Below are 57,671 nucleotides of genomic sequence, written 5' to 3'. Positions count from 1 at the left end.
AACTGCTGCGGTTCAGCATTTGGGTTTGAGCGTGAGCGACTTGACGGAGGCTCTGAAAAAGGAGTTTCGCGTACGTGGCGGTGTGCGCGTGGATGCTGCGGTAGATGCTGCGGCTCGCGCGGGTATCCGAGAGGGCGATTTGGTCTTGGCCATTGCGAACACGGAGATCACATCCGTGAAGGAATTTGATGCCCTGATGTCCCGAATTGACAAAAACCGGCCCGTCAGTGTTTTGATCCGCCGTGGTGATGGTGCACAGTACGTTCTGATTCGTCCCGGAAAGTGAGTGGCAGGCCATTCAAATGCCCTTCGTACCTTGCAGGGCATAGGTACGATTGGGTATGCATTTTGCGAATTTCGATGCAAAAAAATCTGCCGATGTGAAAAAGTTCAAAAGTTTGTGTTTGCTGACTTTTTGCATCGCTCATGACTAAACTGGATAAAATCATGTGTCTTGACCAAGGATTGATGGCATAAATCGCAGGGCTGGATTCACCATGTGGGATTCCTCACAAGAGTCCACAGATGACCCACAAGTTATTCAAGCGAAGACTTCGAGGGTTGTGAATAAGTTGTGGATAGAGTTCATGTTGCAAAGCAGCAACGACCTGTAAAACGTGATGTTGGGGCTGTGCGAATGGGGCAATTTGCCTACAATGAAATCCCAACTATCGCAGTTGCCATAGATTGTTGGTTCAGGGCGCGTCACCACCAGACGCGCCCTTTTTTCTTTTCCGGATCATTGATCCACAAACACTTGCAGAACTTCCTTGATGAATCACATCAGAAATTTTTCGATCATTGCCCACATCGACCATGGCAAGTCCACGCTGGCCGATCGCTTGATTCAACGCTGTGGTGGTTTGGAAGCGCGTGACATGGAAGCGCAGGTGCTGGACTCGATGGACATCGAGAAAGAGCGCGGCATCACCATCAAGGCGCAAACCGCTGCGCTGCAATACAAGGCCAAAGACGGGCAGGTCTACAACCTCAACCTGATCGACACGCCCGGCCATGTGGACTTCTCTTACGAAGTCTCGCGTTCGCTGTCGGCCTGCGAAGGCGCTTTGCTGGTGGTCGATGCCAGCCAAGGTGTGGAAGCGCAGACCGTGGCCAATTGCTACACCGCGCTCGATCTGGGCGTGGAAGTGGTGCCGGTGCTCAACAAAATGGATTTGCCCAACGCCGATCCGGACAATGCCCGCGCCGAAGTGGAAGACGTGATCGGCATCGACGCGACCGATGCGATTCCCTGCTCGGCCAAGACCGGCATGGGCATCGAAGAAATACTCGAAGCGGTGGTGGCGCGCATTCCACCGCCCAAAGGCAATCCCGACGCGCCGCTGCGCGCCATGATCATCGACAGCTGGTTTGACACCTATGTGGGCGTGGTCATGCTGGTGCGCGTGGTCGATGGCCAACTGCTCAAAAACGAGCGCATCCGCATGATGGCCAGCAACGCGGTGTACGAAGCGGGCAGCTTGGGCGTGTTCACCCCTGCCAACCAGCCGCGCGAATCGCTCAAAGCGGGCGAGGTGGGTTACATCATCGCGGGCATCAAGGAGTTGCAGGCGGCCAAAGTGGGCGACACCGTCACTTTGGAAAAGAAGCTGCCCAACAACCTGGGCCCGGCCACCGAGGCCTTGCCTGGCTTCAAGGAAATCCAGCCGCAGGTCTTTGCCGGTTTGTACCCAACCGAAGCCAACCAGTACGACGGCCTGCGCGACGCGCTGGAAAAGCTCAAGCTCAACGACGCTTCGCTGCATTACGAGCCCGAAGTCTCGCAGGCGCTGGGCTTTGGCTTTCGCTGCGGCTTTCTGGGTTTGTTGCACATGGAAATCGTGCAAGAACGCCTGGAGCGCGAGTTTGACCAGGACCTGATCACCACCGCGCCCAGCGTGGTCTACCAAGTGGTCCAGCCCGGTGGTGAAGTCGTCATGGTCGAGAACCCCTCCAAGATGCCCGACCAAGGCAAACTGCAAGAGATTCGCGAGCCCATCGTCACGGTGCACCTGTACATGCCGCAAGACTATGTCGGCCCCGTGATGACACTGGCCAACCAAAAGCGCGGCGTGCAGCTGAACATGGCCTACCACGGCCGTCAGGTCATGCTGACTTATGAAATGCCGCTGGGCGAGATCGTGCTGGACTTTTTTGACAAGCTCAAATCGGTCAGCCGTGGCTACGCCTCGATGGATTACGAGTTCAAGGAATACCGGGCCTCCGACGTGGTCAAGGTCGACATCATGCTCAACGGCGAGAAGGTCGATGCGCTGTCCATCATCGTGCACCGAACGCAAGCCCAGTATCGAGGTCGCGCCGTGGCAGCCAAGATGCGCGAGATCATCAGCCGTCAGATGTTCGATGTGGCCATCCAGGCCGCCATTGGGGCCAACATCATTGCCCGTGAAACCATCAAGGCCTTGCGCAAAAACGTGCTGGCCAAGTGCTACGGTGGTGACATCACCCGCAAGCGCAAACTGCTCGAAAAGCAAAAGGCGGGTAAAAAGCGCATGAAACAAATTGGCTCGGTCGAGGTGCCCCAAGAGGCGTTCTTGGCCATTTTGCAGGTGGAAGATTGATGCAGTTTTTAACGTCTTTGGTGCTGGCCGCATTTGTCGGCTATGCCGGTGCCTGGTATCTGGGCTTCATTGAGGGCAACTTTGCGCTGCTCTTGCTTTTGGCTACCGTGGTCACGGGCATTTATTGGCTGGCCGAGCGCTTCGTGTTCTTGCCGCGCCGTCGGCAAGCGGTGGCCCAGCTCGAAGCTGAAACAGCCCGACGCCGTGCCGAGTTGGCCCAAATGGGCATCGAGAAGGTCGACACCGATATTCGCGAATCCCGTGAAAAATTGATCATGCAACCCTGGTGGCTTGATTGGACCGCAGGCCTGTTTCCGGTCATCGTCGTGGTCTTTCTGTTGCGCTCCTTCTTGTTCGAGCCTTTCAAAATTCCTTCGGGCTCCATGATCCCGACGTTGCACATCGGCGACCTGATTTTGGTCAACAAATTTCACTACGGGATTCGGCTGCCCGTGGCGAACATCAAAATCACGCAAGGCACGCCTGTGCAGCGTGGCGATGTGATGGTGTTCCGTTATCCCCCGAAGCCCACAGTCGACTACATCAAGCGCGTGGTGGGGCTGCCGGGCGACGAAGTGGCCTATCTGAACAAGAAGCTCACCATCAATGGCAAAGAACTGCCCACCCAGGCGCTGCCTGACTTTTTTGACGAGTCCACCATGCGGTATTTCAAGCACCGCAGTGAGTCCCTGGGGGCCAAGCCGCACCAGACCATTCAGGATGATGAGCGTCCGGCGTTCATCCCCGGTGCTGATCAGTTTGCGGGCCGCGAAAACTGCAACTACACCGTCGAAGGCGTGACCTGCAAAGTGCCAGCGGGCCATTACTTCATGATGGGTGACAACCGGGACAACTCGCTGGATTCGCGTTATTTCGGTTTTGTACCGGACGGCAACATCGTGGGCAAAGCCTTCTTTGTCTGGATGAACTTCGGCAACCTCCAGCGCATTGGCGCTTTTGATTGAGGTGAGCGTGGCTACCACCACCGTTGTTTCATCGGGTTTGCCTGAACTGCAAATCCGTCTGGGGTATGCCTTTCGCCAAGTGGGTTTGCTGCAACAGGCGCTGACGCACCGCAGTTTCAGCGCCGACCACTACGAACGCCTGGAGTTTTTGGGCGACTCGGTGCTCAATTTGGCGGTCTCGCACATGCTGTATGTCCAATTGGTTAACATGCCCGAGGGTGATTTGTCCCGGGTGCGGGCCAATTTGGTCAAGCAAGACACGCTGCACCAATTGGCCAAAACGCTGGATGTTTCTGCGGTCATGCGTCTGGGTGAAGGTGAGATGCGTTCCGGTGGGCAGGGCAGGCCATCCATCCTGGCGGACATGGTCGAAGCCATCATTGGCGCGGTGTACCTGGATGGCGGCTACCCAGCTGCCCAAGCGCTGGTCGAGCGCCTGTTTGCCAAAGTGGACATCAAGCCCGACATGCAGGCCGTGGGCAAAGACCCCAAGACCGAATTGCAAGAGTGGCTGCAGGGGCGCAAGCTCGCGCTGCCCAAATACACCGTTGTCGGCACCTCCGGCGCGGCGCACCGCCAGCAGTTCGAGGTCTCTTGCGAAGTGACCGAATTGCGCCAAACCCAACAAGGCTCGGGCGCATCGCGTCGCGCTGCCGAACAAGCAGCGGCCGCCGCCATGCTGCTCACTTTGAAATCCGAAAGCGCCGCATGAGCACCGATAAAAAAACGCCTGAAACTGAACGCACGCCACAAGAGCAAACCATGCGCCGCCCCGTGCAAATCGCGGGCGTGACCATCCAGCCACGCGATGCGTCGGAAGACGCCGCCTTGCCGCCCGTCGCTGCTGCCCCCGCGCCCGTGCCGGTGGAAGGTCAGCGCTGCGGCCTGGTGGCGATTGTGGGCAAGCCCAACGTGGGCAAGTCGACTTTGCTCAACGCCTTGGTGGGTCAAAAAATCAGCATCACCTCGCGCAAAGCGCAAACCACGCGCCACCGCATCACCGGCATCCGCACCCAGGGCGCTGCCCAGTATGTGTTTGTCGACACGCCGGGTTTCCAGACCATCCACGGCACCGCGCTCAACAAGTCGCTGAACAAAACCGTGGTCGGTGCGGTGAGCGATGTGGACTTGGTCTTGTTCGTGGTCGAGGCGGGCAGCTTCACCACCGCCGACGCCAAAGTGCTGGCGCTGCTCAAGCCCGGTATCCCGGTCTTGCTGGTGGCCAACAAACTCGACAACGTTCACCGCCGTGGCGACATTGCGCCCTGGCTGCAAAGCATGCAAGAACGCCACGCTTTCACCGAGTTCGTGCCCATGTCGGCCAAGCAGCCCAAGGACATTGAGCGCCTGCTGGGTATTTGCGAAAAATACCTGCCCGAGCAACCCTGGTGGCATGCCGAGGATGAACTCACCGACCGCAGCGAGAAGTTCCTTGCCAGCGAAATGGTGCGCGAAAAACTCTTTCGCCTGACTGGTGATGAGCTGCCTTACACCTCGACGGTGGTGATCGACAAGTTCGAAGAAGAAGCGGGCCGCACGTCCAAACGCATGCTGCGGATTGCCGCCACCATCGTGGTCGAGCGCGAAGGGCACAAGGCCATGGTGATCGGTGACAAGGGCGAAAAGCTCAAACGCATCGGCACCGAAACCCGCGTGGAGCTGGAAAAGCTGCTGGACGCCAAGGTGTTCATCGAGCTGTGGGTCAAGGTGCGTTCGGGCTGGGCCGACGACGAAGCCCGCGTGCGCAGCTTCGGTTACGAGTAATTCCACTGCCAATGGCCTCCAAGCGGATCGCAGACGAGCCAGCCTATGTGCTGCACCGCTACGACTGGAGCGAAACCAGCCTGATTCTGGAGGTCTTCACCCGCCACCACGGCCGGGTGGCTTTGGTGGCCAAAGGGGCCAAACGGCCCACCTCCAGTTTCCGCCCCGTACTTTTGCCCTTGCAGCCTTTGTCGCTGGCCTTTGGGGGCGACGGTGACATCCGCACCCTCAAATCGGCCGAATGGGTGGGCGGCCATGTCATGCCCACGGGCGAGGCGCTGCTGTCGGGCTACTACCTCAATGAATTGCTGATGCGCCTGACCGCGCGCGACGATCCGCATCCGCAGCTGTTCGAGGTCTATGCCGCCGCCGTGCGCCTGTTGGCCAGTGGCGACCCGGACGCCTTGCAATGGGCCTTGCGCGGCTTTGAGCTGCTGCTGCTGCGCGAAATGGGCCTGTTGCCCGCTCTGAACCAACAAACCCTGACCCTCAAGCCTTTGTCGCCCACGGACAGTTATGCGCTTGTGCCCGAGGCGGGCCTGCAATGGGTGAACGATGACCCGCGCCACGCCTTGCGTGGTGAGCAGTGGCTGGCACTGCACGCGGCGCTGGCTTCACCCAGCCCCTTGGCGTCTTTGCTGCGCGAGTGTGCCGACTTGCTGGTGCAACTGCAGCGCCCCTTGCGCCTCTTGCTCAACTACCATTGTGGTGTGGGCGCTTTGCGCACCCGTCAAATGATGCTGGACTTGCAAACCTTATGAACACCTCCATGACGACTTCTTCCCAACGTGTGGCCCTGTCGGTCAATGTCAACAAGGTCGCATTGCTGCGCAACTCGCGCCACCTGGGCATTCCCAGCGTCAGGCGTGCAGCCGAGCTGTGCCTGCAAGCGGGCGCGAACGGCATCACCATCCACCCCCGCCCGGACGAGCGCCACATCCGCGCGAGCGACGTGCCCGAGCTGCACGCCCTGATGCAGGCCTGGCCCGAGCGCGAGTTCAACATCGAAGGCAACCCCTTCCACAACCTGATGGACCATGTTCGGGCCGTGCGCCCGCACCAGGTGACCTTTGTGCCCGACAGCGAAGGCCAGTTCACCAGCGACCACGGCTGGACCTTCCCGCAGGACGCCGAGCGCTTGAAGCCCTTGATCGACGAGTGCAAGGCGCTGGGCGTGCGCGTGAGCCTGTTCATGGACCCGATCCCAGAGCAAATGGCCGCAGCCCGCGCCGTGGGCGCCGACCGGGTGGAGCTCTACACCGAGCCCTATGCCGCCGCCTTTGGCACGCCAGCGCAAGCCATGCAGCTGCAGCGCTACGCCGATGCCGCTGTGGCCGCCACACAAGCGGGCCTGGGCCTGAACGCGGGCCATGATCTGAACCGCGACAACCTGCCCGCCTTTGTGGCGGCGGTGAAGGGCCTGCAAGAAGTCTCGATTGGCCACGCCTTCATGGCCGATGCGTTGGAGATGGGCTATACCGCGACCGTGCAAGCCTATATGGCGCTATTGGGTTGAGCGTTCAGCGTTCAGCGTTCAGCGTGAACAGAGCAACGCCTAAAGTCCAACGCCCAACGCCCAACGCCCAACGCCCAACGCCCAACGCCCAACGCTCAACGCCCAACGCTCAACGCCCAATGCTCAACGCCCAACGCTCAACGCTCAACGCTCAACGCTCAAACACATGATCTACGGCATCGGTACCGACATCTGCGATATACGCCGCATCCGGGCCAGCCTGGATCGGCACGGCGAGCGCTTTGCCGCCAAGGTGTTGTCGGATGCCGAGATGGCCACCTGGAAAGCCCGCAGCGCCCGCTGGCCTGAGCGCGGTGTGCGTTACTTGGCCACCCGTTTTTCGGCCAAAGAGGCCTTCAGCAAAGCCATTGGCCTGGGCATGCGCATGCCCATGACCTGGCGGCTGTGCGAGATCGGCAAGTTGCCCAGCGGCCAGCCTGTGGTCGTGCTGCACGGCGGCCTGAAAGACTGGTTCGAAGCCAAGGGCCTGAGCGCCCACATCACCGTGACCGACGAGTCCGAGTACGCGGCCAGCTTTTGTGTGGTCGAGACCCACGCACCTGCAGCGGCTGCAGACATGGCCGGCCCTTGATTTGGACACGATCACCCTGAACTGTTGAGATACCCATGAGCATCCACGCCCCCCTGATCCTGGACATTGAAGGCCACAGCCTCACGGCGGCGGACCGCCGCCGACTGGCGAACCCGCTGACCGGCGGCATGATTTTGTTTGGCCGCAATTGGCAAAGCCGGGCGCAACTGAGCGATTTGTGCGCCGAGATCAAAAGCATCCGGTCGGACCTTTTGATCGCGGTGGACCACGAAGGCGGGCGGGTGCAGCGCTTTCGTACCGATGGCTTCACCCACTTGCCCAGCATGCGGGCCATTGGCGAGCTTTGGGGCCAGGACAACAAGGGTCAACCCGGCTCGGGCGTGCTCAAGGCCTGCGAGGCGGCGACTTCGGCGGGCTTTGTGCTGGCCAGTGAATTGCGGGCTTGCGGCGTGGACTTCAGTTTCACGCCCGTGCTCGATCTGGACCATGGCGAGAGCGGCGTCATTGGCGACCGTGCATTTGCCCGCGACCCGCGTGTGGTGAGCCTCTTGGCCCGCAGCCTGATGCAAGGCCTGCTGCAGGCGGGTATGGGCAATTGCGGCAAGCACTTCCCTGGCCACGGCGCGGTCAAGGCCGATTCGCACACCGACATCCCAGTCGACAAGCGCAGCCTCAAGGCCATCTTGGCCGACGATGCCGCGCCTTACCCGTGGTTGGGCAGCGTGCTCACCGCCGTGATGCCTGCGCACGTCATTTACAGCCGGGTCGACGCCCGGCCCGCTGGCTTTTCCAAGCGCTGGCTGCAAGACATTTTGCGCGGCCAGATGGGTTTTCAGGGCGCGATTTTCAGCGACGATTTGTCCATGGCGGGTGCCCGTCAGGTGCAGGGCCAAAGCCTGAGCTACACCGAAGCGGTGCGGGCCGCACTGGATGCGGGCTGCGACCTGGCCTTGCTGTGCAACCGCTCGGTGGGTGGCGGGGCCGAGCTGGACCAGGTGCTTGATGAATTGGCCGAGGCCGCCGTCAAAGGCCAATGGCAACCCAACGAGGTGAGCGAGCAGCGCCGCCTGGCGCTGTTGCCCAGCGCCACTGCCCGAGATTGGGAGTCCTTGGTGCGTTCGGCCGATTACATGCGGGCGCTGGATTTGTTACCGTGACCTCTTTGAACTCCTACATACGCAAGTGAACACCATGGGCAGGCTGCTTTTTCAATTGTTTTTGGTTTTCTTCGGGCTGGTTTTTATGTTGGGCCTAGTGGCTGCACTGGGCATTTACATCGTTTGGGCAATGCTGCGCTGGCTGCTTACGGGACATAAGCCACAAGTGGCTGTGGTTTGGCAGCAGTTCAGCGCCATGCGCAAAAATTTCAGACAAAGTGAGTTTCGTGGGCCATCGAAATCGGGCCCGCAGGGAGCTTGGACGCATAGATCAACCCATTCAGCCAACGAACAGGTGGTAGATGTCGAGGTGCGCGAGGTGGTGGATGGTGCGCCACGTTTGCCGCCGACCTGAATCCGTGACCCAACTTTGAATCCCGATCCTGCATCGGTAGTGTCCGGTTAAAAGTGAACAAATTTAAATGCTTAGCGCAATCAGGCGCATCCAATGTGTAGGCGTCGGTCTGTAGGACGCATGAAATAAGGGTTTTCTGGAAAACGAGGCTGACAAAATCTGTAGAAAAGTGTGATTCGATGCCTTCAATTGCAACTTCTTTTTGAAGACATTGAGCACGTAGGTGGCACAGCGCACCAGATTTGCGTCCTGACTGCGTTCTCGCTGGCACCCACGAATTTTTTGATGCGCAGGTGTTGCTGGAGCCACTGGACAAACAGCTCCACCTGCCAGTTGTTCATGTGTAGATACCGCTTGCGGGCTTTTCGAATCCACAGGCTTGCCAAGTTGTCCGCCCAAATCCGCAAATCTTGCGATTCGTTGGCATCGGCCAAGGTGGAGCGGTCAGGCACATGCCGAAAGCCCATGGCGAAGATCCTGCTGGTACTGACTCCCAGAGTCGGCTTCATGTCGCGCAAAGACGCTTGTCAAGTCAATTGACCGAAAGTCATGAGGGTTGCCACGACACGCAGGCCGTGCAATAGCACCATACAGCTTCTGGCCTGAGCCATGGCAAGCAAGTGAGCGTTCAGCGCAGTCAGGGCGTAGGAGTCGAGTTTGTTGCTTGCTTGGACAAAAGCGCGATCACTGACCACACGCTCAAGACCTGAATGGCGGGGTAAGTTGGAAAAAAGTCAAGCATCAATTGCTGAAATTGAGATCGCTGGCTGAGCATAAAACTCACCAGACAAGACCGGGAGAGATTGCGATGACGAACACAGGTGCTGGATTAGGAGCCCCAAAAACAGGCGCGCTTCCAACTTTTAAATGATTGATTTAGGCTTCATTTATCCGTAAAAATTATTCTTAATCTTTAAAATTTGACTATTTGAGATATATTAAAGCTTTTATACACCTTGTAGGAGTCTGTGTGAGAAAGCTCAAATATGATGTCGAATGGACCAAATATGCAAATAAATTATCAATTTCATTTGTATTGATGATTTTTTCGGGGTCACAAGCTGTGGCACAAGGCACTGGCAGCCCCGAGCCCGATTCTCCAGTACTCAATTCGACAATAATTGATGCATTTGGTGCTAAGTATGCTTCGCTTGCATCGGCACCAATTGAGCAGGCCCGAGTGCTGGTTTACAGACCAGGGCCTAAGGCAAAGGCAGAGCCCGTCAATATTTACTTGAACGGGCGCTACCACACCTCCTTATTACGAGGTGGCTACACCGAGTTTTGTGCTGCAGCGGGCACCGTTGCTTTTCATGCTGTTCTGGCCGATGCCAAAAAATTGCACACGGGCAGGCTGGGTGTGGCGCAAACTTGGTCGTTTCAGCCTGGGAAAACATTGCTTCTCAAAGTGCAAGAGCCGGGACGTTTGACAGAGATTTCTTCCGAGCAGGCGCAAGGCGAGCTATCGGGTACTGCCAAACAAATTCACACCATTTCCCGCTCACCGCTTGTTCAGGATTGCCAAGAGCCTGCACCCGTTGTGGCGAAAGTTCCAACACCGGCAGCCACTCCCATTGCAGCCAATCCGCCAGCCCCCAAGCCTGCCGTTCCACGTCTGTATGCGCTTGAGTCAGATGCGCTGTTCGAATTTGGTAAGGCTGAGCTTCGGGCATCCAGTTACAACGCCATTGAAATCATGGCACAAAGATTGAAGCAGGATTTCAACAGCGTTGAAAGAATTCGCGTGGTGGGTCATACCGATGCGATTGGCAAGCCCAAAACCAACGCCAAGCTGTCCATGGATCGTGCCAAAGCGGTGGCAGCTCAGCTACAGGACCGAGGGCTCAAACCCAGCAAAGGATTCAAGATTGAGGGAGAGGGGGCCGCGCACTTGGTGAAGTTGCGATGTGGCAACCAACCAACGCCTGAAAACAAAATTTGCCACGCCCCCAACCGTCGCGTGGAAATTGTGGTGACAGGCGCAAGACGCTGATTTCTAGGTCAAACCTCTACTGCGGACGTATCAATTATGAAAAACTCCTACAAAGTCATTGTCAAAACCAATCAGGGCGCCGAAAAGTCCACCACTCATGATGTGCCTGAGCCAGGATCTCGTTGGGTGGGGGGGCTCAAGATCAAGGCTGTACCCGGTGGAAGCTACCAGCTCATTGACAACGCGACAGGGCAAGGTCCTGACAACATTCGTGCCAAGCGTGTCGGCAAAGACCTACACCTCAGTTTTGAAGGCCGTGAAAACGATGACTTGGTTATTTCGAATTATTTCGATAAAACCGAGACTGGTTTTGGTGCAGTCATTGGTGAAGCCAGCCCAGGTATTTATCACGAATACATTCCGGAGTCCGGCGAAACCTCCTCCTTCATGGCTAACTTGCCAGATGGCGCTACCAATGTTGGCATGGCGCTTGGCGGGTATCAGGTTGGTGCTTCGGGGGCTGCGGTCGGGGCGCTGGTTGCAGCGGCTGGTTTCAATCCTTTGTGGGCACTGCCACTGGCATTATTGGGCGCTGGTGGAGGGGGGGGCAGTGCCGCTGCGGCTGTCATTGCTGGCCCCAAGATTACTCAAGCCAAGCTGCATCAAGAGGACGATACCGGCATCAGCAATACCGACAGCATCACGGGTGACAACACGCCACGGATCTTGGTGGATGCCGATCCCGGTGCCACCGTCACCGTCAAAATCAATGGCAAAGAATATGCCGGCAAAGAAGTTTCTGCAGGGCGTTATGAAGTGCCCGTGACAGATGCCCTGCCAGATGGACTGAGGACTTTTGACGTTGTTGTTAAAAATACTGCGGGCGGCACCAGCACATTTGCGGGCACACCATTTGTCATTGATACATCCAGTGCCAATAATTATGTGCCCCCCGATCAAACAAAACCAACGACAGATCCCAATAACGGGATTGTTGTGACGATTAAATCGATCACGACAGATACAGGTTCAAGCGAAAGCGATTTTTATACCAGTGACAACACCCTGGATTTCACGGGCACAGTGGGCAGTTTCACCAACAATGGGGACATGGTCGAACTGTTTTTGCGTGATGCGTCTGCCAAAGTTATCGCGTCTGAATATGTTTTGCCAGCTGATGGCCAATGGAATTGGAAACTTACCACATCCATGCCAGCACTGGTGCTTGCTGATGGTAAATACACCATCACGGCGAAAGTGGTGGATAAAGCGGGTAATGCTGTCAGCCAGTCAGACTCGGAAGTTGTCATCATCGACACCGACGGCGGTAAAAACCAGCCCGACGGTTCAGTCAACCCCAATACCAGCGCCAAGGTCGACATCACAGCTATCACCACAGACAGTGGTATCAGTGCCAGTGACTTCATCACAAACGATCAAACACTGACATATAGTGGCACGGTCACGGATTTCACTGCCAATGGTGACAAGGTGATGCTCGAATTGCTGGACAGCGGCAGCAAAGTGATTGCTTCTAATTATGTGGATGCCACAGTCAGCGGTAAAACTGGCAGCTGGAATTGGGCTTATGAGACGGAGCAAGCCGATGGTCAATACACCGTTCGCGCGACCGTTGTGGATAAAGCCGGTAATCGTGTCAATGCAAATAGCGCTCAAGACACGCAAGTACTGACTATCAAGTCAGTGGCAGATGGAAATAATCCGAATAAAAATGCGACTGTGGATGTCACGGGCATCACCACAGACAGCGGTTTCAGTGCTAATGATTTCATCACCAAGGATAAAACGCTGACTTACAGTGGCAAGGTGACAGGTTTCCTTGCCAATAATGGTGACAACGTGATGGTGGAGTTGTTGAAAGTCAATGGGCCGAAAGAAGAGAGTGTTGCGACAAGTTATGTGATGCCTGGAGCAAACGGTGAATGGACTTGGGCATACCAGCAGACACAGAGTGACGGCATTTATAACGTTCGTGCAACCATTGTGGATAAATCTGGAAATCGGGTGAATTTGAAAGATTCAGTTGCTGGAACGGGTGGCGGTCAGGATGTACAAGAGGTAAAAATAGATAATACACCGGCAAATAACTCGAATATGAAGTTTGGTATTGCCATCACCTCGATCGATCAAGACTCGGGTTCTTCAAATAGCGATTTTTTGACCAATGTTCAAAAATTGTCATTTAAAGGAAAAATAGATAATTATGAAACTGACTTTAATTCTAATGTTCTTGTTCAAATCCTTGACGTTAGCGGAAAAGTTTTGTCTATTGGGACCACGACTGTGAATTCAAGCGGTGTTTGGGCATTTGATAATACATCGAAAAGTTTAGGGGGGGATGGCCTTGTCACTCAGTATATTTTGAAGGCATCCATGATGGATGCTGCAGGTAATATTTTGAAATCAACGGATCATTCATTTGTTATTGATCTCGAAAAGCCGAGATTTACCTTATCAGGTAATTTAAGTCAAAATATTTTTCTTGGTTTGAAATTCACAGCATCTGAAGGTGGTAATTTTGTTTTGAATAATATTCCTCAAGATGTTGGGGCAAAATCTTTAACACTTTCGCAGTCAAAGAATTATGCTATTGGTGAATTTAATCTGAAATTTATGGATTTGGCGGGAAATGGATCTGTGCCAAATGATCAATTACCTGACGGTAAAAATGCCAGCCCATGGGACTTAAGGAATGGTGTGGAACTTGATTACGTGCCCGTGTCAGGCCCTTCAACTTTTTCTGGAAATGAAGTTGTCGGTTCAATAGGCAAATATGTGCTTGCGGCCGATGTTCCTGTTTACGATTTGGCTGGATTGCATGCCAATATACCAAAAGTCGATGATTTGTCTGTTCATAATCATATTGGCTTGTCTGGTTCGGAAGTTATTCCAGATGCAGCTCATACTTTGAATTTAACGACGAGTGACGTGTTGGCATTGGGTGTAAAAAATAGTTTTTCAACGAATGGCAGCAGCACCTCCGATGGGCGAATTCAGATGCGTATTGATGGAGGTGACAGGGATACCGTGAATTTGGATGACGTCATTGGAGATAAAAATTATGTTTGGACACCTCAGTCTGATGTCAAAATTGGCACAAACACCTATGATGCTTATGTTAATTTTGATTTGAATTTGGAAGTTTTTATTCAAAAAGAAATCAATCTTTATTTGGTTTGAGGTTGATCAGCTGAACATAAAAAATGCCCGCAACTGCGGGCATTTTTTATTTGAATTTGCAGATTATTCTTGTACGTGCCTCAGAGCCGGGAACAGGATCACATCACGGATGCTGGCGCTGTCGGTCAGTAGCATCATCAGGCGGTCAATGCCAATGCCGCAGCCGCCCGCAGGCGGCATGCCGTATTCGAGGGCGCGCACAAAGTCGTGGTCGTAGTACATGGCTTCGTCGTCACCGTCGTCTTTGGCGGCCACTTGGGCGTGGAAGCGTGCGGCCTGGTCTTCGGCGTCGTTCAGCTCGCTGAAACCATTGCCGAACTCGCGGCCGGTGATGTAAAGCTCAAAGCGCTCGGTCACTTCGGGGCGGGTGTCGTTGGCGCGGGCCAGCGGGCTGATCTCGGTCGGGTGCTCCATGATGAAGGTGGGCTCCCAGAGCTTGTCTTCCACGGTTTCCTCAAAATAGAACACCTGCAGGCTGGCCAAGCTGCGCGTGGACAGTTTGTCCTTGGCTTCACTCATGCCCAGCTTTTTCAGGGCGTTGATCAGCCACTCGGCGTTGTCCACGTTGTCACCGGCTTCGGTGTGCTTGACGATGGCTTCGCGGATGGTCATGCGGGCGAAAGGCTTGTTCAGGTCAACGGGCTTGCCGTTGTAGGTCAAGTCCAAGGTACCTGCAGCGGTCATCGCCGCGTCGCGGATCAGGCTTTCGGTGAAGCCCATCAGGTCCTGGTAGTTCCAGTATGCCGCGTAGAACTCCATCATGGTGAACTCGGGGTTGTGACGCACCGAGATGCCTTCGTTGCGGAAGTTGCGGTTGATCTCGAACACGCGCTCAAAACCACCCACCAGCAATCGCTTGAGGTAGAGCTCGGGCGCGATGCGCAAGAACATCTCTTGGTCCAGCGCGTTGTGGTGCGTCACAAAGGGTTTGGCATTGGCGCCACCGGGAATGGGGTGCAGCATGGGCGTTTCGACTTCGAGAAAGCCGTGTTGGACCATGAACTCGCGGATGCCGCTCACGGCCTTGCTGCGGGCCGCAAAGCGCTTGCGGGCGGCCTCGTCGGTCATCAGATCGACATAGCGCTGGCGGTATTTGACTTCCTGGTCGGCCACGCCATGGAACTTGTCGGGCATGGGGCGCAGGCTCTTGGTGAGCATGCGGATGCTTGTCGCGTGGATCGACAATTCGCCCGTGCGGGTTTTGAAAAGGTGGCCTTCCACGCCCACGATGTCACCCAGGTCCCAGTGTTTGAACAGGGCGTACAGGTCTTCACCCACATCGTCGCGGGTCACATAGACCTGGATGCGGCCCGTGGCGTCTTGCAGCGTGGCAAAGCTGGCTTTGCCCATCACGCGCTTGAGCATCATGCGGCCTGCAACCTTGGCCATGGTTTTGGCCATGCCTTCGCCGTTCAGGGCTTCGGCGTCTTTGTCGCCGTGCGCCTGGTGCAGGTTGGCGGCGTGGTGCTCGGGCTTGAAGTCGTTGGGAAAGGCCACGCCCTTGCCCTCGGCTTGCGCCTGGCGCATGGCTTTGAGTTTTTCGCGGCGCTCGGCGATCAGCTGGTTTTCATCTTGTGGGGCTGGCGTGGGCGCGGCTGCGGTGGCTTGGGTATCGGACATGTGTGGCAGGTGGTTGGGGTCGGGGCGCGGAGAGTGCCTGAACCTGGATGACGGCAAAGGAAGGAAAGCAAGGCTGCGCCAAGGCGCAAAGCCCGTTATTTTAAGAGTTTGCGGGGGGCTTTTGGCCGGGGCTGCCTGGCGGCGTGGTCGAAGGCTGAGGAGAGCGCTCAGAGTGCGTCACCATGTCGCCGATCAACTCCAGCCGCATCAGGGGCTCTTGCAGGGCAAACAGCCGGTATTTCATCTGCAGGGGCAGGGGCAGCAACTCGCCCCAGCGGTTGGACAGCCAGCTGCAGTCCTGCAGCTGCCAGGCCTCGGCCCAGTGGGGCACCACGTTGGCTTGTTCGCTCAGTTGGGCCAGGATGTCGTGCATGTGCGCTGACAGGTGTTGCAGGTCTTCGGGTACCTGCACGGCGGGCTCGGGTGGCAGGGCTTGTACTTGGCCAGTCCACAAGCCGTCGCTGCGCTGCTGCGTGGCCTGGATGCTGAATTTTTCCACACCCCGACACCAGACCATGACCAATCCGGGCTGGGGCCGTTCGATGCGCTCGATCTGTACCCGGGTGCCCATGGGCTCAAACTGCTCGGCAGGCGTCCCAGGGCGGTGCACTTCGCGCCCTTGGGTGAGCGTCACCACGCCAAAGCCGCTGCCTTGGCGTTCGCATTCGCCAATCATGTGCAAATATCGCAGCTCAAAGAGTTGCAGGGGCAACAAAGCGCCGGGAAACAGCACGGTACCCAGGGGAAACAGAGGCAATTCCGTCGATGAGGCGGGGGATGGGATAGGCGCGGAATTCATCTGGGTATCATCGCACGAGCAGGAGAAAAGCAATGTGGTTTCAGATGGTCAGTATGGTGTTGGAAGTGGTCGCGGGCTTGGTGGCGGGCACCTGTTTGCTGCGTTTTTTGATGCAGTGGCAGCGCGTTTCTTTCAATCAACCCTTGGGGCGTTTTGTGTTTGCGATGACGGATTGGCTGATTCTGCCGCTGCGCAAAGTCATTCCCTCCGTTTCGGCTTGGGATTTGTCGAGTCTGGTAGCCGCTTGGCTGGTCAAGTTGGTGCAGTTTTTGCTGCTTTGGCTGGTGGCGGGTGGACAAGGCGCTTTGGGCCTGTTGCCTTTGGTCGGCCTGATCGGGCTGGCGCAGTTGCTGGTCTCTGCCCTGAGCGCCCTGGTCCTGGTGCTGGCCATCACGTCCTGGGTCAACCCGGGTTCGCCTGTGCATGTGCTGGCCATGCGTTTGTGTGAGCCGTTCCTGCGCCCTTTTCAGCGTGTCGTGCCCCTGATGGGCGGCATCGATTTGTCGCCCATAGCGCTGTTGCTGGTGTTGCAGTTGCTGGGGATGCTGCTGTCAGGCCTGCAGATGAGCCTGATGCGCTGATGCGCGGCCGCGATATTTCTCCTATTGATCCGGCCCTGTGAAGTTTGCAGGGTGACTTCAACCTTGGACCTTGTGGGTGCTAGCCCTGCTGGCGATCAGACGCTTGTGGACCACAGGCTTTTCGCTTGGCTGGAAGCTCCCAAAAACTCCTCCCAACGGGCAATACGCGGCTCAGACTTCATCGGGCCGAATCTATAGGTCGGCACTCGAAGAGTCCGACGTGCTTGGTGCGCCGCTACGGTCAGCTGGGTTGTTGCGATTCATTGACCCATCCTCCAATGACAAAGGCCCTCAAATGAGGGCCTTTGTCATGTGTGCGCAACTGTTCAACTCACGGCATCTGCCGGTTGGCGTTGCAGCATGGCCAGGGTGCTGGCAATGGTTTTGCGCAGTTCACGGCGGTCGCAGATGAAGTCCACCGCGCCTTTGGTTTGCAGGAACTCCGCACGCTGGAAGCCTTCGGGCAAGGTCACGCGCACGGTGCTTTCGATCACGCGGGGACCGGCAAAGCCGATCAGGGCTTTGGGCTCGGCAATGACCACATCACCCAAGAAGGCAAAACCGGCCGACACGCCGCCCATGGTGGGGTCGGTCAGCACGCTGATGTAGGGCAGGCCTTTTTTGGCCAGCCGGGTCAGGGCGGCGTTGGTTTTGGCCATTTGCATGAGCGAGAGCAGACCTTCTTGCATGCGGGCGCCGCCCGTGGCGGTGAAGCACACAAAAGGCACTTTTTGCGCGATGGCGGTTTCCACGCCGCGCACAAAGCGCTCGCCCACCACCGAGCCCATGGAGCCGCCCATGAAGTCGAACTCGAAACAAGCCACCACCAACTCAATGCTGTGCACGGCACCACCCATGACCACCAAGGCATCGGTTTCACCGGTGTTGTCCATGGCTTCTTTCAGGCGCTCAGGGTATTTGCGGCTGTCTTTGAACTTGATCGGGTCAACCGGCACCACTTCCTGGCCGATTTCGTAGCGGCCTTCGCCGTCCAGGAAACCGTTCAGGCGCGCACGGGCGCCAATGCGCAGGTGGTGCGAGCAGCTGGGGCAGACGTTCTGGTTTTCTTCGAGGTCGGTCTTGTAGAGCACGGTCTCGCAGCTGGGGCATTTGACCCACAAGCCTTCGGGCACTTGACGGCGATCGGCCGGGTCGGTGTGCTGGATTTTGGGGGGGAGCAGTTTTTCTAGCCAACTCATGAGGATTCTCCTTCAGGGGCGGATTATCGTTGAAACGCTTTTGGTACTTTTGATGACTTGAGGTCGCAGGACAGTTCAGGCATCAAGTGCCTGGCGGATACCGCTCAGGAACTCGGCGGCCACGGCGTTGACCTGATCGGCCGGTGCCGCGTCGATCAGCTGGATCAGACGCGACCCGATGACCACCGCATCGGCCACTCGGCTGATCGCTTTGGCCGTCTGAGCGTCGCGGATGCCAAAGCCCACGCCGACCGGAATGCTGACCTGCTGGCGAATGCGCGGCAGCATGGCTTCCACCGCGTCGGTGTCCAGCGTGCCAGAGCCTGTGACGCCCTTGAGCGACACGTAGTACACATAGCCACTGGCCACTTGCGCCACTTGCTGCATGCGTTCATCGGTGCTGGTCGGCGCCAGCAAAAAGATCAGGTCCATGTTGTGGGCGCGCAGTTTGGCGGCAAATTCCACACATTCTTCGGGCGGGTAATCCACGATCAGCACGCCATCCACACCGGCAGCCGAGGCGTCGCGGATAAAGCTGTCAGCGCCGTGTTTTTGATCGTAGCGCTCCACCGGGTTGGCGTAGCCCATCAGCACCACCGGGGTGGTGGTGTTGGTTTGGCGGAATTCCCGCACCATGGCCAGCACCTGCACGGTGCCAATGCCCAGTGCCAGGGCTTTGTCGCCCGCTTTTTGGATCACCGGGCCGTCGGCAGACGGGTCAGAAAACGGCACCCCCAGCTCGATGATGTCGGCTCCGGCCTCTGCCATGGCATGCATCAGGGGGACGGTCGTGGTTTTCTGGGGAAAGCCTGCCGTGACATACGGAATCAGGGCTTTGCGGCCCTGGGCTTTCAGGGCGGAGAGGGTGGCGTCGATGCGGCTCATGATTGGTTAGGCGTTAAGCGTTAAGCGTTAAGCGTTGGGCGTTGGGCGTTGGGCGTTGGGCGTTGATGTGGGGGGGCTTGGCAAGGCGCAAAACGCTTCACGCCGAACGCTGAACGAAGATGCCTTTGACCGATTGGCCTTGGCAGCTGGGGCGGCAATAGAAATCGGCGTTTGACAGGTCAGCCACGGTGCCGATGTCCTTGTCGCCACGGCCTGACAGGTTGACCAGAATGCTTTGGTCAGTGCGCATGGTTTTGGCCAGTTTCATGGCGTAGGCTACCGCGTGGCTCGATTCGAGCGCGGGGATGATGCCCTCGGTGCGGCACAGGTAGTGGAAGGCTTCGAGCGCCTCTTTGTCGGTGATGCCCACGTACTCGGCGCGGCCAATGTCCTTCAGGAACGCATGCTCGGGGCCCACGCCGGGGTAGTCCAAACCGGCACTCACACTGTGCGTCTCGGTGATCTGGCCGTTTTCGTCTTGCAAGATGTAGGTGCGGTTGCCGTGCAGCACGCCGGGCGTGCCCAGTTGCAGCGAGGCGGAGTGCTTGCCCGTGTCCAGACCTTCGCCTGCGGCTTCCACGCCGATCAATCGGGTTTTGTCGTGCGGGATGTAGGGGTAGAAGATGCCCATGGCGTTGCTGCCACCGCCCACGCAGGCGATCACGGCGTCAGGTTGCTGCTCTGCCATTTGGAGCGTTTTGAACATCTCGGGCATTTGCGTCAGGCACTCTTCGCCGATCACGCTTTGGAAGTCGCGCACCATCATGGGGTAGGGGTGGGGCCCTGCCACGGTGCCGATGATGTAGAAGGTGTTGTCCACATTGGCCACCCAGTCGCGCATGGCTTCGTTCAGGGCGTCTTTGAGGGTTTTGCTGCCGGACTCGACGGGCACCACGGTGGCGCCCAGCAGTTTCATGCGGTAGACATTGGGGCTTTGGCGTTTGACGTCTTCAGCGCCCATGTAGACCACGCATTCCAGGCCGTAACGGGCGCAGATGGTGGCCGTGGCCACGCCGTGCTGACCCGCGCCCGTCTCGGCGATGATGCGCGGTTTGCCCATGCGCTTGGCCAGCATGGCCTGACCGATGGTGTTGTTGATCTTGTGGGCGCCTGTGTGGTTCAGGTCCTCGCGCTTCAAGAAGATCTGCGCGCCGCCCATTTCACGGCTCATGCGGGCAGCGTGGTAGACGGGCGAGGGGCGGCCCACAAAGTGCGCCAATTCCGACTTGAATTCGGCCATGAAGGCCGGGTCGTTCTGGTACTGGGCGTAGGCGGCTTTGAGCTCGTTGATGGCGTGGGTCAGGGTTTCGCTGACGAAGCTGCCGCCATAAATGCCGAAATGGCCTTTGAGGTCGGGTTGTTGGTAATCGAACATGGTGATGGCCTTGGTGGGGGTCGGGGGTGCTCGGCGCTTGCAGTGCTGAACGCTGCAAAGGGAGCCGAGGCCAGCCCGGGGAATGCTTTAAAGGGAGAGTGCGTTGTCTGCGGAGCGCACCGCCTGGACAAACTGCCGCATTTTGTCGGCATCTTTGAGGCCCTTGCCTGCTTCGATGCCAGAGCTCACGTCAACGGCCAGAGACAGGCCGTGCGTGCGCAGTGCCCGAATGCCATCGCCCACGTTTGCAGGTGTGAGTCCACCAGACAAAACGAGGTGAGCATTGACGTTTGGTGGCAGGAGTGACCAATGGAATGTTTTTCCGCCGCCGCCGTATCCGTCGACATGGGCGTCGAGCAAGAGGGCTTGGGCTGCGTGATGAATGTAGGCAAATTCTAGCAAGTCGAAGTCATGGACCTCGGACAGGGGGATTCGGGCGGCTTTGAGGTGGGGGCGGCCTGTGCGCTGCGATATGTCTTGGCAGAAGTCGGCCGATTCCTCGCCATGAAACTGCAGTAAAGCGCCGGGCACGGCTGCGCAAGCCGCCTCGATCCGCTCGGGCGTCTCATTGACGAACAGCAGCACGGGCGTCACAAAAGCGGGCAGCAGGCGGGCCAGCTCGGCCGCGCGCTCGATGCTCACGCTGCGCGGGCTGGGCGGGTACAGCACAAACCCGATGGCGTCGGCACCCACGGCGCAGGCGGCCAAGACATCGGCCTCTCGGGTGAAGCCACACATCTTGATGCGCGTGCGTTGCTGCGGGGCAGGGCTGGTGGATGCGTGGGTGGCTGTGTTGCTGGGGCTCATGGCAACCAATCAAAAGCAGGGGTGGTGTAGGGCAAGCCCCATTCGGGGCTGTAGATGGGCCCGGCAAAGTACAAACCATCCGGAGAAAACGTGGGCGCTGCCGCGTCTCGGCTTCGTGCCTGCAGCACCTCGCGCATCCAGTCGGGGGACTGGTTGCCCTGGCCGATGGTCACCAGGCAGCCCATGATGTTGCGGATCATGTGGTGCAAAAAGGCGTTGCCTTCAAACTCAAAGCGCCAATAAGCGCCGTGCCGGGAAATGCGGATGTGGCGCAGCGTTTTGACCGGCGAGAGCGCCTGGCAGCTGCTGGCCCGAAACGATGAAAAATCGTGCTCGCCCAGTAAATGCTGGCTGGCTTCGCGCATGGGTGCTTCGGCCAGAGGGCGGTACACCCAGCCCACGCGGCCCGCCTCCAGGCTGGGGCGCACGATCGAGTCGAGCACCACATAGATGTAGCGCCTGCCTGTGGCGCTTGCGCGGCAATGGAAGCTGTCTGGGACATATTGCGCCCACTGCACTGCAATGTCAGCGGGCAGATACCGGTTGGTGCCACGCACCCAGGAGTAGGGGGAACGTTCAAGTTCCGTGTCAAGGTGAACCACCTGCATGAGGCCGTGCACCCCGGCATCGGTGCGCCCTGCGCACAGGGTGCTCACACGGGGCACATCGCAAAACTGGGCGAGGGCTTTTTCGAGCTTGTCCTGAATGGTTTGGCCAGAGGACTGGCTTTGCCACCCTTGGTAGGCCGTGCCTGAGTAGCAGACGCCCAGCGCCAGTCTCACCGGATTTGACCGAGCAATTGCAAGGCGCGTGCCTTGAGATCACCCGTGGCAGAAGACGCCACCGACAGGATCAGGGCGCGGGCCAGGTCTTGATCACCCTTGGCCAGCAATTGGCTGGCCAGGTTCAGTTTGGAAATTTCAGTGTCTTCGGGACTTGGGGCTGGACGCTGTGCTGGCGTAGGAGTAGCAGAAGGAGTAAGAGCAGGCGCGGACGCTTGTACCACTGGCACGGGCTGAGGAGGCGGCGTCATGATGGCTTGAGGCATCGCCTGGAAAGGCGGCTGCATGGGCTGAGCTTGTGCAGTCGTTCCAGGCGACGATGGCATGGGCATGATGTTGACGGCCCCATATTGGGGCGATGCTGCAGGGCCTTGTGCCATGTTGGTTGCTGGCCCCAGATTCAGGTCCAGCGAAGACATTTGTGGCGGAATGTCCTGGTGGCGCATGGTGGAGTTGCTGGATGTCTGAAAGGCATGTGGCGGCACATCATCATAAGAGGGTGCAAACACTTCTTCGTTAGCCGATGATTTGCGACGGATCCAGAAAATAAAGACCAATAGCACAAATATCAGTCCAGCAGTCCATGCCCACATGGACTTGTTTTGAGCAAACTCATCAAGCACCGAGGCCCCCAGTTTGGCCAGGCTTGACTCGCTGTCGGCGCCGTCCGCTGTAGCTTGTGCGCCAGGCAGACTGGACCCGTTACCTTTTGACAGGGCTTCGAGCTCCTGCATGTTTTTGTTGAGTGCGGCCAATTGGTCGGCGGTATCTTTGGCTTCGCGCTCGGCTGCCAATGTGGCTTCAGGACTGGTGGTGCTGATTTGCGATTTTGACAAGGTCAGCTTGTCTTGCTGCGGTGTTTTGTCTTCTTTGTTTTTGAGATCGGTGCTCACCTTGCCGGACATTTCACGGCCTTGAGCACTGCCCACAAACAATGGCGATTGTGCCAAGCGCCGGGCGTAAGTGGCAAAGTCACGGGTTTGGGCGATCACGGTTTGCCGGGCTTCGGCCCGGGGAATCAGTGCCGCTTCTTCGGGCTCAGGCATGCGCAAAACGGCGCCTGCTCGGACCAGGTTCACGTTCCCCTCAATGAAGGCATCTGGATTGGCCTTGACCATGGCCAATAACATTTGGTCAAGGGATACATGCGAAGGCAGGCTTCTCAAGGCTAACTTAGAGGCTGTGTCACCTGGGTGAACGGTCAATGTTTCAGCTGTGCTTTCACCAGCTCTGGGGTTAGTCGGTTTGGTGCCCAAGACGGCAGGGGCATCAGCCGCAATCCCAGTGGAATTGGCAATAGTTTGGTTGTCAACAGGAGCAAAGCGATAGACCGGAATATTCTGAGCGTTGAGTTCAACGCTCATCGGTGGCACAGCAGAGACAACGGCAGATCCTGATGGTGCAGCAGCAGGCGCAGCTTGAACGGCTGAAGTAGCGGGTGTAACAGGCAAATAACTTGTGGAAGCCCTTGGTTCTGGTGTGACTCGAGGTACTTGTCTGTCGCCACTGGCTGCCGTCAACAAGACCGCATAGTTTTTGACCAATCGACCGGTGGCCCATTGTGTTTCCAGGATCAGATCAACAAAAGTGTCCTGCAAGGGCACATTCCCCTTCAAGGAAATGTAGGGCTTGCCATTGCTACGCGTCTCCACCGTAGTGGCCACGCTGTAAAGCGCACTGTTGAACTCCATACCCGCTTGCTGAAAGCTGGCCGGAGAAGCGAGCTGAGCGCGTAGACCACGCAACTCTTCCGGGGTGTATTGGGCAATGTCAACCTCGGCATGCAATGGCTCGCCGATGGCTGATAGCACCTGAAACCGTCCCAAATCGAGGGCATGGGCAGAGAAACACCAAGAACAGATGACCAAACCACTGATGGCTTTTAACTTCCAGTCTTTTGCTGTCAAGCTTTGCGTTTTACCCATGTTTTCCCCGAATCCTTATATCGAAAGCAGCGGCGGTCAGACGTCCAACAATATCCGAAGCATTCGCCGCAGTGGCTCTGCAGCCCCCCACAGCAACTGATCACCAATGGTGAATGCACCCACATACTCCGGGCCCATGGTCAATTTGCGGATACGTCCCACCGGAATGGTCATCGTGCCGGTCACTGCCACGGGCGTCAAATCCTTGATGGTCGCTTCCCGCGTATTAGGCACCACTTTAACCCATTGATTATCTGCGGCGATCATGGCTTCCAGATCGGCCACGGGTACATCTTTTTTGAGTTTGAAGGTCAGGGCTTGGCTGTGGCAGCGCATGGCGCCCACACGCACGCAAAAACCGTCGACCGGAATGGCTTCAGAGCCAAAAGCCTCGCCCATGCCCAAAATCTTGTTGGTTTCGGCCATGCCTTTCCACTCTTCCTTGGACATGCCGTTGCCCAAATCCTTGTCGATCCAGGGGATCAGCGAGCCGCCCAGCGGCACGCCAAAGTTGGCGGTCTCGTTGGCGGTCAGGGCACGTTGTTTGGCCACCACCAAGCGGTCGATTTCCAAAATGGCGCTCTTGGGGTCGTCCAGCAGGGCTTTGACCTCGGCGTTCAGCGTGCCGTATTGGGTCAGCAGTTCGCGCATGTGTTGTGCACCGCCGCCCGAAGCCGCTTGGTAAGTCTGGGTGCTCATCCACTCCACCAAACCGGCTTTGTACAAGGCACCCACGCCCATCAGCATGCAGGACACAGTGCAGTTGCCGCCCACCCAGTTTTTGCCGCCGTGCACCAGCGCGTTTTGGATCACGGGCATGTTGACCGGGTCCAAGATGATGACCGCGTCTTTATCCATGCGCAGGGTCGAGGCTGCGTCGATCCAGTGGCCATTCCAGCCCGCTGCGCGCAGCTTGGGGAAGACTTCGGAGGTGTAGTCGCCGCCTTGGGCGGTGATGATGATCTCGCAGCGCTTGAGCTGTTCGATGTCGAAAGCGTCTTGCAGCGTGGTTTCGTTCTTGGCCATCGAGGGGGCTTGGCCACCCGAGTTGGACGTGGAGAAGAACAGCGGCTCGATCAGGTCAAAGTCTTTTTCCTGAACCATGCGGTCCATCAATACCGAGCCGACCATGCCGCGCCAGCCCACCAAACCTACTAACTTGCTCATTTCAACGCCCTTTCAGTTTTTAAAACAGTGTCAGACCAGACTGTTTGCCCGGCTCGTCTGGCCGGGAGGGGCGCACGACGAACCAGGCCGGATCAGCCCTTAATGGTCGTGGTTTTTGTGGAAGTTGCACGCGCGCCAGCCCCTGCCGTGGCGGCAAAAGCAAAGTTCAGGTTGAACAGGCAGGCGTGAAACATGGCCGAAATTGTAATGGATGCGGCCCGGGCAATCCGGGCAGCATCCGTGATGGCTTTAAGCCAGCGCTTTGACCACCGCATCGCCCATTTGCGCGGTGCCCACCTTGGTGGTGCCTTCGCTGTAAATGTCGCCGGTACGCAGGCCCTGGGCCAGCACTTTTTGCACAGCCGATTCGAGGCGTTGGGCGGCTTCAGGCTGGTTCAAGCTGAAGCGCAGCATCATGGCGGCTGACAAGATGGTGGCCAGCGGATTGGCCACGCCTTTGCCTGCGATGTCTGGGGCGCTGCCGTGGCTGGGCTCGTACAGGCCTTGGTTTTTGGTGTTCAGGCTGGCCGAGGGCAGCATGCCGATGGAGCCTGTCAGCATGGAGGCTTCGTCGCTCAGGATGTCGCCGAACATGTTGCCCGTGACCACCACGTCAAAACGCTTGGGCTCTTTGACCAGCTGCATCGCGGCGTTGTCCACGTACATGTGGTCCAGAGCGATGTCGGGGTACTCTTTGCCCACTTCGGTGACCACGTCTTTCCAGAACTGGAAGGTCTCGAGCACGTTGGCTTTGTCCACGCTGGTCACGCGGCCCTCGGTGCCTGCGGCCTTGCGCTTGCGGGCGGCCTGGAAGGCCACATGCGCGATGCGCTCGATCTCGGGCTTGGAGTAACGCATGGTGTCGAAGGCTTCTTCCGAGCCGGGGAAGTGACCATCGGTGGCGATGCGGCGCCCGCGTGGCTGGCCAAAGTAGATGTCGCCCGTCAACTCGCGGATGATGAGGATGTCCAGACCCGAAATCAGCTCGGGCTTGAGGCTCGATGCACCGACCAACTGCTCGTAGCAGATGGCAGGGCGGAAGTTGGCGAACAGGCCCATGTTTTTGCGCAGGCCCAAAATCGCCTGCTCGGGGCGCAGAGGGCGGTCGAGCTTGTCGTATTTCCAGTCGCCCACCGCGCCAAACAGCACGGCATCACTGTCCATGGCCAGTTTGAGTGTGGCTTCGGGCAGAGGGTGGCCAAACGCGTCGTAAGCTGCGCCGCCGACCAAGGCGGTTTCCATCTCGAACTTCAGGTCGAGCGTGTTCAGGACTTTGACGGCTTCAGCGACGATTTCGGTGCCGATGCCATCACCGGGGAGGACTGCGATTTTCATGGGGGTTCTCGTGTTCTTTTAGGCGTTGACGGCGGTGTGGGCCAACCAAGGCTTGGTGGCCAGACGCTCGGCTTCATAGGCTTTGATCTTGTCGGCGTGGCGCAGGGTCAGGCCAATGTCGTCCAAGCCGTTGAGCAGGCAGTACTTGCGGAAGGCTTGCACCTCAAATGGGATTTCCTGGCCTTGGAGGCGCACCACCACTTGGCGCTCGAGATCGACGGTGAGTTCGTAGCCGGGGAAGGCTGCGACGTCGTCGAACAGTTGGGCCACCACCGCTTCGGGCAGCACGATGGGCAGCAGGCCGTTTTTGAAGCAGTTGTTGAAAAAGATGTCGGCAAAGCTGGGCGCGATCACGCAGCGAAAGCCGTATTGGTCAATGGCCCAAGGCGCGTGTTCACGCGATGACCCGCAGCCAAAGTTCTTGCGGGCCAACAAGATGCTGGCGCCCTGATAGCGCGGCTGGTTCAGCACGAAGTCAGGGTTGGGCTTGCGGCTGGCTGGGTCCTGGCCGGGGTAGCCTACATCCAGGTAGCGCCATTCGTCGAACAGGTTGGGGCCAAAACCGGTTTTGCGGATCGACTTGAGGAATTGCTTGGGGATGATGGCGTCGGTGTCCACGTTGGCGCGGTCCATCGGGGCCACCAGGCCTTTGAGGAGGGTGAATTTCTGCATGCTGGGTTTCCTCGAACGCTTCAGGCGAATTTGCGGATGTCAACAAAGTGGCCGTGCACGGCCGCAGCAGCGGCCATGGCGGGGCTGACCAAATGGGTGCGGCCACCCGCGCCTTGACGGCCTTCGAAGTTGCGGTTGCTGGTCGAGGCGCAGCGCTCGCCGGGCTCCAGGCGGTCGGCGTTCATGGCCAGGCACATCGAGCAGCCGGGCTCACGCCACTCAAAGCCAGCGGCCTTGAAGATCTCGTGCAGGCCTTCGCGCTCGGCTTGTTCTTTGACCAGACCTGAGCCGGGCACGACCATGGCCAGCTTGACGTTCTTGGCTACTTTTTGGCCGAGCTTCTTGACGATGGCGGCGGCTTCACGCATGTCTTCGATGCGGCTGTTGGTGCAAGAGCCAATGAAGACTTTGTCGATCGTGATGTCGGCCAAGGCCTTGCCGGGCTGCAGGCCCATATAAGTCAGTGCGCGCTCAATGGCGTCACGCTTGACGTCGTCTTTTTCCTTGTCGGGGTCGGGCGTGTGGCCGTCAATGCCCAACACCATTTCGGGCGAGGTACCCCAGGTGACTTGCGGCACGATGGCGCTGGCGTCCAGCTCGACCACGGCGTCAAAGTGCGCACCGGGGTCAGACTGCAGGGTCTTCCAATAGGCCACGGCGTGGTCCCACTCGACGCCCGTGGGCGAGAGCAAACGGCCTTTGACGTACTCGATGGTTTTCTCGTCTACCGCCACCAGGCCAGCGCGTGCGCCGCCTTCGATGGCCATGTTGCAGACCGTCATGCGGCCTTCCATGCTGAGTGCCCGGATGGCTGAGCCTGCGAATTCGATGGTGTAGCCGGTGCCGCCTGCGGTGCCGATCTTGCCGATGATGGCCAGCACGATGTCTTTGCCCGTGAGGCCTTTGGCCAGCGTGCCCTCGACCTTGATCAGCATGTTCTTGGCCTTTTTGGCCAGCAGGGTTTGCGTGGCCATGACGTGCTCGACCTCGGAGGTGCCGATGCCGTGGGCCAGTGCGCCAAAAGCGCCGTGGGTGGACGTGTGCGAGTCGCCGCAGACCACCGTCATGCCGGGCAGGGTGGCACCGTTTTCAGGGCCAATGACGTGCACGATGCCCTGGCGCTTGGACAGGAAGGGGAAGAAGGCGGCAGAGCCCGATTCCTTCATGTTCGCATCCAGCGTGGTGATTTGTTCTTTGCTGATCGGGTCGGTGATGCCGTCGTAGCCCAATTCCCAGCCGGTGGTGGGGGTGTTGTGGTCGGCGGTGGCCACGATGGAGCTGACGCGCCAGACCTTGCGACCGGCTTGGCGCAGGCCTTCAAAGGCCTGGGGGCTGGTGACTTCGTGCACCAGATGGCGGTCGATGTAGAGGACGGAGGTGCCGTCTTCTTCGGTGTGGACGACGTGTTCGTCCCAGATCTTGTCGTAAAGCGTGCGTGCCATGGAGCTTCCTTGCTGTGCAACCGCACATTTTATGCGTGGAAAGGTGCCACCCCCTGCCCTCAGGCTTTCGCGCCCCAAGGTGTCCATTTGACCGCTGCAGCAGTGACCAGGCCATAAAGCACCATCGCGATGGCGATCAATTCATAAAAACGATCTGCAGTGCCTTGGTGCTGTGACAGCCAATAGCCCGCCCCCGCCACCAGCACCAATCGCACCGTGCCCGCCAGCACGGGGCCGATGACCTGCCCAGCGCCTTGAGAAGCGAAATACAAGGTCAGGCCCAGGCCAAAGAAGGGAAAGGCCGGGCCTGCGGTCACCAGATATTGCCGGGCATAGCCGAGCACGGCTTCGTTGCTGGTGAACAGGCGTGCCCAGAGGTCGGGCGCGAGGGTGACCACGGCCCCGATCAGGGCCAGGTTGAAGGCCGACACGCCCCCTGCGACCCAGGCCACACGCCTGGCCCGGGCCACATCGCCAGCCCCCATGGCCATGCCGACCATGGGCACCGAGGCCACGCCAATGCCAAAGGCAATCGGGATCAGTAAAAATTCAAGCCGCTGGCCAATGCCGTAGCCCGCCAGCGCTTCGGTGCCCAGTTGCGCCAGCATGCCTGTGAAGATCAAAATTGCCAGCACCGACTGCACGGGCGACAGGCAGGCGGTGGCACCCACTTTGAGGATGTCGGCAAACAAACTGGCCTGCATCTCAAAGCCTTGCCAGCGCAGCGTCAGACGTCCCTGGCCGCTGACCAGATACCAGAAAAAATACCCCACGCCTGCCGCTGTGGCGATGATGTGCCCCAGTGCCACGCCCACCATGCCCATGGCGGGCGCCGGTCCCGCCCCCAAAGACAACACGCCGCCCAGAACGATTTGCAGCAGTGCCGTCGCCACCAGGCCCACCGAGGGCACACGCATATTGCCCGTGCCGCGAATGATGGATGCCAGCGTGTTGAGCAGCCAGACCAGCAGGGCGCCCGAAAACAACACGCTGGCGTAGCGCACTGCTTCACTCAAAACAGCATCCTTGCCGCCCAGCAAGCGGTAAAAGCCCGGTCCCCAGATCAGGAAGATGGCGCTGTAGAGGATGCCAGCGCCCAGGCCAATCACCAAGGCGTGTTGCAGCAGGGTTTGGGCACGCGGCACATCTGAAGCCCCCAGCGCCCGGCTGATGGCGGCCGACACCCCGCCGCCCATGGCACCTGCCGACATCATCTGCGTGAGCATGGCAAAGGGAAACACCAGCGCCATGGCCGCCAGCGGGGCCGTGCCCAGACGGCCCACGTAATAGGTCTCGGCAATGCCCACCAGCACCGTCATGACCATGGCCAGCACATTGGGGGCTGCCAGGCGCAAGAGGGTGGACAGGATCGGGCCGTGCAGCATGCTCTGCAAATCGTGCTGGGGTGTGCTCATGCGCAGATATTGGCAGTTGGCGCCGCCCAGGCGGTTGACTTGGGCGACAGGTCTGCTGCCAGCCTTGTCCGTCGGAGCTTCAGCGCCGACAAACGCAAGCTCAAGCTCAAGCAGCAGGGTCTTCGGGCGGCGTGCTTTGCAGCAGTGAGGCCATCGGCCAATTCAGCAGCTCGGCCAGGCGGCACACCACCCAGCGGGCCTCCACGGGCGAGACCACCGAGGGCTCGGCCAGCAGGCCCTGTTCGCACTGCTCAAGCACCACTTCTTCGGTGATGCCCAGCGTGAACTGCATATTGGCCGCTTGCTCGGTCAGCAAGTTGGCCAGGTCTTCGCACAGCTCATAACGTTCGGCCATTTCGTGGTGACCGATGCTGGGCTTGATCTTGCCGGGCGGCACATACAGCGCCGTGAAGCTCTCTGGCAAGTAGATCTGGTTGTCGTCGCTCATGCCTGCATCAGGCTTTTTTGACGAATTCGGTTTTCAGCTGCATGGGGCCAAAACCGTCGATCTTGCAGTCGATGTCGTGGTCGCCGTCAATCAGGCGGATGTTCTTGACCTTGGTGCCCACCTTGACCACCGACGAGGAGCCCTTGATCTTCAAGTCTTTGACCAAGCTGACGGTGTCACCGTCTTGCAGCACATTGCCATGGGCGTCTTTCCAGATTTTGGCCACGTCAGCAGCCGCAGCTTCGGCCGGATTCCATTCGTGGCCGCAGCTGGGGCAAATCAACAAATTGCCATCTTCGTAGGTGTATTCATCGTGGCATTGAGGGCATGGGGGCAGGGTGCTCATGGGGTTCCTTATCGGGCTGGAGGATACTCCATGCAGCACAAACTTCAGTCGTGCGGCGTGGCCTTGACGAACGCACCGCCTTGGTAAATGGCGGCCGGGTCTTGTCGGTCGATGTGTTGCTGGCGGGCCTCGACCGCCGGGCGGAACACGTCCGATGAATCCTGCGGCCGGTAGCCAATATGCTGGGCGTGGGTGTTGTCCCACCAGGTGGTTTGGTTGTCCGACATGCCGTAGATGATGCTGTGGCCCACGATGGGGGCGGTGAGCGCGGCCACCACCAGACGCTCCAGATCGTCGTAGCTCAAGTAAGTGGCCAGCATGCGGCGGTCCTTGGGCTCGGCGAAAGAAGAGCCAATGCGCAGGCTCACCGTCTCGATGCCCCAGCGGTCCCAATACATCTGGGCCAGGTCTTCGCCAAAGGCTTTGGACAGGCCATAAAAGCCGTCGGGCTTGGGCGGCATGCGGGTGTTGACCACTTCATCCTGGCGGTAAAAACCCGTCACATGGTTGGAGCTGGCAAACACGATGCGCTGAACGCCCTTCAGGCGTGCGGCTTCGTACAGGTTGACCATGCCCACGATGTTGCCCGCCAAAATCGGCGCCCAGGGCTGTTCGGTTGAGACGCCGCCCATGTGCACCACGGCGTTCACGCCATCCAGCAAAGCCAGCATTTGATCGGCGTCTTCGAGCGAGGCGGTGTGCACCTCTTCGCCTTTTGCTGCGGGGCCCAAATCGCGGCGGTGGCTCACGCGCAGCACATCGCAATAGGCTTTCAGGCGGGGGCGCAACACTTGCCCCAGGTTGCCACCCGCGCCCGTGAGCAGCAAGCGGGGAAATCGGATGGTCGAGGCGGGGGTGTTCAGCATGTCTTGTCCCCTGTTCAGGATTTGAATCGGCCGGCCAAAGCGGTGGCGCTGTCGCGCAGCACGTTCTGGTCGGCACCTACGGCCACAAACAGGCAGCCTTGGTCCACATAGTGTTTGGCCAGGGCTTCGTCTCCCGTCAGGATGCCGGCCGCTTTGCCGCAGGCGCGGATGCGGGCAATTGCCTCGTCAATGGCCTTGAGCACCTCGGGGTGCTTGGGATTGCCCAAGTGGCCCAGTGCCGCCGACAAATCGCCAGGGCCGATGAACACACCGTCCACGCCGTCCACGTTGGCGATGGCTTCGATGTTTTGCAGGCCTAGCACGGTTTCAACCTGCAGCAAGACGCAAATTTCTTCGCTGCTGTGCTGGGCGTAGCCTTTCACGCGGCCATAGTAGCTGGCGCGTGGAGCCCCCGCATAACCGCGTACGCCGTGGGGCGGATAACGAGTGTAGGACACCGCTTGTTGGGCTTCCGCTTCGGTCTGAATGTAAGGCACCAACAGGGTTTGCACGCCGACATCGAGCAAGCGCTTGAAGGTCACCATGTCGTTCCACGGTGGGCGCACTATTGGCGTGGTGGGGCTGCCCTTCATGGCTTGCAATTGCGCCACGATTTCGGGTAAGTCGTTGGGTGAGTGCTCCATGTCCAGCAGCAGCCAGTCAAAGCCGCAGTGCGCCAGGATTTCGGTGCTGATGTTGCTGCACAGGTGTGACCACAGGCCGATCTGCTTTTGACCGGATTGGATCGCGTGTTTGAAATGGTTGATGGGCATGTCCATGGTGTGATTCCTCAAGGGGGTGGTGTGTGTGGTGGCGATGTTTTCAGCGCACCATGCAAGGCATTTTGTTGTTGAACTTCCAGCCGGGGATCAGGTACTGCATGGCGATGGCATCGTCGCGAGCGCCCAGGCCGTGTTGCTGGTAAAGCTGGTGGGCTTTCATCACCGCGCCCATGTCCAGCTCGATGCCCAAGCCGGGTTTGGCGGGCACCTCCACATAGCCGTCCTTGATTTGCAGCGGCTCTTGGGTGAGGAACTGGCCGTCTTGCCAAATCCAGTGCGTGTCGATGGCGGTGACTTTGCCGGGTGCGGCTGCCGCGCATTGGGTGAACATGGCCAGTGAAATGTCAAAGTGGTTGTTGGAGTGAGAGCCCCAGGTCAGGTCGTACATCTGGCACAGCTGCGCCACGCGCACCGAGCCTTGCAGCGTCCAGAAGTGCGGGTCGGCCAGCGGAATATCGACCGACTGCAGCTGAATGCTGTGCGCCATTTCGCGCCAATCTGTGGCCACCATGTTGGTGGCGGTGAGCAAGCCCGTGGCGCGGCGGAACTCGGCCATCACCTCGCGGCCCGAGAACACGCCTTCTGCGCCGCAGGGGTCTTCGGCATAGGCCATGGTGCTGCGGTGGTCGCGCAAGAGGCGAATGGCGTCTTTGAGCAGCCAGCCGCCATTGGGGTCGAGCGTGATGCGCGCCTTGGGAAAACGCTCGTGCAGCGCCACCACGGCTTCAACCTCTTCCTCGCCGCGCAGCACACCGCCTTTGAGCTTGAAGTCTTGAAAGCCATAGCGCGCTTGGGCCGCTTCGGCCAGCCGCACCACCGCCTCGGCCGTCATGGCTTTTTCGTGGCGCAGGCGAAGCCAGTCGTCTGTCTGATCGGGCTCGCTGCGGTAGGCCAGATCGGTTTGCTGGCGGTCGCCCACATAAAAGAGATAGCCCAACATCTGCACCCGCTGGCGCTGCTGTCCATCGCCCAAAAGGGCGCAGACTGGCACGTTCAGGTGCTGGCCCAGCAAATCCAGCAAAGCAGACTCGACCGCCGTGACAGCGTGGATGGTGGTGCGCAGGTCAAAAGTCTGCTGGCCCCGACCGCCGCTGTCGCGGTCGGCAAACTGCTGGCGCATGGCGTTGAGCACGGCGTTGTAGTGACCAATCGGCTGGCCTTCAACGAGTGGCCGGGCGTCTTCCAGGGTTTGGCGGATTTTTTCGCCGCCGGGCACTTCGCCCAGACCGGTGTGCCCGGACGAGTCGTTCAGGATGACGATGTTGCGCGTGAAAAAAGGGCCGTGCGCGCCGCTGAGGTTGAGCAACATGCCGTCGTGACCGGCCACAGGAATCACCTGCATGCGGGTGATCACGGGGGTGGGGGAAGGCTTGGACATGGGAAGATGGCTGTTTATTGAACAGACATCGTACAACCAAGACCGAATTGGGCGATGCGTGTTAACCCTCAACGCTGCGTTCAGTGGTGGCTGGATGCGCCTTTTTTATGCCGATCGCGGCTGTTGGACAAATGGGTCCGCATGGCCGCACGCGCCGATTCTGCATCTTGCTGCGCGATGGCGTTCAGGATGTTTTCGTGCTCCTGGTGCACACGCCTGAGGTAAGCCAGTCGGGTGGCGTCAAGCGTGGGTGTGGTCTCCAGGCGGGCTCGTGGAATGGACTGCGCACCCAGCGAATTCATCATGTCTGCAAAGTGCTTGTTTTGGGTGGCGCGGGCAATTTCATGGTGAAACTGGAAGTCGGCGGCAATCGCATCGCGGCCTGCTTCGATGGCCGTTGAAAACGCCAGCATGGCTTCTTGCATGATACGCAGATTGCCCTCGGTGCGCCGAACAGCGGCCAGGGCGGCGGCCTCGGTTTCGATGCTGATGCGCAACTCCAGCAAGGCGATCACATCGTGCAAGGTGCTCAGTTGGTTCGGGTTAACCCGGAAGGAGGGGGGGTCTGTTTGGGTCAGAACGAAGGTACCGATGCCGTGCCGTGTCTCCACCAGGCCGCCTGCTTGCAGCTTTGAAATCGCTTCCCTGACCACGGTGCGACTGACGCCAAAACGCGCCATGATGGCTGCTTCGGTCGGCAGTTTTTCGCCGCTGCTCAGGTCGCCTTTTTGAATCTCGGCGCTGAGCTGATCGACCAGTTCAGCGGTCAGGCTGCGCGTCTTGCGCTTTTCGGCGGGGGCTGCTGGGCTGTTCATCGGGTAAGTACGCATTCCGGTTCGGGCTTGAGTTTGCATAATGAACTTGTACGACAACAGATCACATCGTGCTCACAGTGGCAATGTATCAGAACACTGCAGCCGATGGCCTTTTCTTCATGAACCCCTATCAAACCATTGCTGATGTGCCGGACCTTGTGGGCGAATCCCCCGTGTGGGATGTCCGTGCCAAGTGTTTGTGGTGGGGGGACATCGAAGGGGCATTCATTCACCGCTGCCAGCCTGGGGGGGCCGCACCCCTTGAGTCTTGGCACATGCCTGAGCGTGTGGGCTGCATCGCCTTGACTGAGAAATCAGGCCAATTGATCGCTGCGATGGAAACCGGCATCGCCAGCGTCACTCTGCGCGATGGTGGTCAGCTGGATTGGCAGTGGCTTGCCCGCATCACACACCCGGCACCCGGCATGCGCTTCAACGATGGCCGTTGCGATGCCAGCGGTCGCTTTTGGGTGGGCACCATGGTGATGGACATGTCGCTGGCCTCGGCGCAAGGCGGTTTGTATTGCCTGGACGAGAGGGGTCTCACCGGCCCGCACGTCACGGGCTTGCTCACGCCCAATGGCTTGGGGCTCAGCCCGGACGGGCGCACCCTGTATCTGTCCGACTCTCACCCGCAAGTGCAAAAAATTTGGGCCTTTGACCTCGATTTACCCACAGGGGCTTTGAGCCACCAAAGGGTGTTTGTGGACATGAACGAATGGCCCGGTCGCCCCGATGGCGCGGCGGTCGATGCGGATGGCCGTTATTGGATTTGCGGCAACGACGCGGGGCAAATTCACGCCTTCGATGCGCAAGGCCAGTGGACACAGTCGCTGACCGTGCCCATGCCCAAGCCCTCCATGTGCGCCTTTGGTGGGGCCGATCTGGATCAGTTGTTTGTGACTTCGATCATCCCCGCGCAGACCACCGATGCCATGCGCGGCAGCAGTGGGGCTGTGATTGCCCTGCAGCCCGGAGTGCGGGGTTTGCCAGAGCCGGTGTTCTCTCGCTTTCCTGCACCGGCTTGAAGGGTTTTTTCGCAAGTGTGTGACGGTTTTTTTCAATTTTTTAACCAGGAGACTCCCATGATGAAACTCAAACAATCCCTGATCGCCATTGCCGCAGGTCTGGCCTTGTCGGCGCAAGCGGTCGAGTTCCGCTCGGCCGACATCCACAACGCCGACGACTACCCCACGGTGGTGGCGGTCAAGCACATGAGCACGGTGCTCGACAAACTCTCGGGTGGCAAACACAAGATCAAGGTCTTCAACAAAGGCGCTTTGGGTTCTGAAAAAGAAACCATCGACCAAGTCAAGATCGGTGCGCTGGATCTGGTGCGCGTGAACGTGGCCCCCATGAACGGTGTTTGCCCCATGACCATGGTGCCCACCATGCCGTTTTTGTTCCGCTCGGTGGACCACATGCGCAAATCGCTCGATGGTCCCGTGGGCGCAGAAATCCTCAAGAGTTGTGAATCGGTAGGGTTTGTGGGGCTGGCCTTTTACGACAGCGGCGCCCGTTCCATCTACGCCAAAAAAGCGATCAAAAACGTGGCCGATGCCAAGGGCTTGAAGATCCGGGTGCAGCAGTCTGACCTGTGGGTGGCCTTGGTCGGTGCCATGGGTGCCAATGCCACGCCCATGCCTTATGGCGAGGTCTACACCGGCCTGAAAACCGGTCTGATCGACGCGGCAGAAAACAACATCCCTTCGTTTGACACCGCCAAACACGTCGAGGCCGTGAAGGTCTACTCCAAAACCGAACACTCCATGGCGCCTGAGATTTTGGTGATGTCCAAAGTGGTGTGGGACAAGCTGCCCGCCAACGAGCAAGCCATGGTCCGCCAAGCGGCCAAAGAGTCGGTGGTGGTTCAGCGCAAAGCCTGGGATGAAGCCGAAGGCAAATCGCTGGCCAATGTGAAAGCCGCCGGTGCCGAGATCGTCGAAGTGGACAAGCGTTCCTTCCAGGCTGTGATGGGCCCGGTGTATGACAAGTTCATGACCACGCCGGAGATGAAGCGGGCCATCAAAGCCATTCAAGACACCCAGTAATGGGCTTTTCCACATGCCCCTGGCACCAGCCGGGGGCAGGAGTTTTTCATGTTCACCAAACTGTGTGCCACCGTGTCCAAGATCTGCCTGGTCTTGGCCGTGCTTGGCTTGATCGCCGTGATCCTGTGTGTGCAGTGGCAGGTCATTGGTCGCTATGTGCTCAATGACACGCCCACTTGGGCCGAAGCTTTGGCCATGCTGATCGTGTTGTTCGTCACTGCTTTTGGCTTGGCTGTGGGCGTGCGCGATGCCGGGCACATTGGTTTGGAGTCATTGGTGGTTTTGTTGCCCGAAAAATGGCAGCACCGCATCGAAGTGTTGATCCACGCCTTGGTCGCTTTGTTTGGCTTTTTGATGGTGCAAGGCGGCTGGCTGTGGGCCAGTGCCAAATGGGGCGAAAAAAAACCCATGCTGCCCGTGCCCGACGGCATCGACTATGTGCCGGTCATCATTGCAGGCGCTTTGATTGTCTTGTTCTCTGTTGAGCACATGGTGGCGCTGCTGCGTGGTGAAGTCGTGAAGCCCGTTTGGGAATGAATATGAGCCCCCACATTCGTCACTTCGTGTACTTCATTGCCCCCCGAGGGGGCGCTTGCCCTCCTTGGGGCGGCCCTGCGGAGGTCAATTGACATGGAACTCACCGTCCTCGCCCTCAGCTTCACGCTGCTCTTGATCTTGGGCGTGCCTGTGGCCTTTGCCATTGGCCTGTCCTCGGTGGCCACCATCATCGCAGCTGGTTTGCCGGTGGCCATGGTGTTTCAGAAAATGGTCGGGGGCATGCAGGTATTCTCCTTCCTGGCCATTCCGTTTTTTGTCTTCGCAGGCGAGTTGATGCTGTACGGCGGCATTGCCGACCGCATTGTGCGTTTTGCCAACAGCCTGGTCGGCCATGTTCGCGGCGGCCTGGGCATGAGCAACGTGGTGGGCTGCACTATTTTTGGCGGCGTGGCGGGCTCGCCTTTGGCCGATGTGTCGGCCATCGGCTCGGTCATGATTCCGCTCATGAAGAAGGAAGGCTACGACGCCGACTACGCGGTGAACGTGACCACGCACGCCTCCTTGGTGGGGGCCATCATGCCCACATCGCACAACATGATCATCTTCACGCTGGCCGCATCAGGCCTGGCTTCAGTCAGTGTGCTGGGTTTGATCTTGGCGGGCCTGGTGCCAGCGATCATTTTGACGTTGTGTAATTTGGGCGCGGCTTACTGGGTGGCGGTGCGCAGGGGCTACCCGGTCCACGGCAATTTTCCGGGTTGGCTGGAGGTGACCAAGGCCTTTGGCGCAGCGATGCCGGGTCTGTTTGTCGTCGTCATCATCTTGGGCGGTATCTTGTCGGGGGCGTTTACCGCGACCGAGTCCGCCTCGATTGCGGTGGCTTGGGCCTTGTTTGTCACCACGGTGGTTTACCGCAGTTTGACGTTTCAAAACTTCTTGAAGGCTTGCGCCAAGGCCTGCAAAACCACCGGCGTGGTCCTGCTCTTGATTGGCATTTCCAACGCCTTCGGCTATTTCATGGCGCTGTATGAGGTGCCGCAGATAACCGGTGCGCTGATGCAAAAAATCAGCACCGAGCCTTGGGTCATCTTTTTGATGATCAACATCTTGCTGTTCATCTTGGGCACCTTTTTGGACATGGCGGCCACCATCCTCATTTGCACCCCGATCTTCTTGCCGATCGCCATGCACTTTGGCATGGACCCGATGCAGTTCGGCATCATGCTGCTGATCAACTGCGCCCTGGGCCTGAACACGCCGCCCGTGGGCTCGGTGCAGTTTGTGGGTTGTGCCATCGGGGGAATTTCGGTGGGGCAGGTCATGCGCACCATCGCGCCTTTTTATGGGGCGCTGACAGTGGCCGTGCTTTTGGTGACCTATGTGCCCGTGTTCACCTTGTGGCTGCCCAACTTGTTGAAGTGATCGGCTGAGAACATGAGCACTTCACGCCCGCCTTTGGCGATCCGCATGCATGCGGCGGACAACGTGGCCATCATCGCCAACGATGGCGGGCTGCCCGCGGGCACCGTCATGCCCGAGGGGGTGGCCGCAGGCTTGGTGCTGCGCGACAAAGTGCCGCAAGGCCACAAGCTGGCCTTGGTAGATGTGGCCCAAGGCCAAGCCGTCATGCGCTACAACGTGCCTGTGGGATATGCGCGGCAAGACATTCCGGCAGGCAGCTGGGTGCATGAACGCTTGCTCGACATTCCGCCTGCGCGTGGACTGCAGGACTTGCCAATGGCCACAGTGCAGCCCACGCCGCAAGCCCCGCTGGAAGGCTATACCTTTGAGGGTTATGTGAATGCCGATGGCTCGGTGGGCACACGCAATCTGCTGGCCATCACCACCACGGTGCAATGCGTGGCGGGCGTGGTCAAGATTGCAGTGGAGCGCATCGAACGTGAGTTGTTGCCGCTGTTTCCGCATGTCGATGGCGTGGTGGGCCTGGAGCACAGCTACGGCTGCGGTGTGGCGATTGACGCACCCGGTGCCGAGATCCCGATCCGCACACTGCGCCACATCAGCCTGAACCCCAACTTTGGTGGTGAGGTGATGGTGGTCAGCTTGGGCTGCGAAAAGCTGCAGCCTGATCGCTTGTTGCCTGTGGGCAGTTTCCCGATCCTGGATGAACGTGAAGCAGGGCAGGGGCCAGACCTCGTGTGCCTGCAAGACGATGCGCATGTGGGCTTCATGTCCATGATCGAGCACATCGTGCAAAGTGCCCGCCCGCATCTGGAGCGGCTGAACGAACGCCGCCGCCAAACCGTGCCCGCCAGCGCCTTGGTGGTGGGCGTGCAATGCGGCGGCAGCGATGCGTTTTCGGGCGTGACCGCCAACCCGGCGGTGGGTTACATGGCCGACCTGGTTGTGCGGGCAGGCGGCACCGTGATGTTTTCAGAAAACACCGAAGTGCGCGATGCGGTGGAGCAGCTCACCAGCCGCGCTGCCACGCCCCAAGTGGCCCAAGACATCGTGCGTGAGCTGGGCTGGTACGACCAGTACCTCGACCGTGGCCGTGTGGACCGCACCGCCAACACCACGCCGGGCAACAAGGCGGGCGGCTTGTCCAACATCGCCGAAAAAGCCATGGGCTCCATCATCAAGAGCGGCAGCTCGGCCATCTCCAGCGTGCTGTCGCCAGGCAACAAACTCCAAGCCGACCAAAAGGGCTTGGTCTTCGCCGCCACGCCCGCCAGCGATTTCATCTGCGGCACCTTGCAGCTGGCTGCGGGTATGAACCTGCATGTGTTCACCACCGGGCGCGGCACACCCTATGGCCTGCAGGCCTGTCCCGTGGTCAAGGTGGCCACGCGCACCGACCTGGCCCGCCGCTGGCACGACCTGATGGACATGAACGCCGGGCGCATTGCCGATGGCGAGATCAGCATCGAAGAAGCCGGGTGGGAGCTGTTTCGCATGATGCTGGACGTGGCCAGTGGCCGCAAAACCTGGGCCGAGCACTGGAAGCTGTACAACGCCTTGGTGCTGTTCAACCCTGCCCCCATCACCTGAAAAACCTGACTACAGCGAGGAGACATCTCATGACACAACGCCGTCAATTCATCCAGACCGCCGCCGCGTGCGCCGCTGCCGCCATGGCTCCGGCTGCCTTCAGTCAGGCAGCGCCTTGGCCCTCCAAACCGATCAACTACTTGGTCGCCTTTCCGGCGGGTGGCACCACCGACATCTTGGCCCGTGTGGTCTCGCAAAAACTGGGCACCGCGCTGGGCACCACCCTGGTCATCGAAAACAAAGCCGGCGCGGGCGGCAGCGTGGGCTCCGAGATCGCAGCCCGTGCCCCGGCCGATGGCTACAACCTGCTGGGCGGCACGATCAGCTCACACGCCATCAACGTGAGCCTGTACCCCAAGCTGGGCTATGACCCGATCAAGTCCTTCACGCCCGTGTACCTGTATGGCACCAACCCGGTGGTGCTGGTGGTGGCGGCCAACAGCCCCTACAAAACACTCAAAGACCTGCTGACGGCGGCCAAAGCCAATCCCGGCAAACTGTCGGGTGCATCGGCGGGCAACGGCACATCTCAACACCTGGCGCAAGAGTTGCTGGCCTTCAAAGGGGACGTCAAATTCACCCATGTGCCCTACAAAGGCAGTGCCCCCGCCATTCAAGACGTGATGAGCGGCCAGGTGGATTTCATGTTCGACACCACCGTGGTGGCCGGTGCCCACATCCAAAGCGGCAAGCTGCGCGCATTGGCCGTGACCTCGGCCAAGCGCTTGACCGATGCGCTGACCGACGTGCCCACCGTGGCCGAATCTGGCTGGCCGGGCACTGCCGGGTTTGAAGTCGTGTCTTGGCAAGCGCTCTTTGCGCCTGCTGGCACACCCAAGCCCATCGTGGACAAACTGCATGCCGAGATTTTGAAAATCATGCAAACGCCCGATATGCAAGATCGCATCAAAGGGCTGGGCATGCAGCCTTCCACCCTGTCACCCGAACAGGTTCAGGCTTTTCAGAAAGCCGAAATCGAGAAGTGGGCTCAGGTCATCAAGGCGGCGAACATCAAACTCGAATGAGGACCATCGCCATGTTCAAAATTGTGACATCCACCCTTGCGGCGCTGACTTTGTGCACGGCTGTGCAAGCCCAGACTACGGGGTCTTACCCCGCCAAGCCCATCAAGATCGTGGTGCCTTTTCCAGCGGGCGGCACGTCGGACGTCCTGGCCCGCATGCTGGGCCAGAAGATGACCGAGAGCTGGGGGCAACCCGTGGTGATCGAGAACAAACCCGGCTCCAGTGGCAACTTGGGCGCCGATGCGGTGGCCAAGTCCGCGCCCGATGGCCACACGTTGGTGCTGATGGACGTGGGCAATCTGGTCATCAGCCCGGCCTTGTTCAAACTGCCTTTCACGGTTGAAAAAGATTTTGCGCCAGTGGCCATGGTGGCGTATTCGCCGCACCTGCTGGCCGTGAGCAGCAAGGTGCCTGCCAACACCCCGGCCGAGTTGGTCGCCTATGCCAAAGCGCAAAAGGGCAAGCTCAACTACGCGGTGGCGGCAGGCATGGGCAGCGCCTCGCACCTGGCGGGCGTCATGTACGCACAGCGCAACGGCATCGAGTGGGGGTATGTGCCCTACAAGGGCGGCGCACAAGCCATCACCGACTTGATCGGCGGCCAGGTGGACGTCATGTTCAACGGCATGGTCGCCACCTACCCGCATGTGAAGGCGGGCAAGATCAAATTGATCGCGATATCGAGCACCAAACGCAATGCGCAAATGCCCGACACCCCCACCGTGGCCGAAAGCCTGCCCGGCTTTTTGACCGGCAGTTTTCAGGGCCTGCTGGCCCCGGCCGGCACGCCCAAAGCAGTGATCGACAAACTGCACGCCCAAGTGCAACGCATCGACGCCATGCCCGAAGTGCGCGAACGCCTGACCACGCTGGGCGCCGAGCCTTCAGCCATGAGCCCAGCCGAGTTCGGCAACTGGCTCAAAGCCGAAATCCCGGCCATGGCGAAGATCGTGAAGGACGAGAAGATCACGGTGGAGTGAGGGGGCGCGTTTTGTTCCCCGCATGGGGTGCTTCTAATGTTTGCTCATACCCCGATCTTTATGCAGGAAGCATGTCACTGTCATGAATGGTCCATGGTCATTCGTGGTTGTATTTTTTTCACGACGTGCAACTGCTTGATTCGGTCAATACGGCCTATTGCGAACACGCAAAAAATGGTCAAAAAATACAAGGCCAAAAGGCGTTGACCAACTATCAGAGACTGTATCTGGCTAGCGGCAGCTTTGTTTTGCCAGGTGCTGCACAGCACGTCCCGATCAACAGGTGTGAGACCTTCTTGAGCCTTGAAGGGTTCCGCAGTGCATTGCTCAGATGTGAGCGTTTCTGTGCCTGCGAACACGATAGCCCAGTTGTACTGGCTAGCGTAGGCCGCTCGTTCATCAATCCAATACCAATTGTCTGTGGCGTTGACCCTGATGTTGGCACGATGCTCCGTGCTGATCATCAAAAAAATCAAGCCGAAAGCAGTAGCCAAGACAGCTGCAATGAAATTCATACGCAAATACCAAGCGGAACTGGCCACTCTTTTAATGCAGCGTCCAGGGATGTCGAAAAAATGGTGAATTCTTGAAAGCTCCGAAAGATTGATACCTCTGTGCGTGGCCCATGTTTCAAGTTGGTGCAGCTCTTGCAATGAGGACACCTGCAAATGCGAGAACAAGCGAAACGCCATCAGGTTCGACTGTTGCTCAACAAAAGTCTTCACAGTGGGATCGGTGATCCGATCATGGCCAAAAATCCATTGCCAAAGCCGAATCTTCACTATGTGGAGGGACTGAGTTTTGATGGACACATACAGCAACACGACAACAATGCAACCCAGCAGCAAATAGTATTTCAGGCTTGAGTAATCCATGTTCATCCTCTTTCGTTTCAGTCATTACCTTTGAATACCGTTCGGAATTTGCTCAGGCCCAATTGGTTGCCACCAAAGGATCTGAACTCGTCCACACCCATGTCGATGAAGCCCGCCAGCGAATCGTGCAGGTGATAGGCAAACAAGCGCTCCATGTTGTCGGTCAGGGCCTGTGGGCGAATGCGTTCGGCCACATCGCACCATTTGCTTTCGCGGGCGCTCAGGCGATAGCCGGTTTTGGCTGCCAATTGGCGGTACAGAGTTGCCGCTGCAGCCGGATCAAAGTGCGGGTTGGTCCAAGGGTTTTTTTGCCGGTCGCTGATGCGCGGCAAAATGCTTGCAGGTGAAGCAGGGGCCGCAGTCAATGTGCGCGGCTGTGCCAAAAACTGTGATGACGACACCAATGGCGGTGGTAACAAACGGGAGGCCCCTTGGGCGTTGGCATCGCCGCCGCCCAACGCATGCAGACAATCGATGAAGTCTTTTTGTGTGCTGCGCAAAAACCGCGCATGCTGCTCGTTGGCCTGGCGCAGGGTGGGCACCGACTCAAAACGCGCATGCCACTTGAAGCGAAAGCTGTGGTACAGCGACATGTGCTGGCGCAGCATGTCCTCCACCGGCCCCGGGGCTACGGCAGCCTCACGCAGATAGGCGTTGTAGAGCTGAGTCAGGCTGTCGGATGGTGTCAGCGACAGGAACAAGTCTGGGTTTTGCTCCTTCAAGCTGGCAAACACGGGCAAGGGCACCCCCGCATTGCGCGCTGCCTCGTACATGTCGCGCCCCGGCAAGATGCTCATATTGTCCTGGGGCTTGAGCATCACGCCCAGGCTGCCCGGTGCATAGCCCCCACCCACATCCGAGTGGGCACCTGGGTACACCACTTCTTTCACATTGGCCGGGTAGCTGCCCTGGACCCGCGCAGAGTCCAGCGGAAAGCAAGCCCGCAACTCGTGCCCGGCCACCATGTGCACGCACTGGCGCACAGCCGGGTGCACCTGCAGGGTGTTGTCTGCCCAGCCCTGGTGCCCGGCAAAGGTGCCATCGTCCAGCAAATTGGCCAGGCCGACCGAGGCCACCGTGTCAAACAAGCCTAAAAACTGCAGGTTCAGCGCCATGCCAGCAAACCGCCAGCTGCCGTTTGTGTATTCACATGCTTCCAGCAGCCAGTTCACAAAGGCCCGCGCCTCGGCAGCGCCCCGGCTAAAACCAAAGACACTGAGGTTGATCTGCGTGATGCGCGGCAAGTTGGCGTTCAGCGCTTGCACGAGTTTCTTTTGCCAATGTTGCAAAGCGGCGCGGCGCTGCGGGGCCGATGTCGGGTTGACGCTGCTGGCCAGCGTGTCGCAAATGGTTTTGGCCTGTTCGTTGGGAATCAGGGGGTTGTCAACGCCACGCACATAACGGTGTGGCGCGTTCAGCAGCTGCAGCAGCGCCCACAAAATGCGGTGTTCGCCCATCTCGGCGACCGCCGAGCCAAGGTTGGGCAGCCAGCTTTTTTTCAAAGAGGTGTTGGTGTCGCCCACCTCGGGGAACGGTGTGCCTACGCCCGGGAGGTAGATGCGAAGGTAACCGCGCTCAGGCTTTCGCGGGAAAGCCTGGTAAAGCTTGACGACATTGGTGTGTTTACGCCTTTCGGGTGGGAGTGCCGTGCGACCTTGTCCTTCGGTACTGGAGCCATCGCCTCCGAAGTAATCAATGTCCATGTTGTTGCCGGTGCCATCAAAGAAGAGGCCGACAAACACTTGCCCCTCGCATGACGGTTTGGCCGATGGCGCAGTGGTCAAGCAGGCATGCGCCTGCATACGCTCATAGAGTTCCTGTGCACTGAGCTTGCGCTGTCCTTCTGTCGGGAATGGATTGGGGCTTTGGGCTGTCATGGTTTCTTGATCCTGTTTCCAAATTTCAAGTCGTCATCGGTCGGTGCCCACCAAGCCTTCCACTCCGGGCTGCTGGTCAAGGCTGCCCGCACGTCGTCACCGGGGTAGAAAAAGACATAAAAGTCGCCCACCTCGCCTTGGCCGTAACGAGGGATAGGTACGGTGCGGGATTTCCAGGGGGCCTCAATCAAGACAGGCACACCATCGTCAAGCACTTCACGGCCCTGGTCGTCTTTCTTGAACGTGCCGTTCTCTCGCCACTGGATGGTGACCGTGAGGCCGGGGTGCCATTGCCGGGGGACAACGACGCAGCACATCCCAGCATTGCCAGCCTCGTATTTGCCGCTGTTTTCCGCGCCTCCTTTCCCATTGATGACGATGGAGGCGATGCCGATGTCGGTGTGGTTGACCGCGCCGTAGGGCACGGCAATGGTGCTGTCTTGCGGCTGGCAGGCAGACAAGAGCCAGGCGCAGGCCAGAGTCAGCGGGGCGAGAAAGCGGACTGGTTTGCGCAGGCCAGCAAACCGCCAGCTGCCGTTTGTGTATTCACATGCTTCCAGCAGCCAGTTCACAAAGGCCCGCGCCTCGGCAGCGCCCCGGCTAAAACCAAAGACACTGAGGTTGATCTGCGTGATGCGCGGCAAGTTGGCGTTCAGCGCTTGCACGAGTTTCTTTTGCCAATGTTGCAAAGCGGCGCGGCGCTGCGGGGCCGATGTCGGGTTGACGCTGCTGGCCAGCGTGTCGCAAATGGTTTTGGCCTGTTCGTTGGGAATCAGGGGGTTGTCAACGCCACGCACATAACGGTGTGGCGCGTTCAGCAGCTGCAGCAGCGCCCACAAAATGCGGTGTTCGCCCATCTCGGCGACCGCCGAACCGAGGTTGGGCAACCAGCTTTTTTTCAAAGAGGTGTTGGTATCGCCCACCTCAGGGAATGGCGTGCCTACGCCGGGCAAGTAGATGCCCAGATAACCCTTTTGTGGTTGATATGGGTAAGCTTGATACAGCTTGACGATATTCGTGTGTTTACGCTTTTCGGGTGGGAGTGCCGAGCGACCTTGTCCCAGTGTCTTGCTGCCATCGCCTCCGAAGTAATCGATGTCCATGTTGTTGCCGGTGCCATCAAAAAAGAGGCCGACAAACACTTGCCCCTCGCATGACGGTTTGGCCGACGGTGCCGTGGCCAGGCAGGCATGCGCCTGCATGCGTTCATACAGCTCCTGGGCGCTGAGCTTGCGTTGTCCGTCTGTGGTGAATGGGTTGGGGGTTTGGGCTGTCATCGTGATCTTTTTCCAAAACGTCGATCTTGTTCAGCGATGTCTTCAACTGAGGATGCGTACCAAGCCTTCCACTCCGGGCTGCTGGTCAAGGCTGCCCGCACGTCGTCACCGGGGTAGAAAAAGACAAAGAAACGGCCATCGCCTTCGTAACGAGGGATGGGAACGGTGCGGGATTTCCAGGGAGCCTCAATCAAGACAGGCACACCATCGTCAAGCACTTCACGGCCCTGGTCGTCTTTCTTGAACGTGCCGTTCTCTCGCCACTGGATGGTGACCGTGAGGCCGGGGTGCCATTGCCGGGGGACAACGACGCAGCAGACGCCACCAGCTTGACCGTGTTTCGGAGGTGCGAGGATGCCCCCTTGCCCATTGATGACGATGGAGGCGATGCCGATGTTGGTGTGGTTGACCGCGCCGTAGGGCACGGCAATGGTGCTGTCTTGCGGCTGGCAGGCAGACAAGAGCCAGGCGCAGGCCAGAGTCAGCGGGGCGAGAAAGCGGGCAGGCGCGCGCAGACCGACAAACACCCGTCCTTCGCATGACGGTTTGGCCGACGGTGCAGTGGTCAAGCAGGCATGCGCCTGCATGCGCTCATAGATTTCTTGCGTGTTGAGCTTGCGCTGGCCGTCTGCGGGAAATGGATTGGGGGTTTGGGCTGTCATGAGTCGGGTTTCCTCAATGGCTGGCGTCGTAAGCCAGGTCTTCTGGCGTGGGTTTGTCCCAAGCCTTCCACTCCGGGCTGCTGGTCAAGGCTGCCCGCACGTCGTCACCGGGGAAGAAAAAAACATAAAAGTCGCCCACCTCACCTTGGCCGTAACGAGGGATGGGAACGGTGCGGGATTTCCAGGGAGCCTCAATCAAGACAGGCACACCATCGTCAAGCACTTCACGGCCCTGGTCGTCTTTCTTGAACGTGCCGTTCTCTCGCCACTGGATGGTGACCGTGAGGCCGGGGTGCCATTGCCGGGGGACTACGACGCAGCAGATGCCAGCATTGCCGCTGCCATGCTTCGAGGAGTTCAATACGCCCCCTTGCCCATTGATGACGATGGAGGCGATGCCGATGTCGGTGTGGTTGACCGCGCCGTAAGGCACGGCAATGGTGCTGTCCTGGGGCTGGCAGGCCGACAAGAGCCAGGCGCAGGCAAGGGTCAGCGGGGGCAACATGCGCAGGGGTTTCATATGAGCCCCTTTTCACGCAAGGTCTGGTGCAATTGGCCTGGCGTGTAATGGGCATGTGCAAAGATTTTTTCAAATCGCGGGTCGTTCATCACGGCACCTCGCGTGTGACATGCCGCCAGCAAAAGATTCAGTTTGTCGGTCCATGGCTGGATGCCTTTTTCTTCGGCTGTGGCGAGGACCCAGGCTGTGTAGGCGTGCATCTTGGAGGGCAAGACCTGATCCGGGAGTTGATCGGGCATGTGCGTGCACACGTAGTGCAACAGTGCATCTGGTTCAGCCGTGGTGGCCATGGCTTGCAGTTGCGCTTCGTCGAACACCATGGACTCAGGCAGTGCAGGGGTATTGTCGATAGGAGGTGTTTGCAGGCCTGTAGGTAGGCTCTTGACCGAGCCTTGGCGGTCGATGTAGAGCCAGCTGTGCAGAGGTCGGGTCAGCGCCTGCCATTGCTCTGGGCGCAGGTGGGCGTGCAAGCTGCACATGCTGCGTGTGTCGGCCAGCCGCAGCAATAAGGTTTGCTGCTCCGGCGTTTGTGCCCAACTCCAATGACGGATGTGCTGGGCCAGGTCGTTTTCCGTGTGGTCACTGGCCCACAAACTCAGCATGGGCCGACCGCTTGCATGCGCCAGCCAGGGGTGCAGCCGTTGCTTGACGGTGGCCTGGTCGTCGCCAGGGCGGTAGGCGATCAGGATGTGGGGGGCCATGTGTTGCAGGTCACGCATATTGTCCACCTGGTAAACGTTCAGCCCAGCCGGTTCGGGGGCTTGGCTGCGTTCGTCGGCCACATCAAAGGCTTTGTCGATCCACATGTACCAATGGGTTTTGAGTTGTTGGCCGATCTGGCTCAATAGCTCGGTGGTCACGGCGTCCAGCGCCAAGGGGTCTGTGCCGTATTTCATGGCTGTGGCTTTGCAAAGGGCATGGCACCGCTCAGGGCTTTGAGCATGCATTCGGGGCAATCGGCATAGGGCAGCACAGGCATATGGATGGGCAAGCTTTTGGAGCCGTCCATGCTGTGGCTGGCCGCATGCGCAACCCAATTGCCGCTGGTGCCGTTTTCAATGCCACTGGCATTCCAGCGGGTGTAGCTGCCGCCGCCGTTGATCACGACTTCTTCCTGCGCGCTGAGCGTGATGCGGTTGGCCGTTTCGGTGATCTCCAGCTTGGCCAACATGTGGATGCTGGTTTTGAGCGCTTGAATGTCGAGATCTTCTTTCGCTGACGAGAAGCGTATGCCAGCCTTGTAGGCAAATAGCCGGATCGCCTCTTTGGCGCTGACGAGCAAGCTCTTGCCCGCGCTCACACTGGTGTGCCCGCCGCTGGTGATGGCGTGGTGCTGGCCGCTGTGCTGGTGCGTGCTTTGCGGTGTGGTGCTCTCGATGCCCGCAGGGCTGGACAGGATCAGGTGGGGTTCTTGTAGCTCGGGGAATTTGCCTTCTGTTTTGCCGTCCCCTGCAATGGCCTTGTTCTGCGCTTCAATGGCTTGGGCTACGTCGCCTTGGTCGCTGGCTTCCTGCGCTTGGTGTTGCAACGCCAAGTCGCCCAAACTGTCGTGCTGGCTTTGCCCTTGGGCCAGCCGCGCTGCGGTCTCGCTCAGGTCGGTGATGTGCCCGCTGGCGTTGGGCCTGCCTTCGGTGCTGATGAGCAGGCCGTCTTTGGCCCTGACTGCGCCGTGTCCGTCGGTGCGCAGCTCGAAGCCTTCGCCACGGTGGTCTTTGCGGCCCGCGTTGTCTTCGATGCGCGTGATGTGCCCCAGGCTCAGCTGGCTGTGCTGGTGGTCGCTCTTGATTTGTGCCTGGATCTTTTGTTCGGTGTCGTCCAGCACCAAGTGGTTGGACCTGCCCGCTGCGCTGTTGCCTCCGCCGGGTTTGAGCTCGCGGCTTCTGAAGCCGCTTATGGCTTGCTGCGCGGGCAGCGCCCAAGGCGGCGTGTTCATCTGGTTGTAAACCCGGCCGGTGCAAATCGGCTGGTCCGGGTCTCCGCCCAGAAAGTCCACGATCACTTCTTGCCCGATGCGCGGCACGTGCATGGCGCCCAGCTGGTTGCCCGCCCAAGCCGCTGACACGCGCAACCAGCAGCTGCTGTTGTGGTTCTTGGCGCCATAGCGGTCCCAAGGAAACTGCACTTTGATGCGGCCCAAGGGGTCGGTGTAGATGTCGCTTTGGGCGGTGTCGGCCTCTGGCCCGCAGACCAGAGCCGTCTCAGGGCCGTGGGTGTGGGGTTTGGGCTGAATGCCTTCGGGGCGCAGCAGCTCGGTGGTGGGCTGCACTTCAAAGCGCACCTCGATGCGCCACTGGCCTGTCAGGCGCTGGGCGTCGGACAGGGCTTGCGGAATCGGTGCGTGGCCGATGTTGTTCTTGCTGCTGTTGTGATCCCGCGCCGTGTCTTCGCTGACGTTTTCGATGACGGTGTGGGTGGACAGCGTGAGGTATTCGATGTTGGCCGCGTCTTGCGGGTGTTTGTGCAGGGCAAAGGTGTGGCCCGTGGCGATGCCGCGCACATGGCCTGCGCCGCTGGCGCGTTGGCCTGCCTGGCGCAGCGCTTGCATGCGCAGGCGTGCCAAGTGTTGGCCTTGGGCCTCGGTTTGGTTGGCCTGGGCGGTGTCAGAACCTTTATTCTCTTGCGCGTAGTCGCTGCCGGGCAAGCTGCCGCTGGCGGTGCTGCCGATGCCGCTGTCCGGGCTGGTGCGCACTTTGCCCCCGCGCCACAGGTACACCTCTTGGTTGGCCTGGCCGGTGGGCCGGGGCTGGGCTTGGCTTGCGCCCAGTGCCACTTTGGGGCGGGTGTAGTCGTATTCGCGGCTGGCGTATTGGCCTGCTGTGAGACGCTCGGTGGGGGTGAAGGCGTGGATGTATTCCTCGTCCACCTTGTGGCCCGGTGGGTAGTAGGCAATGCGGTGGTAAGCACTGTCGCTCTGGTCCTTTTGCAGGGGACTGAAGGCGCCGTTGTGGTCGCTCAAGATCAGGCGGTGCACACCACCCGAGTGCTCAAAGTGGTAGTTGATGCCCCACTCTTGCATGAGGCGGGTGATGAATTCAAAGTCGGTTTCGTTGTACTGCACGCAGTAGTCGCGCACCGGATACGTTTCGATCAGGCGCACTTCGGTGGCAAAGGCGTAGTCAGAGAGGACTGCGCGGATGACTTCAACCGGGGTTTGGTCTTGAAACACTTTGCAGTCAGCCGTCAGCGTGGCCAGGTGCAGCCAGGGGCGCAGGGTGAGCGCGTACAGGGCGTGGCGGCTGTCCGTGCCCAGGTGCCGGGCGGCGGTGATGAGGCCAGACAGTTCACGAACGCCTGCGCCTTGGTTGGCTGCGCCCAAGTTGCCCGCCAGGCCCGCCACAAAGCTGCCGTGGCCGTCCAGGGCGATGGCGCAAGTGATCTCGCGCCCGACCATGTCGTGCAGGGGGAAGTTGCTGGCGTCGTTGGCGGCAAACTGCAAGGCGTCGGGGCTTTGCAGGATGAGGGTGTACTCAAAGAGGGTGTTGACGGCCTCATGGCCCGAGAGCTTCAGGGGCACCAAGGCGGCAGCGCCTGCCACTTGGGGGATGGCCGGGCTGGTGACGGTGAGGACTTTGGGGGATGGGTTGAAATTGGGCATATCGAATCTGCAAACCTGAACGGAATTCGAGATTAGATACCAAAGTAAACACAAAAAACAGAGAAAGATTTAAAGCATCAGGATACGGGGGGTGAAGTACTGGGAAATGAACCTTTGAAGCAATTTCAGCTTGTTAGAGCGTGATTAAAGACCGTCAAAGTTGGTCAAACGTACATGGCACAAGTAGGCAAGTTGCTTTCGCAGTTTGATGCTCGGATTGATAAGTTGGCTATCACCTTGGGTGATGACATTCCTTTCTGAAAGGGTTGTTTACCTGACTAACTTTGATTCATTACAACCAGTTCTTCACCCAGCATGTCAATGATCTTGACGGCTACGGTGCTGCCAGCTGGCGGTGCCGACAATTCGTAGCGTCCAGCAACCAAATCTTGCTTGCGTGCTGGCACGTCGGACAGGGTAACGTTGAACACTTTGCCGTCATGTTGTGTGTCGATCAAGATGCAGTCGACCACCGCACGCCAGTCGGTGATCTGTGCTCGGAAAACACCTTGTTCCAGATTGAGTCGCTGAACGATGGTGGGGGAGAGCACGTCCTCGATAGTGATGACCAGCTTGTCATTTTTGTGCTCGATCTTCACTTGCGCTGACAGTGGTTCATGACGGATAAAGCCGCCCACCTTGCGGTCGCTGCGCAGTTCGGTAACGTGCAGCTTGTTGATGGGACGTCGGGCGTTGTATTGCTCAACCCAAGCGCGAGCATCGTGTTGCCAGCCCAGACACACTACCAGCACATCACGCTCTTCTTGCGGACGGTTTTTTAGTTCCGTTTGCACGGACTCCAGGTCCATAGGTGTGAGCGGGTGGTTGAAGGGCACGATCTTGACCAGCCTGCCGCCTTGCGTGCCGTCAAAGAACGCATCAGTCCGAGTACGCGTGATGCCAAGGTGCTCGCAGGCCAAGGCCACAGCTTCGTTGTGCTGGATTTGGAGGTCGTAGTCATTCACGCGGTGCGTGGAAAAGTCGAGTTGACACGGGCCAAGCACTGGCTCTTCGGCCTCCACCAGTTCGCCCTGTGCGGGGCGCTTGGCTTGTCGACGTTGTTCTTGCATACATGCCTGTAGGCGTTTGGCCGTAGTCTGGATTGCACCTTTGTTAATGTCGCAACCGACCCAACGACGGCCTAGTTTTTGAGCTGCTTCGGCCGTTGTTCCAGATCCGATGAAGCAATCAAGGATCAGATCGCCAGGATTGCTGCAACAAGAAATAATCCTCTCAAGAAGTTCAATTGGTTTTTGAGTTGGGTATCCAGTTCTTTCACCTTTGAATCCTGCAATGATTGAAAGCTCCCATACGTCACGTGTGGGCATGCCTTTTGTTTCGTCTTCGGATGTGATTTTTCGAGTGCCCGTTTCTTCGTCAAGAATTTGCGTTTTACCGCCAAATCGCTTCATGTAGCTTTCAGATGCATCTTCGTAGGTTTTGTGAAATGCGTGAGAGTTGTCATTGCTTTTCGAGTACCAGAAAATACTGTCATGCATTTGCTGGAAATTCTGTGAATTGGATGGCCATCTACGATATGACCAAATAATTTCATTTCGAAAATTCTTGTCTTGTCCGAAAACTTCATCAAGAAGACATCTCAGTAGATGGCCTTTGGATGAATCACAGTGCAAAAAGATACTTCCTGAGTCAGCTAATAGTTCTCTCAACATCAACAGCCGTTCGTACATGAACTGCAGGTAGTTGTCATTGGCCCAGATGTCGCTGTATTGCACCTGCTCGCCCAGTGTGTATTCCTCGCCGTCAATTTTTACCGTGCCTTTGGCACCTCGTAACTGAACCTTGCGCACGTAGTCGGCGCCGCTGTCAAAAGGGGGGTCGATGTAGATCAGCTTGACCTTGCCGCGAAAGCCGTTGGCTAACAGATGGGCCAGCACGTCTTTGTTGTCACCGTGGTAGAGCAGGCCCCCTTGGGGTAGGTCTTTGGGCCAGTCGCTCCAGTCGGCGGTTTGCAGCGTTGCAGACTCTGCGCCTGCAGCTTGAAAGCGCTCAATCTCTTGCGCTGGAAAAGCCTTGATGCGGGCCAGTGGCTTTTTGCCCACCCAGGTGAGCATGGGGCGGCCTTTGGCCTTGGCCACGGTCACTTCTTTGGCCTTGGCGGTTTTGCTGGTGGCGGTGGTGTCGTTCATGGTGCGTCTATGGTGTGTTTTGTGTGCGGCTGGGCGTGGTGCCTGATCAATGGCCGCGAATGAAGTTCAGTACGGTGGGGTAGCCTTCTGGCAGCAATTCAGTATCGGCAAACATAACGTGGTAAGCCAGTTTGTCGGGGTTGAGTTGCTCCCAACGCTTGAGTGCAACGGCTTTTCGACCTTCGAGTGACTGTGCTGCTTCGCCCTTGTGCAGCCGTTGCAGGTCGGCTTTGATATCAGGGCTGTGCAAATCTTTTTTGATTTCGACGACCAGGTGCTTGCCGTCTGCACGACGCATCACAAAGTCGGGCGTGTAACGATGCCAGCGGCCATCATCACCCAGGTATTCGGCATGCAGGTCGGTTTTACCAGGGTCGGTCAGACCGCCTGTGAACCAGACGCCTTCGATGTCGTGCTTTTCACTTTTGAGTTGTGTCAATGCCCAGCGCAGAAATTCTGCTTCGGGGCTGGAGTCGAAGTTGTAGCCTTCGTAGTGAAAGCTGGCATTCAATGCGTGTTGGCTGTTGGCCGTGTCTTTGGCTGTGAGGTAAAGCGGCTCGCGGTCTTTGGCAAAGCTGATGCGGGCGGTGTAAACCGCTTGACCATTTTTTTCAATCTTTTGGAATCCATCAGGCTTGACCAAGGCCAGTGCCACATCGATGGTTTCATGGTGTGCTTCGTAGTCAGCACGTTGCAGTTCGATTTGCAGGCCTAAAGCAGGCAAGTGGTATTCGGGTACTTCAGCATCTGGGCCGTAGGCCAGCCGCAAGGCGGTTAAGACTTGAGTGCTTGGCAGGTGGTAATTGGCTCCCAACTCAGCTGCAGCGGTGTACAAGTCCAGCAAAGGTGGTGCAGTGGGCAGTGTTTCGTCTCCAGCATCTATACGCTGCAAGCGTGTGGTGCCGGACTCGGTTTCAATCACTGTCAGTGTTTGCATATTGGCAGCTACGGGTGCGGCCACAACAGGTATCTGCAGTTGAAGCGGGGTTTGAGCTGCTGTGTCTGATTTACGGCGGTAACGCAGCACATGCTGTTGTATGAGAAGGGGGGGCAGCAGAGGCTTGTGCAGCACGATGTCACGTTCTACGCGTTCGGCTTGCTGAGCAAAAAGCTCTTGTAGCGATGTGCCGTAAGTCTCCGTCAATTGGTCTTCAAGCGACTTGCGATTGCTGCGTGTGAGGTAAACGCGTGCGGGGTGTTTGTTGCCTGGCACTTGGCGTAAGCATCGGGTGGCCGCTTGCAACACAAAGTTGTTGCTGTTGGCCAGTTTGCGGATGAGGGCAGTGGCAAATAGGCTGGGGCAGTTCCAGCCTTCGGTGCCCATGTTGACGAGCAGCAGCACGCGCTCAGGTGCGCTGGGGTCGCGGGCCACGGCCTCAAATTGACGTCGTGTCGCCTCGCTGCTTTTGCCGTCCACTGCCAAAATGGTGTCGGTGCCAATGCCGTGCATGGCCAGCGTGGATTCGACCGAGCCGCGCAGTTCGTCGCGGGTTTCGATGTTGGGGAAGTAAAGCGCAATACGAGCCGGTGCACCATTGGGGAGGCTGACAGTCCAATAGTCGCGCACAAAGTCGTTGACGATTTGAGCAGTCAGTTCGTCTGCTTGCGTATCGTCGAGTTCCAATACTTTGATGTTGCGAGCCAGCTCTTTGAGGACGCCATCGCGGATGCCTTCGCCCAGGCCGTACCAGATCACCACATCGCGCAGGGGCTGTTTTTCAAAGTACGGCGTGCCAGTGGCGTTTACCACCACGATCAGGTTGGTTTCTTGTGCCAAGTAGTCGATGGTGCGGCGCACTTTCTTGATGCCATCGTCCTTGAAGACCAGTTCGCCCGTCTCTTTATCTTTTTCCCACTTGCCCAGCAGCTTTTGGCCATAGGTATGGTGGGCCTCGTCAGAGAAGACTGCCAGATGCGGTAGCGAGGCGATGGCTTGCAGTCGCAGGTTGGCCAGTTCTTCGTTTTCTTCTTGTTTGTTGCCAGCGAACAGCTTGAACTGTTGCCCATTGCCTCGGGTGTTGGGCTTTTGGATGCGGATTTTTTCGGTGTTGGTGACGATGACGTTGAAGTTGCTGCCCCAAACGATGGGGATCTGTTTGTCACCGTCACGCGTGAAGGTGAGCTTGAGACTGGCCGCAAACGATTTGTGCATGCGTGGCGGTAACAGCCGTTCATACGGCACATCGGCCAGTTCGCGCAAAGCACTGAGAATAGTTTTGCCTGGCGCGAAGATCAACGCGTTTTGTACAAACGGTCCGTCTGGGTATTCCATGGCCATGGCGAATTCGGTAGCCACGATGGAGCCCATGAGGATGGTTTTGCCAGCGCCCATAGCCAATGCAAGGATGTAGCTGGCGTAGTCCAGTGACAGGGTTTCGCGCAGGCTTTCAAGTTTGTTGTCGCGAACAAACTGGTTGTCTTCTTGAACGCGTTTGATCAGCGCCGTGTAGTTGTATTTGGCTTCTTTGAACAGCTTTTCGTTGACGCCCATGGCATCCAGACGGTCGGGCAGGTCTTCAAAAAGTATTTCATACAGCTCGGGCGTCTTGGGTGTGCCCAGTACCAATCGCAAATACCAATAGGTTTCGAGTGCCCGCAACTGGGCACGACGCAAGAAGCGCAATTGACCTGTCTGTGTATCTTCGGTGGCGTATTCGAGAATTTCTCGAATAGCTGGATAGTCATCGCAGGGATAGTTCTCTTGCCGCCACGCGTCCACGCGTTCCGAGAGAGTTTGGTAGAGAAAAGACATGGCGCTTATTGTTTTTGAGATGAAGGCCCGGACGACCACAGCAAAGCGAAGTCGAAGGTGAGTTGGCGATGGTGCCGAATCGACAGCAGATACACGATTTCCGGGTCTTTGGTGACGGTGTAGAGGATCAGGTAGTCGCTGTGCAGGTATTCACGCAAAGCATCGGGTGCGCCCGCAGGCAGCGCTGCCAGCTGGGTCAAGGCTTCGGCGGACTGCGGTGCTTGGTCTAGATATGGGCGGCCAATGCGCGGAAAGCGTTGCAGATTAGGGATGACCGTGCTGCGCAGTTCCTGTATCAGTCGGTCGAATGCAAAGCTTGCGTCTGCTTGTTCCAAAAAGGCTTCGATGTCGTCCAGTCGGGCATTGAAACTGTCGGTCAGTTCAACCGGCAGTAGCTTTTCAGTCACGTGCAACTCGCTTCGCTGCACGTTGGCTCTGCCGTGCGGCGAGAGCGGCGTCTGCATCTTGTGTGCGACCTGCGCGAATGTCTTCCAGACCACGCCGGGCATCATCGATCAGCAGCAGGTGAATGCGCTCGCGTTCCAGCCGGTGGTAGTAGTCGAGTCTGTCGGAATCAATCAGGGCCACGTAGCTTTCACCGTTTTTGGTGATGATTTTTTCGGCGCCGTGTTTGGCTTGATCGGCCAGCACAGACAAGCTGGCGCGGGCTTGCGTGAAGGGCACCACATCATTGACAGAAATTCCCATGCTTAGCTCCCAGGGTTGCAGAATTCTGTGCATTTTAGCGGTGTTCATTGATCTCACCTGCAAGACTCATTCAAGCCCCCAGATTCAACCAAGTCAGCACGCCCCACGCCACCACATACAGAACAGACCCAGCGCTCAAAGCTTGTGAGGCGTAACTGCCCAAGCACCGTTCAGCGATCAGGCCCCACAGGGGGATGAGTTGTTGGGCGTGCACACCCAAGAAATGCGATGGGCGAATGTCTTGGTGCAGGTGCCAGCCGACCCAGGCCCCCCGTGCCAGAATGAACTGCTACACCTTCCCCTGTTAGTTTAGAGAGCAACGATGTAGGTATGAAGATCATCAAACAACCCAAGGCACAGATGCATGCAACCGTAGATTCAGTTGAAGCAGACGCATCGCAAGCAGCCAGTAGGCACACTGTAGGCGCGCCTGTATCGGCATTGCCACTGTCACCTGGCAACAATTCTGAAGTTGTGGCCACTGCCAAACGTCGGCTCATTGCCAATGCTGACAAGCGCCGCATTGTGCTCGCCGCCGCCGCGTGCACCAAGCCCGGTGAAATTGGCGCACTGATGCGCCGCGAGGGCGTGTACTCATCTGCACTGGCCACATGGCGACGCCAATATGCGGCAGGTGAGTTGAGCGACGCGACATCCAAAAAACGTGGCCCCAAAGCCGACTCTGCCCGAGCCGAGCTCAAGCAATTGGCGCTGGTCACGCGTGAGCGCGACAAGTTGCGGGTGCAGCTGAGCAATGCTCAACTTGTCATCGAGGTCCAAAAAAAAGTTGCCGCGTTGCTGGAGCAGCTCGATCCACTGCAGAAGTTCGCGAGTCCTTGATGGCTGCAACCCTTGAACTCACCCCAGCGCTGGGCAGTGCTGCAGCATGCCGCGCCATGGGATTTTTTGCCCGTCAGATCGCCCAAGGCGAGGAACATGCCGGTCGACTCGATCATCACCACGATCATCACCAAGGTCATGGTCAGGATCAGGATCGGATCAAAGACGGGTGTGGCGATTTCGA

At 58.6% G+C, this 57,671-nt stretch carries 52 protein-coding genes (1 of these 52 running past the window's edge); 21 read left to right on the top strand and 31 right to left on the bottom strand.

Annotation, left to right across the window (positions count from 1 at the left end; genetic code table 11):
- The 12 genes from AMM33_RS01510 to AMM33_RS01450 form a co-directional block, all read left to right on the top strand.
- Positions 1–286: the 3' portion of a DegQ family serine endoprotease gene (locus AMM33_RS01510; protein WP_369802394.1), read on the top strand. 1,136 nt of this gene lie to the left of the window's left edge; only the last 286 of its 1,422 coding nucleotides appear in the window; the start codon falls outside the window, past its left edge; it ends in the stop codon at positions 284–286.
- A 487-nt stretch (positions 287–773) separates the two neighbouring features.
- Entirely contained in the window at positions 774–2,582 is a 1,809-nt protein-coding gene (lepA, locus tag AMM33_RS01505) for a translation elongation factor 4 (protein WP_090138154.1), read from the top strand.
- Entirely contained in the window at positions 2,582–3,547 is a 966-nt protein-coding gene (gene lepB / locus AMM33_RS01500; protein WP_090138153.1) for a signal peptidase I, read from the top strand. Before lepA ends, lepB begins: the two co-directional genes overlap by 1 nt.
- A 1-nt stretch (position 3,548) precedes the next feature.
- Positions 3,549–4,259, top strand: a complete 711-nt coding sequence (gene rnc, locus AMM33_RS01495) for a ribonuclease III (protein ID WP_369802386.1) — start codon at positions 3,549–3,551, stop codon at positions 4,257–4,259.
- A complete protein-coding gene (era, locus tag AMM33_RS01490) occupies positions 4,256–5,311 on the top strand; it encodes a GTPase Era (RefSeq protein WP_194945172.1) in 1,056 nt (351 codons plus the stop codon). Before rnc ends, era begins: the two co-directional genes overlap by 4 nt.
- 11 nt (positions 5,312–5,322) lie before the next feature.
- Positions 5,323–6,072, top strand: coding sequence for a DNA repair protein RecO (recO, locus tag AMM33_RS01485; protein WP_090138151.1), 750 nt, complete (start codon positions 5,323–5,325; stop codon positions 6,070–6,072).
- A gap of 8 nt (positions 6,073–6,080) precedes the next feature.
- Entirely contained in the window at positions 6,081–6,827 is a 747-nt protein-coding gene (locus tag AMM33_RS01480; RefSeq protein WP_369802385.1) for a pyridoxine 5'-phosphate synthase, read from the top strand.
- 166 nt (positions 6,828–6,993) lie between these two features.
- Positions 6,994–7,419 (top strand): holo-ACP synthase, encoded by a 426-nt coding sequence (acpS, locus tag AMM33_RS01475; protein ID WP_090138148.1) that lies wholly within the window; start codon positions 6,994–6,996, stop codon positions 7,417–7,419.
- A gap of 35 nt (positions 7,420–7,454) precedes the next feature.
- On the top strand, positions 7,455–8,537 hold the full coding sequence (nagZ, locus tag AMM33_RS01470; protein ID WP_090138146.1) for a beta-N-acetylhexosaminidase: 1,083 nt from the start codon (positions 7,455–7,457) through the stop codon (positions 8,535–8,537).
- A gap of 34 nt (positions 8,538–8,571) precedes the next feature.
- Positions 8,572–8,892, top strand: coding sequence for a hypothetical protein (locus AMM33_RS01465; protein ID WP_090138697.1), 321 nt, complete (start codon positions 8,572–8,574; stop codon positions 8,890–8,892).
- Positions 8,893–9,862: 970 nt separating this feature from the next.
- Positions 9,863–10,885, top strand: a complete 1,023-nt coding sequence (locus AMM33_RS01455; RefSeq protein ID WP_194945171.1) for an OmpA family protein — start codon at positions 9,863–9,865, stop codon at positions 10,883–10,885.
- 36 nt (positions 10,886–10,921) lie between these two features.
- Positions 10,922–14,026: an Ig-like domain-containing protein gene (locus AMM33_RS01450; protein ID WP_090138140.1), complete on the top strand. Its 3,105-nt coding sequence runs from the start codon at positions 10,922–10,924 to the stop codon at positions 14,024–14,026.
- Between the two features lie 63 nt (positions 14,027–14,089).
- Here AMM33_RS01450 and lysS read toward each other — a convergent pair whose 3' ends face one another.
- A complete protein-coding gene (gene lysS / locus AMM33_RS01445; RefSeq protein WP_090138138.1) occupies positions 14,090–15,646 on the bottom strand; it encodes a lysine--tRNA ligase in 1,557 nt (518 codons plus the stop codon).
- Between the two features lie 100 nt (positions 15,647–15,746).
- Positions 15,747–16,445, bottom strand: a complete 699-nt coding sequence (locus tag AMM33_RS01440) for an LON peptidase substrate-binding domain-containing protein (protein ID WP_194945170.1) — start codon at positions 16,443–16,445, stop codon at positions 15,747–15,749.
- Between the two features lie 32 nt (positions 16,446–16,477).
- Here AMM33_RS01440 and AMM33_RS01435 point away from each other — a divergent pair, with 32 nt between their 5' ends.
- The gene (locus AMM33_RS01435) at positions 16,478–17,026 is read left to right on the top strand and encodes a YggT family protein (RefSeq protein ID WP_090138136.1); all 549 of its coding nucleotides are present in this window, start codon (positions 16,478–16,480) and stop codon (positions 17,024–17,026) included.
- 326 nt (positions 17,027–17,352) lie between these two features.
- Here AMM33_RS01435 and accD read toward each other — a convergent pair whose 3' ends face one another.
- The 17 genes from accD to AMM33_RS01350 form a co-directional block, all read right to left on the bottom strand.
- Positions 17,353–18,225, bottom strand: coding sequence for an acetyl-CoA carboxylase, carboxyltransferase subunit beta (gene accD / locus AMM33_RS01430; protein WP_090138134.1), 873 nt, complete (start codon positions 18,223–18,225; stop codon positions 17,353–17,355).
- 75 nt (positions 18,226–18,300) lie between these two features.
- A complete protein-coding gene (gene trpA, locus AMM33_RS01425; RefSeq protein ID WP_090138132.1) occupies positions 18,301–19,110 on the bottom strand; it encodes a tryptophan synthase subunit alpha in 810 nt (269 codons plus the stop codon).
- A gap of 97 nt (positions 19,111–19,207) precedes the next feature.
- On the bottom strand, positions 19,208–20,485 hold the full coding sequence (trpB, locus tag AMM33_RS01420; protein ID WP_090138130.1) for a tryptophan synthase subunit beta: 1,278 nt from the start codon (positions 20,483–20,485) through the stop codon (positions 19,208–19,210).
- A gap of 87 nt (positions 20,486–20,572) precedes the next feature.
- Positions 20,573–21,292 (bottom strand): phosphoribosylanthranilate isomerase, encoded by a 720-nt coding sequence (locus AMM33_RS01415; protein ID WP_090138128.1) that lies wholly within the window; start codon positions 21,290–21,292, stop codon positions 20,573–20,575.
- Positions 21,289–22,074, bottom strand: coding sequence for a tRNA pseudouridine(38-40) synthase TruA (truA, locus tag AMM33_RS01410; protein ID WP_090138126.1), 786 nt, complete (start codon positions 22,072–22,074; stop codon positions 21,289–21,291). Before truA ends, AMM33_RS01415 begins: the two co-directional genes overlap by 4 nt.
- On the bottom strand, positions 22,071–23,438 hold the full coding sequence (locus AMM33_RS21670; RefSeq protein WP_255350666.1) for a FimV/HubP family polar landmark protein: 1,368 nt from the start codon (positions 23,436–23,438) through the stop codon (positions 22,071–22,073). Before AMM33_RS21670 ends, truA begins: the two co-directional genes overlap by 4 nt.
- Positions 23,439–24,035: 597 nt before the next feature.
- Positions 24,036–25,166 (bottom strand): aspartate-semialdehyde dehydrogenase, encoded by a 1,131-nt coding sequence (gene asd / locus AMM33_RS01400; RefSeq protein WP_090138123.1) that lies wholly within the window; start codon positions 25,164–25,166, stop codon positions 24,036–24,038.
- Between the two features lie 249 nt (positions 25,167–25,415).
- A complete protein-coding gene (gene leuB, locus AMM33_RS01395; protein WP_090138122.1) occupies positions 25,416–26,501 on the bottom strand; it encodes a 3-isopropylmalate dehydrogenase in 1,086 nt (361 codons plus the stop codon).
- Positions 26,502–26,519: 18 nt separating this feature from the next.
- Positions 26,520–27,173 carry a 3-isopropylmalate dehydratase small subunit gene (gene leuD, locus AMM33_RS01390; RefSeq protein ID WP_090138120.1) on the bottom strand — a complete coding sequence of 218 codons (654 nt, stop codon included), beginning with the start codon at positions 27,171–27,173 and terminating at the stop codon, positions 26,520–26,522.
- 20 nt (positions 27,174–27,193) lie between these two features.
- Positions 27,194–28,615: a 3-isopropylmalate dehydratase large subunit gene (leuC, locus tag AMM33_RS01385; RefSeq protein WP_090138694.1), complete on the bottom strand. Its 1,422-nt coding sequence runs from the start codon at positions 28,613–28,615 to the stop codon at positions 27,194–27,196.
- A gap of 59 nt (positions 28,616–28,674) precedes the next feature.
- The gene (locus AMM33_RS01380) at positions 28,675–30,030 is read right to left on the bottom strand and encodes an MATE family efflux transporter (RefSeq protein ID WP_090138118.1); all 1,356 of its coding nucleotides are present in this window, start codon (positions 30,028–30,030) and stop codon (positions 28,675–28,677) included.
- Between the two features lie 106 nt (positions 30,031–30,136).
- The gene (locus AMM33_RS01375; RefSeq protein ID WP_090138116.1) at positions 30,137–30,478 is read right to left on the bottom strand and encodes an ATPase with chaperone activity; all 342 of its coding nucleotides are present in this window, start codon (positions 30,476–30,478) and stop codon (positions 30,137–30,139) included.
- Positions 30,479–30,485: 7 nt separating this feature from the next.
- Positions 30,486–30,824, bottom strand: a complete 339-nt coding sequence (locus AMM33_RS01370; protein WP_090138114.1) for a zinc ribbon domain-containing protein YjdM — start codon at positions 30,822–30,824, stop codon at positions 30,486–30,488.
- Positions 30,825–30,868: 44 nt separating this feature from the next.
- The gene (locus AMM33_RS01365) at positions 30,869–31,690 is read right to left on the bottom strand and encodes an NAD-dependent epimerase/dehydratase family protein (RefSeq protein ID WP_090138113.1); all 822 of its coding nucleotides are present in this window, start codon (positions 31,688–31,690) and stop codon (positions 30,869–30,871) included.
- A 14-nt stretch (positions 31,691–31,704) separates the two neighbouring features.
- A complete protein-coding gene (locus AMM33_RS01360) occupies positions 31,705–32,469 on the bottom strand; it encodes an HpcH/HpaI aldolase family protein (RefSeq protein WP_090138111.1) in 765 nt (254 codons plus the stop codon).
- Positions 32,470–32,512: 43 nt separating this feature from the next.
- Complete coding sequence (gene gudD / locus AMM33_RS01355; protein WP_090138109.1) at positions 32,513–33,850, bottom strand: glucarate dehydratase; 1,338 nt, start codon at positions 33,848–33,850, stop codon at positions 32,513–32,515.
- Positions 33,851–33,930: 80 nt separating this feature from the next.
- A complete protein-coding gene (locus tag AMM33_RS01350) occupies positions 33,931–34,704 on the bottom strand; it encodes a FadR/GntR family transcriptional regulator (RefSeq protein WP_369802384.1) in 774 nt (257 codons plus the stop codon).
- An 80-nt stretch (positions 34,705–34,784) separates the two neighbouring features.
- Here AMM33_RS01350 and AMM33_RS01345 point away from each other — a divergent pair, with 80 nt between their 5' ends.
- The 7 genes from AMM33_RS01345 (at position 34,785) to AMM33_RS01315 (ending at position 42,231) form a co-directional block, all read left to right on the top strand.
- Complete coding sequence (locus tag AMM33_RS01345) at positions 34,785–35,693, top strand: SMP-30/gluconolactonase/LRE family protein (protein WP_090138692.1); 909 nt, start codon at positions 34,785–34,787, stop codon at positions 35,691–35,693.
- A gap of 60 nt (positions 35,694–35,753) precedes the next feature.
- On the top strand, positions 35,754–36,716 hold the full coding sequence (locus AMM33_RS01340) for a TRAP transporter substrate-binding protein (protein ID WP_090138690.1): 963 nt from the start codon (positions 35,754–35,756) through the stop codon (positions 36,714–36,716).
- Between the two features lie 48 nt (positions 36,717–36,764).
- On the top strand, positions 36,765–37,253 hold the full coding sequence (locus tag AMM33_RS01335; protein WP_090138105.1) for a TRAP transporter small permease: 489 nt from the start codon (positions 36,765–36,767) through the stop codon (positions 37,251–37,253).
- A gap of 93 nt (positions 37,254–37,346) precedes the next feature.
- Entirely contained in the window at positions 37,347–38,636 is a 1,290-nt protein-coding gene (locus AMM33_RS01330) for a TRAP transporter large permease (protein ID WP_090138103.1), read from the top strand.
- Between the two features lie 12 nt (positions 38,637–38,648).
- Positions 38,649–40,226: a galactarate dehydratase gene (garD, locus tag AMM33_RS01325; protein ID WP_090138101.1), complete on the top strand. Its 1,578-nt coding sequence runs from the start codon at positions 38,649–38,651 to the stop codon at positions 40,224–40,226.
- Positions 40,227–40,255: 29 nt separating this feature from the next.
- Positions 40,256–41,251, top strand: a complete 996-nt coding sequence (locus AMM33_RS01320) for a Bug family tripartite tricarboxylate transporter substrate binding protein (protein ID WP_369802383.1) — start codon at positions 40,256–40,258, stop codon at positions 41,249–41,251.
- An 11-nt stretch (positions 41,252–41,262) separates the two neighbouring features.
- The gene (locus AMM33_RS01315; protein ID WP_090138686.1) at positions 41,263–42,231 is read left to right on the top strand and encodes a Bug family tripartite tricarboxylate transporter substrate binding protein; all 969 of its coding nucleotides are present in this window, start codon (positions 41,263–41,265) and stop codon (positions 42,229–42,231) included.
- Positions 42,232–42,311: 80 nt separating this feature from the next.
- On the opposite strand, the gene AMM33_RS01310 is transcribed toward AMM33_RS01315, so the two are convergent.
- The 11 genes from AMM33_RS01310 to AMM33_RS01260 all read right to left on the bottom strand — a co-directional run bounded on the left by AMM33_RS01310 (position 42,312) and on the right by AMM33_RS01260 (position 56,647).
- Positions 42,312–43,106: a DUF6216 family protein gene (locus AMM33_RS01310; RefSeq protein WP_194945168.1), complete on the bottom strand. Its 795-nt coding sequence runs from the start codon at positions 43,104–43,106 to the stop codon at positions 42,312–42,314.
- Positions 43,107–43,123: 17 nt separating this feature from the next.
- Positions 43,124–44,983, bottom strand: a complete 1,860-nt coding sequence (locus AMM33_RS01305) for a T6SS phospholipase effector Tle1-like catalytic domain-containing protein (RefSeq protein ID WP_090138097.1) — start codon at positions 44,981–44,983, stop codon at positions 43,124–43,126.
- Positions 44,980–46,260 carry a DUF3304 domain-containing protein gene (locus AMM33_RS01300; RefSeq protein ID WP_090138095.1) on the bottom strand — a complete coding sequence of 427 codons (1,281 nt, stop codon included), beginning with the start codon at positions 46,258–46,260 and terminating at the stop codon, positions 44,980–44,982. The genes AMM33_RS01305 and AMM33_RS01300 overlap by 4 nt, the downstream gene beginning before the upstream one ends.
- Positions 46,257–46,922, bottom strand: coding sequence for a DUF3304 domain-containing protein (locus AMM33_RS01295; RefSeq protein ID WP_090138093.1), 666 nt, complete (start codon positions 46,920–46,922; stop codon positions 46,257–46,259). Before AMM33_RS01295 ends, AMM33_RS01300 begins: the two co-directional genes overlap by 4 nt.
- 13 nt (positions 46,923–46,935) lie before the next feature.
- Positions 46,936–47,427 carry a DUF3304 domain-containing protein gene (locus AMM33_RS01290; RefSeq protein ID WP_194945167.1) on the bottom strand — a complete coding sequence of 164 codons (492 nt, stop codon included), beginning with the start codon at positions 47,425–47,427 and terminating at the stop codon, positions 46,936–46,938.
- An 11-nt stretch (positions 47,428–47,438) separates the two neighbouring features.
- Positions 47,439–48,338, bottom strand: a complete 900-nt coding sequence (locus AMM33_RS01285) for a DUF4123 domain-containing protein (RefSeq protein ID WP_194945166.1) — start codon at positions 48,336–48,338, stop codon at positions 47,439–47,441.
- Positions 48,335–51,037: a type VI secretion system Vgr family protein gene (locus tag AMM33_RS01280; protein WP_090138087.1), complete on the bottom strand. Its 2,703-nt coding sequence runs from the start codon at positions 51,035–51,037 to the stop codon at positions 48,335–48,337. The genes AMM33_RS01285 and AMM33_RS01280 overlap by 4 nt, the downstream gene beginning before the upstream one ends.
- Positions 51,038–51,315: 278 nt before the next feature.
- Positions 51,316–53,187, bottom strand: coding sequence for a DNA methyltransferase (locus AMM33_RS01275; RefSeq protein ID WP_090138085.1), 1,872 nt, complete (start codon positions 53,185–53,187; stop codon positions 51,316–51,318).
- Positions 53,188–53,233: 46 nt separating this feature from the next.
- Complete coding sequence (locus AMM33_RS01270; RefSeq protein ID WP_090138083.1) at positions 53,234–55,939, bottom strand: DEAD/DEAH box helicase family protein; 2,706 nt, start codon at positions 55,937–55,939, stop codon at positions 53,234–53,236.
- A gap of 5 nt (positions 55,940–55,944) precedes the next feature.
- Positions 55,945–56,346, bottom strand: coding sequence for a type II toxin-antitoxin system RelE/ParE family toxin (locus AMM33_RS01265; protein WP_228767888.1), 402 nt, complete (start codon positions 56,344–56,346; stop codon positions 55,945–55,947).
- On the bottom strand, positions 56,339–56,647 hold the full coding sequence (locus AMM33_RS01260) for a type II toxin-antitoxin system Phd/YefM family antitoxin (protein WP_090138080.1): 309 nt from the start codon (positions 56,645–56,647) through the stop codon (positions 56,339–56,341). Before AMM33_RS01260 ends, AMM33_RS01265 begins: the two co-directional genes overlap by 8 nt.
- 474 nt (positions 56,648–57,121) lie before the next feature.
- Here AMM33_RS01260 and AMM33_RS21665 point away from each other — a divergent pair, with 474 nt between their 5' ends.
- A complete protein-coding gene (locus AMM33_RS21665) occupies positions 57,122–57,487 on the top strand; it encodes a hypothetical protein (protein ID WP_194945165.1) in 366 nt (121 codons plus the stop codon).
- On the opposite strand, the gene AMM33_RS01255 is transcribed toward AMM33_RS21665, so the two are convergent.
- On the bottom strand, positions 57,406–57,671 hold a 266-nt coding region (locus AMM33_RS01255), incomplete at its 5' end, for a solute carrier family 23 protein (protein ID WP_369802382.1). The two genes, AMM33_RS21665 and AMM33_RS01255, sit on opposite strands and share 82 nt — an antisense overlap.

Origin of the sequence: Limnohabitans sp. DM1 (genome assembly GCF_001269385.1) — a bacterium.
Classification (GTDB): domain Bacteria; phylum Pseudomonadota; class Gammaproteobacteria; order Burkholderiales; family Burkholderiaceae_C; genus Limnohabitans_A.
This window is presented reverse-complemented; position numbering and strand designations above follow the sequence as displayed.

What these genes read in the sequence shown, in the direction of transcription:
- lepA (WP_090138154.1), top strand. Translation starts at nt 774, where the DNA reads ATGAATCACATCAGAAATTTTTCGATCATTGCCCACATCGACCATGGC.
- lepB (WP_090138153.1), top strand. Translation starts at nt 2,582, where the DNA reads ATGCAGTTTTTAACGTCTTTGGTGCTGGCCGCATTTGTCGGCTATGCC.
- era (WP_194945172.1), top strand. Translation starts at nt 4,256, where the DNA reads ATGAGCACCGATAAAAAAACGCCTGAAACTGAACGCACGCCACAAGAG.
- recO (WP_090138151.1), top strand. Translation starts at nt 5,323, where the DNA reads ATGGCCTCCAAGCGGATCGCAGACGAGCCAGCCTATGTGCTGCACCGC.
- AMM33_RS01480 (WP_369802385.1), top strand. Translation starts at nt 6,081, where the DNA reads ATGACGACTTCTTCCCAACGTGTGGCCCTGTCGGTCAATGTCAACAAG.
- acpS (WP_090138148.1), top strand. Translation starts at nt 6,994, where the DNA reads ATGATCTACGGCATCGGTACCGACATCTGCGATATACGCCGCATCCGG.
- nagZ (WP_090138146.1), top strand. Translation starts at nt 7,455, where the DNA reads ATGAGCATCCACGCCCCCCTGATCCTGGACATTGAAGGCCACAGCCTC.
- AMM33_RS01465 (WP_090138697.1), top strand. Translation starts at nt 8,572, where the DNA reads ATGGGCAGGCTGCTTTTTCAATTGTTTTTGGTTTTCTTCGGGCTGGTT.
- AMM33_RS01450 (WP_090138140.1), top strand. Translation starts at nt 10,922, where the DNA reads ATGAAAAACTCCTACAAAGTCATTGTCAAAACCAATCAGGGCGCCGAA.
- lysS (WP_090138138.1), bottom strand. Translation starts at nt 15,646, where the DNA reads ATGTCCGATACCCAAGCCACCGCAGCCGCGCCCACGCCAGCCCCACAA.
- AMM33_RS01440 (WP_194945170.1), bottom strand. Translation starts at nt 16,445, where the DNA reads ATGAATTCCGCGCCTATCCCATCCCCCGCCTCATCGACGGAATTGCCT.
- AMM33_RS01435 (WP_090138136.1), top strand. Translation starts at nt 16,478, where the DNA reads ATGTGGTTTCAGATGGTCAGTATGGTGTTGGAAGTGGTCGCGGGCTTG.
- accD (WP_090138134.1), bottom strand. Translation starts at nt 18,225, where the DNA reads ATGAGTTGGCTAGAAAAACTGCTCCCCCCCAAAATCCAGCACACCGAC.
- trpA (WP_090138132.1), bottom strand. Translation starts at nt 19,110, where the DNA reads ATGAGCCGCATCGACGCCACCCTCTCCGCCCTGAAAGCCCAGGGCCGC.
- trpB (WP_090138130.1), bottom strand. Translation starts at nt 20,485, where the DNA reads ATGTTCGATTACCAACAACCCGACCTCAAAGGCCATTTCGGCATTTAT.
- AMM33_RS01415 (WP_090138128.1), bottom strand. Translation starts at nt 21,292, where the DNA reads ATGAGCCCCAGCAACACAGCCACCCACGCATCCACCAGCCCTGCCCCG.
- AMM33_RS21670 (WP_255350666.1), bottom strand. Translation starts at nt 23,438, where the DNA reads ATGAGCGTTGAACTCAACGCTCAGAATATTCCGGTCTATCGCTTTGCT.
- asd (WP_090138123.1), bottom strand. Translation starts at nt 25,166, where the DNA reads ATGAGCAAGTTAGTAGGTTTGGTGGGCTGGCGCGGCATGGTCGGCTCG.
- leuB (WP_090138122.1), bottom strand. Translation starts at nt 26,501, where the DNA reads ATGAAAATCGCAGTCCTCCCCGGTGATGGCATCGGCACCGAAATCGTC.
- leuD (WP_090138120.1), bottom strand. Translation starts at nt 27,173, where the DNA reads ATGCAGAAATTCACCCTCCTCAAAGGCCTGGTGGCCCCGATGGACCGC.
- leuC (WP_090138694.1), bottom strand. Translation starts at nt 28,615, where the DNA reads ATGGCACGCACGCTTTACGACAAGATCTGGGACGAACACGTCGTCCAC.
- AMM33_RS01380 (WP_090138118.1), bottom strand. Translation starts at nt 30,030, where the DNA reads ATGAGCACACCCCAGCACGATTTGCAGAGCATGCTGCACGGCCCGATC.
- AMM33_RS01375 (WP_090138116.1), bottom strand. Translation starts at nt 30,478, where the DNA reads ATGAGCGACGACAACCAGATCTACTTGCCAGAGAGCTTCACGGCGCTG.
- AMM33_RS01370 (WP_090138114.1), bottom strand. Translation starts at nt 30,824, where the DNA reads ATGAGCACCCTGCCCCCATGCCCTCAATGCCACGATGAATACACCTAC.
- AMM33_RS01365 (WP_090138113.1), bottom strand. Translation starts at nt 31,690, where the DNA reads ATGCTGAACACCCCCGCCTCGACCATCCGATTTCCCCGCTTGCTGCTC.
- AMM33_RS01360 (WP_090138111.1), bottom strand. Translation starts at nt 32,469, where the DNA reads ATGGACATGCCCATCAACCATTTCAAACACGCGATCCAATCCGGTCAA.
- gudD (WP_090138109.1), bottom strand. Translation starts at nt 33,850, where the DNA reads ATGTCCAAGCCTTCCCCCACCCCCGTGATCACCCGCATGCAGGTGATT.
- AMM33_RS01350 (WP_369802384.1), bottom strand. Translation starts at nt 34,704, where the DNA reads ATGCAAACTCAAGCCCGAACCGGAATGCGTACTTACCCGATGAACAGC.
- AMM33_RS01345 (WP_090138692.1), top strand. Translation starts at nt 34,785, where the DNA reads ATGAACCCCTATCAAACCATTGCTGATGTGCCGGACCTTGTGGGCGAA.
- AMM33_RS01340 (WP_090138690.1), top strand. Translation starts at nt 35,754, where the DNA reads ATGAAACTCAAACAATCCCTGATCGCCATTGCCGCAGGTCTGGCCTTG.
- AMM33_RS01335 (WP_090138105.1), top strand. Translation starts at nt 36,765, where the DNA reads ATGTTCACCAAACTGTGTGCCACCGTGTCCAAGATCTGCCTGGTCTTG.
- AMM33_RS01330 (WP_090138103.1), top strand. Translation starts at nt 37,347, where the DNA reads ATGGAACTCACCGTCCTCGCCCTCAGCTTCACGCTGCTCTTGATCTTG.
- garD (WP_090138101.1), top strand. Translation starts at nt 38,649, where the DNA reads ATGAGCACTTCACGCCCGCCTTTGGCGATCCGCATGCATGCGGCGGAC.
- AMM33_RS01320 (WP_369802383.1), top strand. Translation starts at nt 40,256, where the DNA reads ATGACACAACGCCGTCAATTCATCCAGACCGCCGCCGCGTGCGCCGCT.
- AMM33_RS01315 (WP_090138686.1), top strand. Translation starts at nt 41,263, where the DNA reads ATGTTCAAAATTGTGACATCCACCCTTGCGGCGCTGACTTTGTGCACG.
- AMM33_RS01310 (WP_194945168.1), bottom strand. Translation starts at nt 43,106, where the DNA reads ATGGATTACTCAAGCCTGAAATACTATTTGCTGCTGGGTTGCATTGTT.
- AMM33_RS01305 (WP_090138097.1), bottom strand. Translation starts at nt 44,983, where the DNA reads ATGACAGCCCAAAGCCCCAATCCATTCCCGACAGAAGGACAGCGCAAG.
- AMM33_RS01300 (WP_090138095.1), bottom strand. Translation starts at nt 46,260, where the DNA reads ATGACAGCCCAAACCCCCAACCCATTCACCACAGACGGACAACGCAAG.
- AMM33_RS01295 (WP_090138093.1), bottom strand. Translation starts at nt 46,922, where the DNA reads ATGACAGCCCAAACCCCCAATCCATTTCCCGCAGACGGCCAGCGCAAG.
- AMM33_RS01290 (WP_194945167.1), bottom strand. Translation starts at nt 47,427, where the DNA reads ATGTTGCCCCCGCTGACCCTTGCCTGCGCCTGGCTCTTGTCGGCCTGC.
- AMM33_RS01285 (WP_194945166.1), bottom strand. Translation starts at nt 48,338, where the DNA reads ATGAAATACGGCACAGACCCCTTGGCGCTGGACGCCGTGACCACCGAG.
- AMM33_RS01280 (WP_090138087.1), bottom strand. Translation starts at nt 51,037, where the DNA reads ATGCCCAATTTCAACCCATCCCCCAAAGTCCTCACCGTCACCAGCCCG.
- AMM33_RS01275 (WP_090138085.1), bottom strand. Translation starts at nt 53,187, where the DNA reads ATGAACGACACCACCGCCACCAGCAAAACCGCCAAGGCCAAAGAAGTG.
- AMM33_RS01270 (WP_090138083.1), bottom strand. Translation starts at nt 55,939, where the DNA reads ATGTCTTTTCTCTACCAAACTCTCTCGGAACGCGTGGACGCGTGGCGG.
- AMM33_RS01260 (WP_090138080.1), bottom strand. Translation starts at nt 56,647, where the DNA reads ATGGGAATTTCTGTCAATGATGTGGTGCCCTTCACGCAAGCCCGCGCC.